Here is a 57,671-nt window from a genome sequence, read left to right on the forward strand (position 1 = left end):
CAATCCACTCGACGAAATCCTTGGCATTGCTTGGTGGCTGACCATTGTAGGATGCGCTCACAATGATGACGACGCCTTCCTTCGGAAGTTTGCCTACACGATCATCCAGGGTAGCCACCTCGCTGCGGAAGCCCTGATATCTTGCGGTATCTGCGATTTCACGCGCAATGCCTTCCGCAGTCCCAAGATTAGATCCATATAGGACAAGCATCGGGGTGTGATGGGCATTTGCTGTATCCGGCTCTTGTCTTTTGGCAACCGGAGTCGGTTCCTCCACGGCAACACCCGGAACAGCCATGACCGGTTGCCCCCCGCGTGCACGAACACGAATCGTGAAGTTATCGGGTTTGAGCGTCAACGTTTCTTTCACTTTCAACTGATAGTCCGCATGATCGATGAATTCAAAATGCTTCAGGACCATTCCTAGCACAAGTGTTGCTTCCTGAAGGGCGAATTGCTGACCAATGCAGGCCCGCTGACCATTACCAAATGGTTTATAGGCGTCATGTGGCACCTTGCTCGGATCTTCGAACCGTTCCGGACGGAATTCCTCCACATCGTCTCCCCAAGCGTCGCGGTCCCGGTGCAGCTTGGGAATGAGTACACTGACACTATCCCCTTTTTGCAAAGGATATTTCCCGTCCAGAACAAGATCTTTCTTCGCGTATAAGGAGAATGCCGGAGCCGTAGGCCACAACCGCAATGCTTCGTTCAAAACCATACGAACATATTTCAGATTGCGGACCTGATTGTATGTCGGAACCGGATCTTTCAGAATCTGATCTGCTTCAGCTTGAGCCTTGGCAAGGGTATCCGGGTTTTTCATTAAATAATAGATGGCAAAGGACAACAGGCCACTCGTCGTCTCATGTCCAGCAATCAGGAAGGTGATGATCTGGTAACGGATATTTTCATCGTCCAGCGTTTCCCCGGTTTCCGGGTCCTTGCCACTAAGCATATGGGACAACAGATCGTCCGCCCCTTCCTGGGGCTGCTCCTTGCGCTCCGCAATAATATGATCCACCAGAGAGTACATCGAACGGATATCCTGCTCAAACTGTTTCTTTTTGGTGATCATCAGCTTGTCTTGCAGACGCAAACGCTGCAACGAACTCATCGATTCGTCTAGTGCTCGAACCATACTGGTAATGAAGGGATGCGGTTCTTCCCGGTAAAAGCTGTTAAATCGGTAGTTGAATCCACACAATCCAATCGTATCCAGGGTGAGACGAGTCATATCATCAGGTACGTTAACCGTCTCATCCGGATTCAATCTGGACCACTTCTGCACGAGTTGTACAGCGAGATCAATCATTTTGTTGTGATATCCCTGCATTGCACGCTGGCTGAAGCTGGGCAGCAACACATTGTGAGCTTTTTTCCAATTCGGTTCTTGAGTCCAACTCGTAAACAGGCCATCTCCGGCAAATGCACGTACCTTCTCCAGCGGTGCCCATACCCGTTTATCGAATTTGGATTCGTCGGTTACCTCGGCTACCAGTTCGTGACCTGAAATATACAATTCACTTCGGCCAGGATAATCCATTCGAAAAATGGGGCCATACTCTTCAGCGAGTTTCACCAGGGATTGTACAGGCTCATCGGTATTTAACTGTGGTAAGTTTCCTAAAGGCCCAAAAGTTTTGGGTTGGGGAACTGAAATTTGCGCCATAATACTCACTCCTCTTCCAAGTGTTACGTTCGACTAAAAAATAATACCTTCGTTCAACTACGACTTCAGATCAACAGACATGACTACATTTTCTGCAAATTTTCATATTTCATCCAGATAACCTGAAATTCATACCGGAACCAACTGACCAAAATGGTATATTGGTCAGTTTAGATTAAAAAAAATGGGTTCCTTCGTTATCTTTCTTTTACCCTAACATTTCCAGTCCTAATCTTCAACAGTCTCAAAGTCGTAGGACCAATGGGTATCCATCCGAATTGGCATGAGTAAATTTCCCCTTTGGTCCCTCCATATAGAGATTATTTTGCTCTGAACGAAAACTAGAATTTCGAAGATACACAGTTCATTAAACTCAAACTAGGCCTGTCTCAGCAGGTTCCGAATCGCTGACTCCATCTCTATCGGTGCAACCGTAGTCTCATAGCGACCACTCACTTCCCCGGTTCGATTAATCAAAAATTTGGTGAAATTCCATTTGATTCCGTCTCCCCGGTATAATTCGGGATGTTTCTCCTCTAGGAATTGATCCATCCACCGACCTTCTTCCGATTCCACGTCATAACCCTCAAATGGGGCTGTATCGACCAGATAGCGAAACAAAGGATGTATGGACTGTCCGGTAACCTCGATCTTCTCAAAAATCGGAAAGGATATATGAAAATGATTCCTACAATACTGAGCTATCTCATCATTGTTGCCCGGCTCCTTCTGATTAAACTGATCACAGGGAAACGCCAGGATCTCCAGCCCTTGATCACGATACTGCTCATACAGGTGTTGAAGCTCCGTAAATTGTCGAGAGTAACTGCACTTGCTGGCTGTATTCACGATAAGTAGCACTTTCCCCTCAAAAACAGATAAATCGCCCACGTGTCCATCCATGAATGGAACCTGATAAGAAAATATACTCATTCATAACGCCTCCTTGGTCGGTTCTCACATGAACCTATCTTGGAATGGATTATACGCCGCTTCTCTTGATAGGTTAAATATATAATAATTATAATATTAATAGTTTTTATCTATAGAATATTTTTATCTACTGCCATATGATTGAATGGCTCATGATCCCTTTCATAATGGACATACTAGACATAGAAAAAACTGCCCTTCGCAGATAAAAAGCTGCTTTTGGACAGTCATTCGTGAGGTTATGCATTTAGAAATGGTGTTATCCCATAATAAGACCATATACAATCCCCGGTCCATGTACCCCAATGGTCAAATCATTTTCAATATCGGAAGAACGACTGGGACCGGAAATAAAATGAATGCCTGCTGGAAGATTCTCTCTTCCCGCTTCATCGAAGCGATCAAGCGTTTCACCAAGTCTAGTGTAGAGCCGTTCGATCGGAATAATAATGATGAGTACGGTGGGCAATAGACTAACTGAGCGTCCCTTTTCTGGCGAAGAAAGCACCGTGACGGAACCCGTATATGCTGTAGCATAATCCGCCATCACTACACCGATATCTGCCTCGGCTGCCCGTGCCTTCCAGTTCTCCTCTGCTTGGCTGTTCCATACAGCAATCTGCACATCGGGAAGTTGCTCTTCCAATCCAAGATCGGTCAGCGCCTGTTCATTCTGACGTATGATATATTTCGCACTCAATTCATGAGATTTATTAGCGATAAAGTCCGAAGCTTCGCCAATGTCTCTTACCCGTGCAATATGAGCACCTACACTCACAAAATTATCGGTAAATGCCTGTATGCGTTTATCTATGTCCCAGTCCAGATCCGTCCAGAATGCGGGTGCACCTCGAAAAGGTTGGGTCGGAGCATGTGTCTGCCGTGGTCTCCTCAATTTGGACGCAATGTCATTCATAAAGTGCTCCTGCTTCGCACGAGATTTTTTCTCCAATTGCTCCAGCCATTCCTGATGTTCAGTGTTCATTTTGACCACCGCCCCCCTCGCGCTCACGCAGAATCTGTTCCATTCGATCCCGAACGGAAGAATCCATTTCTTTTTTGTCTTGATTCAGCTCCTGATCCAGCTTGTTCCATTGCTGCCGGAAGGAACGCTTCGCGAGGCTTGGCGCAACCCGATAGCTGTTCCAGCCTTTGAGGGGCCCAAGTTTAAGTGAAATTCCGTTATTCCGTACAACGGCTTTCTGACCAATCTGTCCGAGACGTATAGCCGCTCCGAAGCGTTTAGAATTGGATACAACCGCTGCAAAACCTTTCATACCAGCGCTCTCAAGCTTATTGCCATGGCCCTTTTCCACCTTGCGTCTGCGTAAATATACGAGCATATCATGCAGCGGAATTTTGACAGGACAGGCTTCATAACAGGCTCCGCATAGACTGGAAGCACCCGCGATGTCGTTCCATTCATCGATGTTGCCATTCAGTGCAGGTGTAAGTACCGCTCCAATCGGTCCACTGTAGGTTCCACCATAGGCATGCCCGCCGATATGACGATATACCGGACAAGTGTTCAAACATGCACCACAGCGAATACAGTTCAACAGCTCCTGAAACTCGGGATCACCCAACTGAAGTGAACGTCCATTATCCACGATAATAATGTGCATTTCATCTGGCCCGTCCCCGTCTTCTGTTCGGCGAGGGCCGGTTATACCTGACATATACATCGTCAATTTTTGACCTGTCGCGGAGCGTGGCAGTAAGGTTGCCATCACCTCGAGATCCGTCCAGGATGGAATGATACGCTCCATGCCCATTAAGGTAATCTGTGTTTTTGGCACGGTGGATACCATACGGGCATTGCCTTCATTTTCGAATAGGACCATGGAACCCGTTTCCGCAATCGCAAAATTGCAGCCGGTCATGCCTATATCTGCTTCAAGAAACTTCTCACGCAGCTTTTTGCGTACAAATCCGGCAAGTACGGTGGTGTCCGGTTCCAGAGTTTCTCCCGCTTCCTTGGACAACAGGTCCGCAATCTGGTATCGATTTTTGTGAATAGCCGGAATGACGATATGGGATGGGGCTTCACCCGCCAATTGAATGATATATTCGCCCAGATCGGTCTCTATTGCTTCAATACCTGCGGATTCCAATACATGGTTGAGATGCACTTCCTCGGACACCATGGACTTGGATTTTACCACGGTAGAAGCCTGCTTGTGAGCCGCAATATCAAGTGCAATCGCTGCTGCCTCTACCGAAGTATCGGCAAAATGAATATGAACTCCATTGGCACGTGCATTATTGACGAATTCATTCAGGTAATAATCCAGATGTGCGATCGTATGCAGACGAATCTGACGTCCACGTTCGCGCCATTCTTCCCAGTTGCCATGTTCTTCGGATGCGGACTTCTTGCCATTACGCAATCGCTCTGTCGTATACTTGACGGCTTTCCGCAGGAAGTCATCATTCAAAGCCAGTTCTGCACGTTCTTTGACGGTAACATCCATTACACCGGGTTGACTCATCCTGTTTGCACCCCCTCATAGAGCAGTTCGGCCAAATGCATCACACGCACTGGTTCATTCCGATACCGCAGATTACCTGCGATATTCATTAGACAGGCCATATCCAGTCCTACCAATACTTCAGCTTCCGTTTCTTTGATGTGATCTACCTTCTCTGTGACCATGGCACCAGATATATCCGGCATTTTGATGGCAAAGGTACCACCAAAGCCGCAGCAATCCTCTCCGTAAGGAAGGGGAACAAATTCCAAACCTTTTACTGCCGAAAGTAATGCCATAGGCTCATCCTTTACGCCTAACAAACGGCTGCCATGACAGGAGGGATGGTATGTAACCTTATGCGGAAAATGTGCACCCAAATCCGTGATGCCAAGCACCTGAACGAGGAACTGCGTGAATTCGTAGGCTTTGGCTTCCAAACGTTTAGCCTTCTCCAGCCACACAGGTTCATCGACAAACAGCTCGGGATAATGATGAATCATGTACGTACAGGAGCCCGAGGGACAGACGACAAAATCACTATCATCAAAGGCTTCCAGAATCGTTTTGGCGGCTATCCGTGTCTCATCCCAATACCCGCTGTTGTAGGAAGGCTGACCGCAGCAGGTCTGCACGGGCGGGAAATCCAATCGAACGCCATGAGCGGCGAGCAATCTCACCATCGCCTCCCCCACGCGGGGATATATGGCATCGCTGAGGCAGGTAATGAATAAGGAGACCTTCATGATTACACGCTCCTATAACTGATGAATTGTTGTTATAACGCATATAAGTATCAAATACCGTATTGTTTTATACCCTTGTGATTGAGATATCATAGCTGTTCAGTCGTTCTATCAAATCATCATCAAGCGACTGATCTGTGATCACCGCATGAACCGCATTTAACCCGGTTACCCGGGCAAATGCACGAACTCCAAACTTGCTCGTATCTGCAAGCAAAATGACCTGGTCGGATATGCCGACCATCTTCTGCTTCAACCGTGCCTGAAGCTCATTGGATTCACTGATTCCTCCGCCTTCCAGATGCACACCTTTACAAGACAGAAACAATTTATCGACATGATATGTCTCCAGAGAACGTTCCGCGAGCGGTCCAACAAAAGACAGAGATCGTTGGGCCAGCTGGCCTCCAGTCGAGATGACTTCAATCTTTTCCCTGCTGCTCAATTCAGTGGCTACCTGTATGGAATTGGTTAATACAGTCAATGGCATATCCGGCATATTGGCCGCCATATACCCTGCTGTCGTGCTGGCATCCAGTAGAATTCGATCACCCGGACGAATCATGGATAGAGCCGACTGGGCAATTCTTTTCTTTTCCTCTGCATGTGTTGTTTCCCTTACCCGGTAAGGAATCTCCGGCTGCTCTTCCTTCACGCTGACAGCGCCGCCATGGGAACGGCGCAGCCGCCCTGCTTGCTCCAGCCGATCCAGATCACGCCGAATGGTCTCTTCTGTTACCCGGCAGTGCTCACTAAGCTCGGATACACGCATGCTGCCCTTAACATTAACCATCTCCACAATCCGGTCATAGCGCTCTGCTGCCAGCATGTTACACCTCGCTCCCGGCTTGTGATTTGGGCGAAGCCGTCAACCTTATGAATCTGCCGTAGGCCTCTTCCCAGATTGGTCTGTCCTTTGGTTCATAATCAGTAACTGGGAATGAATCGCGAATGACCTTGCGGGCTTCCCATATATCCTTAAAGGCTCCGCTTGCCATCCACTGTACAGCCATGTTCCCGATCGCACTACCTTCTGCTGGCCCCGCCCATACCGGTTTGCCAATGGAATTGGCTGTCCACTGACATAACAGGCGATTCTGAATGCCCCCACCGACCATATGCAATCCATTAAAAGACTGTCTGGATAGTTGTTCTGTCCATTCCAGCACCCTCCGATACTTCAGTGCGAGACTCTCCAGAATAGTACGGGCAATGGCCCCCTGGTCTTGCGGCTCAGCCTGCCCTGTATCACGGCAATATTGTTGTATGCGAGAGGTCATATCCCCTGCTGGCATAAACCGCTCATCATCGGGATCAAACAGACTCGCAAATGGAGGAGCAAGTTCCGCCCTGCTCAGTAACTCCGCATAGCTGATTCCCTGTCCCTTCCGTTCCCATTCACGCATGCATTCTTGCAAAATCCACAGACCCATGATGTTCTTAAGCAAACGGAACGTACCGCCTGCTCCGCCCTCATTCGTAAAGTTGAGCGCCAAACTCTCGGAACTGATGGCGGGGTGATCAATCTCCGTGCCCATAAGTGACCAGGTTCCGCAGCTTAGGTAAGCAAATGAACGCTCTGTTGCCGGAACAGCCACAACCGCCGAACCTGTGTCATGCTCTGCAACCGCAATAACCGGAATGGCAGATAATCCAAGATCACTGCAAATGCTGCTGCGCAGCTGCCCCACTCGAGTACCTGGCATGACTGCTTCTCCAAACAGCGTCTCCGAAATACCAATATGTGCAAGCAATTCACCATCCCAATGTCCTGTGGTCGGATTGTATAACTGTGTTGTGGTGGCGTTGGTAAACTCATTCACCGCTTCACCGGTTAGAAAGTAACGAAGCAGATCAGGGATCATGAGGAAACGCTCCGCTTCGTTAAGCAGTGGGGAGCCACTTCGCTTAAGCGTAGCCAACTGGTACAGTGTGTTAAAGCTAAGAAACTGGATGCCTGTGCGTTCGAAAATTCGCTGAGAGGTCAATTCCTTACGCACCTGATCCATCATGCCGTTAAATTGTGCATCACGGTAATGATATGGATTGCCCAACAATTCACCATGACTCCCAAGTAGTCCAAAATCAACCGCCCAGGAATCAATCCCCAGACTTTCAGGCTGCTCTCCCTTTTGTTTAACAAGGTTCAGCCCTTCCAGCAATTCATGGTGCAGCCTCAATATATCCCAGTGCAGCCGCTCCCCCGCTTTTACCGGTTCATTCTTGAACCGATGGATCTCCATCGTTTCCATTCCCCGATCATTCAGATGACCCAGCAGTGCTCTCCCGCTTCCAGCACCCAAATCATACGCCAGCACACTCACCGCTCTTCACCAGCCCTTCATCCCATACTATATTTTCGCTCTTGAATATTTCTTGATTTCAATCATAGCTGCTCTGCACTTTATTCTTTATTTTGTTGTTTGTTTATTTTTGTTTTATACTGTTTTGCTTTATTTTACGAGTATATCATCATTGTAAGCGTTTGAATACCCTGTGATTGGTTTCTTTTACCCATACCAAAAACGACTCTCTCCACTCGGGAGGAGCCGCTTCACTATTTTTTCACGTATAAAAGCTGTTTTTGCTAACACCGGACTGAGGCTGCACATCTCTTTCAAAATGCTTAAACCTTGTCCCCTGATATGTCAGCATGCCTCGGTCATGTTCCACAAGCATACCGTAGTCACTCCCACCTACGTTCAGTTCTACCCGTTCACCGTTGTCCAGCTCAAATGTAATGTAATAGTAAGTTGAAGCACTGCTGTCCCCTGATCCTCCACTAACTCTCGTTCGCTTTGCCACAATCGTTGAATGCAAGGTTAACAGCGCTGATGCATTATTCGATGACCATGTGCGTACCCCTGAAATAATGGCATAAACAATGACACCAGCAATGATGAGAAAAACGCCACCGATAAAAATGGATCCAAACGCACTCATTGCACCAAACTCATTGAATCCAGCAAAAAAACCACCCTGATTGCCCTCAAATCCCGGAACATCATTCATGTCATCAAAAATACCGAAGCCATCCATGCTTAACCAGCCCAGTGATGAAGATATGCTCAATGACGTCATTCATCATCGTTCCCTTCTCCCTGCAAATTAAGATGCACCGCCCCCTGCCAAGGAGACGGTGCACGCAAACAACCCTACAAGCCTTGTCCGTATACTATATGAACCTGATTACGAATACAGACGTTCAAGTTCATCGACCAGACTGCCAACATAGGCAACAGCAGCACGAATCGGCTCAGGTCCAGACATGTCCACACCCGCAAGCTTCATCAGCTCTTGCGGATCAAGGCTTCCTCCCGCTTTCAATGCGTCAAGCCAGCGGTCTACGGCAGGCTGCCCCTCTTCCCGAATCAGCTGTGCAGCAGCGGTAGATGCCGTCAGACCTGCTGCATAGGTATATGGATACAATCCCATATAATAATGAGGCTGTCTCATCCAGGTCAGTTTGGCCCCTTCGTCAATCACCAAATCAGGCCCCCAGAACTCGGAGAGGATGTTGCCTTTCAGCTGACTTAATGTCTTCGCTGTGATAGGTTCATCCTTGGTTGCGAGTGCGTACACCTGACGCTGCAACTCACCTTCAAGCAGATGCGTAACAAAGTTATGGTAATACGTATTGAGCAATTGCAAAATGACCCAACGACGCATTCTCGGATTATCAGAACGTTTCAACAAATGATCTGCCAGCAGCATTTCATTCATTGTCGAAGGCGCCTCTATGAAATAGAGGGACGGTCGTGTATTCGTAAGACGTTGGTAATGCCCGGCAAGCATGAAATGTCCAGCATGTCCCACTTCATGGGCAAGTGTAAATGCTCCGCGCATATTGTTTGCCCATGAGATCAGGATATAGGAATGAGAACCATATATGGACGAACAAAAAGCTCCTGTCGATTTGCCCGCATTATCTGCGTAATCTACCCAGCGCTCACTAAATGCACGCTCCACAATGTCGCCATATTCCGGTCCCATCACGGCAAGAGCTTCACGAATGAGCGTGCAGGCTTCCTCATATGTAATGGCAGGGCTGAATTCAGGGTCCAGTGGTGCTTTCAGATCACAGAACATCAGCTTGTCCAGACCTAACTCACGTTTCTTGAGAGCTGCCAGTCTGCGCATGTGAGGTGCGAGTTCCTGCTGGATGATGTCCAGTACATTGTTATACATCTCTTTGCTTACCTGCTGCGGGCTGAGCAGCATATCCGTAACATCATCATATCCACGCAGCCTGGACATGACGACCTGTTTCTTCACTTCGGTTGCGTAACCTTCAGCAAACGTATTTTTGTAATCATTCAGCTTGGAGCTGAATGCAGCATACGCAGAGCGGCGCAGCTTTGTATCCGATGACATTTCATAATTATTCTCATAGAATGACCAGGACAGCGGGCGGTTATTGTCATCGCCATCAAGTGCATCGTCAAACGTCATGTCTGCTAATTTACCACGCAGATAGATCCGGTATGGCGAGTCCAGCACTTCCCCGAGGGAAGCGAGTACCTTCTCCGTTTCGGGCGAAAGACGATGTGCCTTTTCCTGAATTAGACGATCCAAACTGCGGGCATACGGCTGCAAACCCGGAAGTTCTTCAATATAACGTTTAACCGTTCCATCCGGAAGATCCACGATCTCGGAATTCACAAAAGACAAGGACGACGACAAATTCGATAAGATGTCTCCCGCCTTGGCTGAATTCTCAATATTCACGGGATTGGTACTGTCCTCCGACTGTTTCAGCCGGGCATATGAAGCTGTTTTGCTAATGCGTTCCTGCAAAGCTTCGCGGGCATCCAGACAGGCCAGCAGCTGCTCAGCGCCTTCGCCCAGATGTCCTTTGAATGTTTCGATATGGGCAGCAGCTTCAGGCAGTGATCTAAGCTCCTGCTCCCACTCTGCGTCTGTCCCAAACAAGTCTCGCAAGTCCCAGGTAGTCTCTTGGTTTACTTCATCGCGTGTACGTATTTTTTCCATCGTTAAATGTCCTCCTCCTTGCATTTCCAATATCTCTCATCGTATCATATTCGGAGCATTTATGCCTTACATATCCTAAAATGAGCCTTTTGGTTCAAGGGATTATAGATTGGACTAAAAAATATTCACACTTACCACTCCGACGGAAGAATAACCTTCCGATCGCTGTTATCCCCAGATTTTTTGATCCCTTTTCTAAAGGGGAAATCCGGGGATAAGCATATGCTTCCGATGCAGCTTTCTTTCAGAAGCTTTTAGGCTAACGCTTCGCTTCTTCAGGCTATTTCTGCCTTCTACGTTTCAAGAAAACTTTTTTAAAACTGTCAGTGAATTAGAGGGAAAGAAAAACCGCCAGGTAATGGAAGTGTCCATTTACCCGGCGGTTCGTCTGACTATAACTTATTCTGATTTCCAAATTACATTTTCACCATAGTTTTTACCCCAGTTATACATCGCATGCAGCACGGGCATCAGGCTCTGTCCGTGATCCGTCATCGTATATTCCACACGAGGAGGTACTTCTGCATACACCTTGCGCTCAATTAGCTTGTCTTCCTCCAGCTCACGCAACTGGTTGGTCAGCATCTTTTGGGTAATATGAGGAATCAATCGCTTCAATTCACTGAAACGTTTGGTGCCTTCAAGACCCAGATGCCATAAAATAATCAGTTTCCATTTGCCGCCAATAACAGCAAGGGTCAATTCTTTCTCACAGTTGATCTCTTTCAAGTTGATGCGTTCCTTGACTTCGGTTGCCATGGCTCCGAGCCCCCTTTTCTTGCACTCAATATTATATCGCTAAAATGCATTTCGCATATCACAAGAACACTCCGCAACAGGAGAACTTGCCGCTCCCTTGTATCATATAACGGGTTCATTGGTTCGATACAGCTTGTATACATTCTACTACAGCAAGACTCTGATGTTAAGCAAACCCCGAATCAGACCACAAACAACGATAGCAGAAAAGACCGGAACTCCCTCTTGTTTAAGGGTATTCCGGTCTTTCATCTATAAGTTGAACTAATGAATATTTACACTAGCCACTCCGATGACAGAACAATCTTCCGATCACTGTTATGCCCAGATTTTTTCATCCTCTTTATCAAAAGTGAAAATCTGGTCATAAACGCGAACGCTCCGCTTCTCCAGCTTATTTCTGTCCTCTACGTTGTTGTGTAAATGTTTAGTTCAACTTATATATTCTACTTCATCAAGTTTATGACATATGGTCTATTCCAGGTTGGCATGACGCCCAAACATGTCTGCTCCAGTCATACTCTTCATTTCCATCATGGTGAGCACCAGTGCATCCATGCTCAGCAGCAGCCCCTGTTCAAACAGAGAGCCCATCGGCTGTATGGTCACTGTCGCTCCGGCGTTTGCTGTATCTTCTTTGGCGGATGCATGAAGACGAACCACGGTATCGGACAGCTGTCCAATGGTGGACTCTGGTTTAATTGTGATCAGACCCACAGGAGCACCTGCTTTACTGGCCTTCTGAGCCATCGCTGCCAGACTGCCTGTCTCCCCTGAGCCTGAGCATAACAAGAGGAAGTCTTTCGGAGAGATCCCTGGCGTAACGGTCTCCCCAACTACATATACCCGCAGACCCATCTGCATCAATCTCATCGCAAAAGCCTTTCCCATCAGACCGGATCGGCCTGCGCCTGCCACAAAAACCTGTTCGGCAGCCAGAATATGTTCCGCCATGGCCTGCATCTCCGAGTCGTCGATCTGGCTTAGCGTACGTTCCAGCTCCTTCAAGATGTCCACTGCGTATTGTCGGCTGCTCATCTGTCTTACCCTTGTTGAACCAAACGTTGCATCTCAGCTGCAACTTTAGCTTTGTCTGCTTGTCCAGTGATACCGCCACCCACAATCACCAGATCCGGTTGTGCTTTGATCACTTCAGGCAATGTTTCCAGCTTGATGCCACCAGCTACAGCTGTTTTTGCATTTTTCACGGCTTGTTTGATCGTTTGCAGATCTTCGAACGGGCTTTGTCCTTCAGCTTGCAGGTCATAACCTGTGTGTACACAGATGTAATCTACGCCAAGCGAATCAACTTCTCGAGCACGCTGTTCAAGATTAGGCACGTTGATCATGTCCACAAGAACTTGTTTGTTTTGTTTCTTCGCTTCTGCTACTGCACCTTTGATCGTACTATCATTGGTTGCCCCAAGCACAGTGATCAGATCCGCACCAGCTTCAGCTGCTTTCATGATTTCATAACCACCAGCGTCCATAATTTTAAGGTCTGCAAGAACTTGCAGATTAGGGAATGCTTCTTTCATCGCTTTTACCGCGTGCAAACCTTCATTAATAACGATTGGCGTACCAATCTCAACGATATCGATATATTGTTCAACTTCTTTAACAAGTGCAATACCTTCAGGGATGTTTACCAAGTCCAATGCCAATTGCAATTTCACGATTCATTTCTCCTTTTGTTGTTCGAGTATGAGTATATCCTGTAAAGGATGTTAAAATATTTAGCCTGCACCGTTCAGCCAGTTCAGATGCATGCAATGTTTGTCATGGCTACTCATTCATTGTAGAACCTGACTATCCGTTAAGGAAGTACGCACTTTGAAGTCAGGTAGTTACTTGCACGATACTATTGATTGAATTACATTGTTATATGAACTTAAATTTGAAAATAAGTTATCGTTCACAATCCACATATGTGGTTATCTGCGAATTCATGTGCTCCTCTTCTCATCAAAAAAGACCCCGCCACAAGGACAGGGTCTTTCCAAAGTATCAAGTCAACAAGATTATACAAATTGATCCTGAAAACGTATTTAAACCTCTCGGTTAATCATTCAAATCTTGGATTTACAGATAAACAGGTTTCACGCATACCGGCTTGGATACACCTGTGCTGTGGCCTGTGTATTTCAGACGCCCGCTCTCCTGATCCACTGTAAAGGAAACGATATTGTTGGTATCGCGGTTAGCTGCGATCAGCAGTTTGCCATTCGGAGTCAAAGCAAAGTGACGTGGGTGTTCACCCTCAGCAGATACATGCTCAACCAGTTTCAAATGTCCTGTTTCAGCGTCTACTGCAAATACCACGATGCTGTCATGCCCGCGGTTCGAACCGTATACGAAACGACCATCGTTTGATACGGCGATTTCAGCTGTTGTGTTTTCACTGCCATCATAGCCGTCAGGCAATGTGGAAACGGTGGAAACCTCTGTCAATGTGCCTGCTGCTGCATCATAACGGAAAGTCGTAATGGAAGAATCCACTTCGTTAATAACATAGGCGAATTGACCATTCGGATGGAATGCCAAGTGACGAGGTCCTGCACCCGGATGTGTTTTGGTTTCACTGTGCAGTACGAGTTCGTTCTTCTCTGCATCAATGGAGTAGATTGCGATTTTGTCCGCACCCAGATCCTGTACCATCATGTATTTGCCATCCGGGCTGAAGAATGCAGAATGCACATGCGGCTTGTCCTGACGTTCAGGATGCGCACCTTTGCCTTCATGTTTCTTCTCATCCAGAAGCACGCCAACTTCACCGTTATCCGCCAGGGCTTGCAGACCCACCAGACCACCGTGGTAGCTGGAAAGGATCAAGTAACGTCCGGAAGGATCACGTTGGATATGACATGGTGGAGCCGAAATGGAGTCATGACGATTCAGCAATGACAATTTTCCTGTTGAAGGATCAATGCTCAGAGCTACAGCTTCAGACATTTTATTGCCTTCGGCAGACGCCGTCTCACCGATCGCATACAGTTTATTACCTTCAGCATCCACGTTTACAAACGTTGGATTTTTCACGCCCGCGATGCCGTCAAGCTTGGAGAGGTTACCTGTATCCTCATTCAATTCATATGCGTAAATGCCCTCATTTTCCGCTTCGGCATAAGAGCCGACCAATACGAGCAAGCGTTTTGATTCACTCATTACAGTTTCCTCCTCTATGTGTATGTAATCTGGTTGCACCTCTTCTATAATAAATCTGCCATATCAAAATAGCAATCCACCGCCCCTGCGCATCCATCAAAGAAGTGGCCTCAAACATATGCTCATTACGCAAGTCAATACCAAAATCCATTCCCGACAAAGGTCAACTTCTGCTATGATAAAATAGGTTTTTCATCCAGAAAGGACTGAATTTCGATTGTTTAATTCATTTCTACTCACGTTATATCATGTATTTCTGCCCATATCGCTTCCTGTGATCGGAGGCATATTGTTAAAACGGTTCAAACATTGGGATACTCGGCCGCTGTCGACCTTTTCTCTCTATATTTTGAGCCCTGCGCTTATCTTTGATACACTGCTACATGCTGATATTACATGGACAGACGTAACCGGCACATTCTGGTTCTCCATGATTAATCTGATCGCCTTGTGGGCACTGGCTGAACTGCTGAGCCGAGTATTCCATCTTGGGGCAAGCGAAAAAGCGGGACTTACCCTTGTCTCCACGTTTACGAACTGCGTGAATTATGGGCTCCCGCTTGTGTTGCTTGCCTTTGGACAGCTTGGATTGGATAAGGCTTCGGTATATGTCATCGGACAGATGATCATTGTAAACACAGTAGGTATCTTTTTTGCCGCCAGATCTGAATTCACGGTCAAAAATGCGATTCTGTCCGTCTTCCGTATGCCTTCCATCTATGCTGCTTCGATAGCCATCATCCTGCGTGCATCCAATCTGAGCTTGCCAGTGGCACTGGATGGAGGCATCTCCATGCTCGCAGCCGGTTACTCTCCTGTCGTACTGGCCATTCTCGGTGCACAGATGCTCAGACCACGTGGTTCCGTCGAACCTTGGAAACCTAACGTGCGCAAAGCGTTCTGGACTGGACTTATAGTACGGCTTGCTGCAGCACCAGTACTCTCATATCTAATCCTGACTGCACTTCAGATTGAAGGAACGTTATTCAGTGTGCTGCTGATCCTAGCGTCCATGCCGACCGCAGTGAACGCCGTAATTTTGGCCGAGCAATTCAATGCGTCTCCGCAGTTTGTGTCCCGCTGTATTCTGTGGACAACTGCTGCGTCCATGGTCATTCTGCCGATCATGATTGTGATGTCTTCCTGATCAGCACGGAAGCTGAAGTTGGAGACATCGCTGCTTGCTTGCGTTTCTCCAACCGACGTTCAAAGCGACGTTTCAGTGCTCTGACATAGAAGAACTTGACGACAAAGTAAGAAATCACACCCAGGATGACCCCAAAGACGGACATGCCTGCCAGAATATCCAGACCACCCCGCAATAGTTCACTTAGCGCGGACCAGTTGCCGCGAAACAGCTCCATAAAGGCACTCTCATGAACAAGTCCCTGCCCCATGCTGTGCGCCGGCAATATCCAGGAACCAATTTGCTTGGCAAGTGGCATCAATATGATGGGCAGGAAAGTTAGCTTGCCGACCACGTTGCCCACAATAGCCGCTGGCAGTGAACCACCGGACAAACGTACAATCGGATAGAACACGAGATATACCAGTGATGCTGTGGAAATGACGATCAATTCCAAACCAAAACCCAAAGCAAATCCGGTAGATACTTTATGTGCCCCGCCGGGAGCACGTAACAATTTGAGAAAATTAAGCTTCAAAGCACGTGTTAAACGCGCAAAACGTGAGTTTTTGCTTTTCTGTAGGTTCATACCGAACTTCCCCTTATCTTACACAAATGACGGCTGAAGCCGCCTACTCTTCAGTATATCACACCGCGTTAACGCCTGCTGTTATAATCACTGGCTGTGTCTCAATGGCGACGTTACCTGCTACCGCTCTGGAGATCATGCAGGACTCTTCTGCTTTATGTGCCAAGCGCTCCGCCTTCGTTACATCAGCATCAGATGCATCCGCTTTGAGCACAATGCGAGGTCTGTGTGTGATCCGTTCGTACGTAAATACGTTATTGGTAACATCCACTGTCGCTTCGGACTCCAGTGTCAGCTCATCCGGTGTAATCTCCGATCGCTCCAGCATTGCTGCCAGCGTAATCAAATAACAGGTGGACGCTGCACCCAGCAGCATTTCATCCGGATTGGTACCGGTACCCGGACCACCCATCTCCTGTGGAATCGAAATGACTGTTTTTAACCCGCCTGCATCAATATGCCCTTCACTGTTACGTCCACCATTCCAAGTAGCTTTCAGGTGAAAAGGATGTTTCATTATATTCATTCCTTTCTAATTAGACACGGACACATGCTATGGATTGTTCATTCAGTGCGCTAACCTGCTCTTCCTCTAAGCCCAGATCCGTTATTACTTTTGCCACACTACTGAGTTCAGCCACTCTTGTAAAAGCCTGCACGCCAAACTTGCTCGAATCCGCCAGCAATATAACTTCATCAGCTATGCTGATCATCTTCTGCTTCACCAGCGCCTGCAATTCATTCGACTCACTGATGCCCTTGGTCAAATGTACACCTTTGCAGGATAAGAAAACTTTATCCACATGATACGCATCAAGCGACCGTTCAGCTAGCGGCCCTACAAACGATAGGGACTTCGAAGCAAGCTGCCCGCCTGTCGCGATTACACGGATCTGTTCCTTGTTACTCAGCTCCGCTGCGACCTTAATGGAGTTGGTCAACACGGTGAGTGGTATGTTCGGCAGTCCAGCCGCCATATACCACGCAGTTGTACTGGCATCCAGCGCTATCCGGTCACCGTGCTCTACCATTTTCAACGCTTCGTCCGCAATTCTGCGTTTCTCTTCTGCATGAGTTACAGCCCGCTCCGGATAAGGGATCTCCGACTGCCCCTCTTCTTTATATTTTACGCTGACAGCCCCGCCATGGGAACGTCTGAGCCTTCCCGCCTGCTCCAGCTTGTCCAGATCACGACGGATCGTCTCTTCCGTCACACCGCAGCGCTCACTAAGCTCGGTTACGCGCATACTTCCCTGCGCATCTACCCATTCCACAATTTTCTCATAACGTTCAGCCACGAGCATCTTCATTCACTCCAAACCGTTGATTATCCAAGATGAATCCTGTTCATCCCATCATACCACAGTGCCCCCGGAAGGAGAATTTCATCGAGCGCGCAGAGGGTGCAAAAAAGAGGGAGCGTAAGCTAGCTTATGCTCCCTCCATTTCCAATGAAATTGTGTCTTATTTATCGTCAGCCATAGGGAACCAGCCCGGTGTGTGAATAATTGCATTCCACAGACCGTCAGGGATAACCAGACGTTCCTGATCTGATTTGGTGAGAATCGTCTCGATATCTTCCTCACGTCCGCTTTCGATTTTCTCAACCCAGTCAGGCTCGATAATCAGCTCACGACCAATCGCAAGCAGTGGCACACCACTCTGGAGAGCTTCGGCTGCCTCGTCTGCGGTATGGATGGAACCTACGCCAATGACAGGCAGTTTACCGCCCACACGTTCAAGGATAAATTCAATTCTGGAGCGAGTATCTGCTTCACCTCGTCTTGGCTTGGACCAGAACTCGTTGACGGATACATGCAGGTAATCCAGATTTTTATCTTTCAGCGCATCAACCAATGCATACGTCTCTTCCATGGTCAGCCCCGGTGTTTCCGGCTCTTCTGGTGAGAAACGGTATCCAACGATAAACGGCAGTTTCGTATGTGTAGCTACAGCCTTCTGGATCTCATCTACCACAGCCAATGGGAATGTGAGACGTTTCTCGATGCTTCCACCCCAACGATCTTCACGTCGGTTGGAATGTGGAGAGAAAAACTGCTGAATCAGATAACCGTTTGCACCATGAATCTCAACACCGTCGAAGCCAGCTTCAATGGCGCGACGGGTTGCTTCCCCAAAGTCCTTGATAATGGACGTAATTTCGTCATCAGACAGCTCTCTTGGTACAGGAGATCCCGGACGCTCACTGGCAACAGCACTTGGAGCAGCGACTTGACCCGCTGGTACCGCTTGTTCTGGCGTGAGACGACCTGCATGGAAGATTTGCAGTACGGCTTTGGAGCCTTGCTGCTTAATCGTATCGGCCAGACGTTTCAGACCGGGAATAAAGCTATCGTCATAACTGCCAAATTGAGCCGGAAAACCAATTCCATTCGCAGTTACATGAGTTACCGCTGTAACAGACATACCAGCACCGCCAGTACGACGCGCATAATAAGCAAGTTCAGCGTCTGATACAGTACCATCGGGATTCGAGGACATATGAGTCATTGGAGCGAGCACGATCCGGTTTTTCAGCGTAATGCCGCTTGGCAGTGAAACTTGTTCAAACATTGGGCTATACTTTGGATTCATTCGTGGTTCCCTCCTGATTAAATATCTCTTTTAATAGATATATGAATATATGCGTTCGCTTACTGTAATTATTATAGTTACGTTTCACTCACATTGCAACTTTTCATTTTTCACCCCTTATCCATTCGATGCTTAAATCTCACTGCTCCATTCACTATCCGCCTTTTGTCCATTACACTTTTTTCTTCTTTCTCAACCCAAAAAGACGGAGTGTCTTACAACTCTCCGCCTCATAAAACTGCTTGCTCAGCTTAGAAACTGCGAACGTATGCCAGCTTCTGGTCCATCTCTTCCACACATTCATAGCAGTCATGCTCATCATTGGCTACCATAGGAGTTACCGGATACAGATTCATCTCTGTACTGTTGTAGGATTTCAACAACGGTAGCAGCTGTGTCACGCGTGTATTCGCCGGATCCAGCCAGGTATTGATCTCTTCTTCAGACAGAATCGCCGGCATTTTGCTGCCAAACTCCCGTGTAACCATGTTCGCCCCCGCCATCAGCATCGTGCAGGTACGCAGTGGCTGTTTGCGCGTATCTTTCCATACCTCGTATAATCCCGCTATGCCAAACAATCCGCGATCCGGCATAACCACTCGCACTGCATAGCTTTTCTTGCCTTCTTGACGCCAGTAATACAAACCATTGCATGGGATAACACAACGCTTCGTCTCTACCAGCTTGTAGTAGGCTGGATTCTCATGGACCGTCATGAGATTGGCATTGACTGCATCGCGTCCCCAGAACGGAATGAATCCCCATCGGAACTCGTCCAATACCCGCTCACCATCCTGATGCAAAATAATCGGTGTATGCTGGGTTGGGCTGATATTGTAACGGTTTTTGTAATAATACATCACCCGTTGAATCTTAAAATGATCCCTGACCTCATCCAAATCGGCTGCCAACGAAAAACGGTTACACATGCTCAGGCACTTCCTTTCCCTGCTTGAATTGAATTTGATTGTATTGTTTGTTATTGCAGGGAAATTATGCATGCTTGTATAGAAAGCATTAGTAATCGTGTGAAATCTTCCTATTTCCCACTGCCTGAGCTATAGAGAAGCCTGAACTGCTGCGGGGTCATCCCGATATCCGTCCGAAACATACGAATAAAATAACTGCTGTGTGTAAATCCACACTGAGAAGCAATTTGTTTTACGGATAGTTCCGAGTCTACGAGCATTTTCTTCGCGGCCAGAATGCGGCAGTCCAGCAGATACCTGCCGGGCGGAACACCCATGATACTCTTGAACATGCGATTAAAATAATACACGCTGTATCCCGCTATATCCGCCATTTCAGCAAGACTTAGCGGTTGTGTGCAGTGACGACGAATATAATCGGCTGTTGAGCGGATTGTATCCTGATGGTTCAGTAATGACGTCCCTTCGATTGACTCCGAATTTCGTGCCAATTCAACTAGCAACTCATACAGTACCGCCGACAACTTCGGTTCATGCACACTCTCATAACCTTCACCGAGCTGGCATAATTGTTCATGCAACTCCTCGAAACGTTCCTCGCCAGAGAATGAAAAGAGCCACACTTTATCCGGATTCCGCAAGCCTAGCAGCCGCTCCAGATCGTGGGCTTGCAGATGAATCCATCTGATATCCCAGGGATCAGATGGATCGGCATAATACTGTTGCGCCTGTCCCGGCGCATATAGAAAACCTTGTCCAGCCGTTAATCGAACGCTACCCTGCTCGGTTCTCACTTCACCCTGTCCGTTGAAAACCAGATGCAAATTATACTCTCGTATTCCGTGCGGACGATGTTCCTTGTGCTCTGGATCGAGATATCTTCCGTAGGCTACTGGATAACATGCATACCCTGCATGCCCGGGCTCCGGCATAAACCAATGGTTTCGCATATGTTCTTCCCCCAAAAATAGCAAGATCATGATACCCTATCGCAACATGTTATTATATTCCCCTCTCATTATACATTATAAAATGAAATAGACTCGACACTCTTCCACAAGATGATGATAGTGGAGTCATTAAGCACTGGCTTGAGCGTGCATGAAAATCATTATGTTCCAGACCAAAGGAGATTAGCATACATGAACCAAAACCGACCTATTCAAATGGGTGTTGATTATTATCCTGAACATTGGGACCCTAATCTGTGGGAGCAGGATGCCCGATTAATGGCCGATAGTGGTGTACGTATTGTACGTGTGGGTGAATTTGCCTGGAGTCGAATGGAGCCTGCCGATGGACAATTCGATTGGACATGGCTTGATCAGGCGCTCGATACCCTTCATCGCAATGGGCTCCAGGTGGTGATCGGTACACCAACGATGACACCACCACGGTGGCTCACCAAAAAATGTCCTGATATTCTGCCGGTGCTGCCAAGTGGACAGTTGTACCATGAAGGAGTCCGCGGCCACCGCTGTTATAACAGTTCGAGCATGCGGACGTACAGTGCACGAATTGTTCAGAAGCTGAGCGAGCGATATGCAGGACATCCGGCTGTGATTGGCTGGCAGACTGATAATGAATTCAGTTTCACGGATTGTCAGTGTACTGCTTGTTCAGAGGCTTTTCGCGAGTGGGTTCGAGCCCGTTACATTTCACTAGGGCAGCTCAACCAGGCTTGGGGTACTGTTGTCTGGAGTGGAGAATACAGCGATTGGGAACAGGTGACGCCACCATATGGCGGCTCTCCGTTTCAGAATCCTTCGTTCCTGCTGGACTACTCCCGTTTTCAGTCGGATTCCATTGTTGCTTTTCAAAGCATCCAAATCGAGATCATTCGGCATAACTGTCCCGATCATTTTGTCACTCATAATTTTCATAGCTATCCGCAAAAGGCAGATCAATATAAAATCGGTCAGGATCTGGATTTCGCTTCTTTTGATTACTATCCCAACCCTTCACCTAACAAAACGGACACCGCACCTTACAGTGGCGCTTTGTCGCTAGATCTAACACGTGGCATCAAACGCCGCAATTTCTGGATTATGGAGCAGCTTAGCGGACCTCCAGGATGCTGGTTTCCGATGTGGCGTTCACCCCAGCCCGGCTTCTTGCGTGCTTACTCATGGCAGACTATTGCCCGTGGAGCGGATGCGGTCGTGCATTTCCGCTGGCGCAGTGCCACTATAGGAGCAGAACAGTTCTGGCACGGACTGATTGATCACAGCAATGTTCCAGGGCGACGGTTCAAGGAGTTTCAGCAACTGTGTACCGAAGTGAACAGTCTGGGTGAACGCCTGCAAGGCTCAACATTGCAGAACGAAGTCGCCATCCTGCATTCGCATGATCAGTTAAACGCTTTACGAATTCAGCCACAGGCGGAAGTACTGGAGTACTACGAAAATATAAAAGTATGGCATCGTGCCCTAACCAAATGGGGAATTAGTACAGATGTTATCCATTCCTCGGAAGCGCTCGATGGCTACAAAATCATCATCGCACCGCACTTGTATCTGCTGGACGAGAGCACCGCGGAACGTCTGCAAGCTTTTGCAGCGGATGGTGGCATATTGGTCTTAACGCATCGCACCGGTGTCAAAAACGATAACAACGTCTGTGTCATGGAGCCACTTCCAGGTATGTTATCTGCTTGCTCGGGCGTGCGTGTTACCGAATATGACCCCATTGGTGGTGACCAAATTCAGATTCGGGATGAGAAGGGCAATACATATGCTGCCTCACAATGGGCTGATGTGTTGGAACTGGACACGGCACAGGCGATTGCGGTTTATGCGGATCAATTTTATGCCGAAAGTGCGGCTGTCACCCAAAACAACTGGGGTAAAGGCGCTGTCTATTATGTAGCGACCCAGCCGGATGAAGCTTATCTGAGCCAGTTACTGCAAAACATCGCTGAACAATGTGGCCTGTCCGGGATTCAAACTCTGCCAGACGGTGTCCAGGTGACAACCCGCTCAGGACCGAATGGAACGTTTCGTTTCATCCTGAATTTAAGTCCTGAATCTGGCTCCATTCCGTTGCAAGCATCATACAAAAGTGCATTGGATGGAACTATGAAAGGACCTCGATTGGAACTGGAGCCGTATGATATCGAAATCTTGGAGATTCAATAATATGTAACATCTCTGCGCTTAAAACAAAATGAACCATGAAAAGGCCCGGGTATGCACATCAAGTGCATCCGGGCCTTAAAGAATTGGGCGTTAACAACATAAACCAATCTTACTTGATTACAATTTGATAAAGTCAGCCATGGAACGAACCTGGATGGCCCCCGCCTTGGAGACAGCACCATCAGATCCTTGCAATTCCCCTCTGGCGGTGAACTTAACCTTCACAGGAATACCCGGAATGAGGTCGAAGAAATTGTCCGAGAACACCCCTTCTGCCTCAGTAGAAATCCATACTTGTTTTGCAAGTACATCACTTTCCAGGACCAGATGCACGCCATCATTCTCGGTAACTTCGGTTACCTTAATTTGCGCTGGTTGCAATGCAATATCCTTTGAAGGTGCAAAATAATGTTCCTGTGTGATGTCGGATGCCCCATCCTGCTTCAGATCAATACGCAGCAATGTTGTTGCAGCATCGCGACCTTCCAGCCATTCCGCCTGGCTCAATGACAGCACCTGTTGACCAGAGTTGGATGCCAGAGCGACTTCATGCTCTTCCTCACGATATACCGTGCCATCAAAGCCAATCAGGCGTATCTGGAGTTTGCCTTTCACAGGTTCAAGCTGATCCGAGATGAGGTAAATATCTGTCACATCTTCCTTCGTACCATCTACCGATACCAAGATATCGCTGAAGCTGCGTTTCGCGTAATATTGCAATGCTTTCCAACGTCCGAAGTAATCCATACCCGCCCAGGAAGCCACCGGCCAGCAATCATTCATCTGCCAGTAGAGCGTTCCCATACAGAACGGTTTGCGACGACGGTGAGCCTCAATGGCTGTTTTCATCGCCTCAGCCTGAAGCACTTGGCTCATATAGAGAAAGGATGGGAAATCCTTCGGCTCATGCATGTACATATCCATGTATTGTTTAATCAGACGATTACCTGCCCCGTTCTTCTGATGCGCCAGCATGACTTCAGACTCCAATGCCAAATCCTCTTCCTCCGCATACTTGCGAACCGAATCATACTCAGGGAAGGACTGGAAGCCATACTCACTCATGAAGCGTCCAACATGAACGTTGTAGTTCTCAAAGGGCTCCACATTATGCCACACACCCCAATAGTGGATATCCCCTTCAGATGTGGATGGGTGAGCATGCTGTTTCTCGTCTCCCGACAGTGATACCAGTGGTGAAGAAGGCCAATAATCCACACCAGGAGCATAGGCTTCAACCACTTCAGGCAAAAGATCATGGAAAATAGCTTCGTAATCCGCCCAAATGCGTTCTCTTTGCTCCGCGTTGTAATCTTTTTTCCAACCCCAGCCGCCATCCTCAATGTAATGTGCCCACGCTGAATCAATCTCGTTATTACCACACCACAGCACGATGCTTGGATGATTACGCAGACGTTTCACATTATCAATCGCCTCATGCTTCACACTGTTCAGGAAAGCCTCGTCTCCAGGATACATGCTGCAAGCAAACATAAAGTCCTGCCATACGAGCAAACCATATTCGTCACACAACTCGTAGAATACGTCTTCTTCATAGAAACCACCACCCCATACACGGAGCATATTCATGTTCGACTCGGCAGCAGATACAATCTCATGCAGATAGCGCTCACGTGTCACTTCTGTTATGAAGCTGTCGTTGGGAATGTGGTTCGCACCTTTGGCAAACACAGCAACTCCGTTTAACTCAAAATAAAAGGATGCTCCCGCTTTATCTTTGTCACGAACCAGACGAATGGACCGAATACCCGTTTTGACTGTAGACTCAGCCACAGCCTGTTCGCCCTGAATCACTTTCGTATGGAAAGAATACATATGCGCGTCACCCAATCCGCGGCTCCACCACAACTTCGGCTCAACAATAGAGATTGGAACCTCCACAGTTTGGACGCCCGGTTTCAGGGTTACAGCCTGCTCCCAACTCTGTTCATCCGTTCCTACTCGAATGATCGCTTCTATGGATTGCTCAGACTCCACTTCCACGACGGCAGTGAGCGAAGCGGAAGCAGCAGTTACTTCATTTTGCTGAATGAATACATCATTAATTCGTATGTCTGTCCAGCCTTCAAGGCGTACTTCACGCCAGATTCCGCTGGTTACAAAACGTGGACCCCAGTCCCAACCATAGTGGTACGGGGCTTTCCGTGCAAAAATACTCACTCTTTTATCGCCTAATCCCCCCACGTCAGATTGATCATTCGATGCAGGCAGGGCATATCCTAGTTTCTCCAGCTTCGGCAGATCTTCATTGATCGGAGAACGAAAACGTATTCGGAGTACGTTGCCACTTGCCTTTACAACAGATTTCACGTCGACTGTCCACACCCGGAACATATTGTCTGCCGACAACAGATGTTGTTCATTCACATACACATCTGCATATGTATCCAGACCATCAAAGACCAGCTCCAGATGCTGCGACGACAATAGTGCCTCATTCACATCAAATTCCGTGCGATATTCCCAGTCTTTCTTATCGACCCATTGAATTTCTTTTTCGTTAGTTCCATAGAAAGGGTCCGGTATTTTACCCAGTTTCAGCAAATCCGTATGCACACAGCCGGGTACGTGAGCCGGCATCCATTCCTGATCCTCACAAGCCTTGAACGTCCAATTCTGAAAAGTTTGCGATTGTATTTTGCTCATGACAGCCTCCGTTATCATTGAAGTATTTTTTTAAAAAAACATTTTGTTAGGTTTTGTTATTATAAAAACAAATAACTTACAAAACAAAATTAACATGATATGCTCAATTCAGTCAATCTGTTTTGTGGATTATTTCAAAAAAACATATCCGATAACAAAAAAAGACATGAAGCCCAATCTCTCCATGTCTTTTCACCCCAAGTTTATAGCGTCCTGGCGTGTGTTATTATTAACATTTCTAAATTCACGTTCGTTAGCTTCACGGCAAAATAGCATTGTACTCATCACGAATGATTAATTCCGAATAGATCAGTTTTCTTTCAAAAGGCCCGTCCGGATGCTCCAACCGCCATAATAACTGGTCCACCGCACGTCTGCCCAGATTCTCCTTATCGATATGCACCGTAGCAAGAATAGGCTCTTCTGCACGGGTATTATCAAACCCGGTTACTGCACAGCGCTCCGGCACCTCGATGTCCCTGCTTTGGAGTGCACCAATCACAACAGCGGCCATGTGGTCGTTGGCACATACCATCACTTCGGGGATATCCTCCATCTTCATGGCGATAATCGATTCCCGAATGTGATCCAGATCAGGTCCCAGCAAATCTGCTTGCTGCGAGACCTGCAGCTGCATCTCTTCCAGTACTGAACGATAGCCGAGCCATCGTTCTCTGAAACTGGCTGCATCAGGCAATTCGCCAGCAAACTGTAGCCGTCTGTAGCCCTTTCCAACGAGCATCAACACCAGTTCCTGCATACATTTCATGTTATCTGTAAACACCGTATCTCCATGAATTGCCGGGTCTTCATGATCAACCATCACAAGTGGAATATGCAGTCGATAAATCTCGAGCAATACGGATGTGGAAATGGAACCGACAGTTATAATACCGCTGATGGCTTCAGGATTCAGCACCGAAAACATGCGATCTGAGGAAGGTTCCGTCAAGGTCAGGATATCCATGCCCTTCTCATTCAGGCGTGCAGATATTCCCTCAAAGATGGGACCCCAGTACAGGGAGGATCGATTCTGCGAACGAATGTTAGGAAACAAGATCAGAATAGTCCCCTGTCTGTCTATCTTCATCTCCTGTTCAGCAGGGGTTTCCACTAGGAAACGTTTCGGTTCAGCTTTGAAATATCCGAGCTGTCCTGCCGTTCTGACAATCATCTCCCGGGTATGTTCACTGACACCAGGTTTACCGGTTAACGCACGAGAGACTGCGAATTTGGACACCCCCGCAGCATCGGCAATTTGCTGCATGGTTACTCTTTTGGCCATCCTTCTCACCCGTTTTTCCTTTATTTTTCATTTAGTGTAGCATAAAAAAAGGGATTCAACAAAACAAGTTATGAAAAAATTCATTTTGTTAGGTTGATAATTTGCTAGGGATTCTGAATCTCTGCTGGATAAATAACAAAAAAGTTCCTCCAACACCTTCACAATGAAGATGATGGAAGAACTCTTGCTTTATTTCAAAATTATACACCCGGCGCTCCCTGATCTCCCAGTTCGGTCTGTAATGCCGTCCGCTTTCTGCGCCAGAATAACGGATAAGGGACTCTGATCTCCGTAATCAGAACACTAATGAGCATAAGTGCTGCACCCGCATACCCTTGCAGAGTAAGGGACTCCCCTTGAAAGGTAAACGCAAATGCTGCTGCAAACAGTGGTTCAAGCGAAAAGATCAGACTCGTTCTCGTTGGTGAAGCATGCCGCTGGGCAAGAGTCTGTAAAATGTAGCCAATGCCGCTGCACAGTACTCCCAGACCCAGAATGGCCGCCCAAGATTGAGGTGTGTCAGGTAAACGTGGTGTCTCCAGCACAAATGTAGCAGCCAGCCCCCACAGGGCTGCAACGCCCAGTTGCACCGTTCCCAGCGTTAGTGGATCATGCTTCGGCGTATACTTGCCAGCAATCATAATGTAGATCGCGTACATTAATGCTGCGAGAATGCATAGGATATCCCCCATGTGCAGGCTAAGCTCATGTTGAAGTGTCAACAATGCGAGCCCAATTACCGCCACGAGAATACTTATCGTTAACCGCAAGTCTGGCATTCTGCGATGCAGAATTGTCGTCAGGATGGGCACAAAGATCACTGCCAAACTGATCAAAAATCCTGCCTGGGAAGCCGTTGTGCGCTGTACTCCATAAGTGATAAATACAAAGGCCGCGAATAACGCTGTTCCCATAATAGCCCCTGCTACAAGCGTTCCCCGATCCATTCTGAACAGTCGCCGATGGAAAAGGACAGCTGCCGCGATAAAGGCAATTCCAAACCGAAAAGCGACCAGATTCAATTCCTGCATGGACTCCAGTCCTGATTTCATAAACAGATAGGATGATCCCCATATTACCGTTGCGAGCAGCATCTGCAAATCTGCTCTTCTTGATGCCTGACCTTGTGGTGCACGTACTCCGTTCATCTTGCTTCTACCTTCATTCTATGTATTGTAATCTAACCGAGGCTCTATCGAACTAACTCGCCTTGGCAAGTATAAACGATCTCTTTGCATTATTAAAATGAATATTTATAATATTTAATATGAAATAAACTCATGTATTATATGAAGAGAGGAACGGAATCTTTCATGTCATTGGTCAAATACGAAATTTTGAATGCCGTAGTGGAATACGGCAGCCTCACCAAAGCAGCAGAAGCATTGAATATTACCCAATCAGCGGTCAGTCATGCGATCGCCAGTCTGGAGACCGAGTGTGGTTTTTCGCTGCTGAATCGAGGCCGCTCTGGTGTACGACTAACTGCCGAAGGGGAACGGATTCTGGGCTATACTCGTGAAATTCTGCGTTGGACGGAACTGATGAACCAGGAAATTTCGTTGATTCGCGGCGCCGAGATTGGAACCGTTCGTATTGGCACATTCGCCAGTGTATCCACGCAGTGGCTGCCTGGCATCCTGAAGCAATTTCGCCTCGGTCATCCCGGAATCGAGATTAAGCTGTGGGAGGGCGACTACGCAGAAATTGAAGGCTGGCTGGCTGGAGGTGCAATCGATCTCGGTTTTCTGTCCCTTGGCGATTCTTCGCCTTTTGAGACAATTCCATTACAAAAAGACAGGATGATGTGCATCCTGCCTCTGGAACATCCACTCGCTACGGAGAAGTCTGTCTCATTTGATGTATTGCTGGAACAGCCCTTTATTTTGCCTAAATGGGGTGGTGATAACGAGATCGAACGGTTGATCCGACAGCATGCGGCCAAGCTGAATGTGGTCTATGAGGTCGCCGAAGATCAGGCCATCATGGCGATGGTTCGAAACGGTCTTGGCATCAGTCTTTTGCCTGAAATGGTTCTTCAACACCATACGAACGAGCTCGCTCTTGTTCCACTCACTGGAGATCCTTATCGTACAATTGGCATCGCTTGCCCGTCTCTCACCAATCTGTCCCCCGCTTCGCGTCGTTTTATTGAAGCGGTACAGGAATGGCTAACTCCATCGTTATAATCGGTCCTCCGTTGACTCAACCTAATCCCATACCCGATCCAGCTGGTCTGCATAGAAACGGATGGCTCTGCTGTAGTCGGTTATTCCCTTATCCTTTGATGTATCAGCCAGTTGTACCAGCAACCGCTTCATTGCCTCCGCATGCTCGCCCAGATTGTAGAGCACCATGGCAAGAAAAACTTCAAATTCCCGGTTCTCCGGGAATTCACTTAATCCCTTTTCAAACCAGGCCTTCGCCTGCTCATACTGCCCCAGAGTCCGATATGTGCTGCCAAGTCCGAGTATGGCACCTGTCCTGTCCTCAACCGGAAGCCGAAGACTTAGAGCCTTCTCATAATGCGGTACCGCTGCCCGCTCCAGTCCAAGTGAATCATGAGCCCAAGCCAGCTGGTACCAAACCTGTGCATTGTCTGGTTCCTGTAACGCCAGTTCCTGCAGCAGCTCTATCGCCTCCTGCATTTCCCCCTCCGTTCTCAAGAGGATAGCCTGCTGTAAATCCTTCATCTACTCCACTTCCCATTCTTCCAAAATCATTTTCCAAAGTATAATTATAGCAAAAAAACACCCCGAGAAGTATGCCGGAACAACCACAGGTTGTCCAAGTCTATTCTACAGCGTGCTTTTTCGTAAGGTGCCACAGCTAACTCTGCATCTTCATATTCGAATTTTTCACAAAAATACAAAACTGATGAATTGCTCAGGACCAGGTTGTGTTTGCCACCATGACAATGAATACAACCATGAGATAATTGACGGAGATCAGAAAGTTAACTTTGGCCCATTTCTCATCATCCTGAGTTTTCAATCCGCTTAGTGTATGGACAAACCAGATCAGACCACCAATGACGGATACAAGCAGAAACACAAGCCCAACGTAGTTGTAGTAATACAACAGAAATACAGCAGGAAGCAACAGAAATACATAAGGAATCATCTGCACCTTTGTGCGCTTCACACCTTTGACTACCGGCAACAGTGGGAAACCGGCTGCACGATATTCTTCCACTCTGCGAATCCCGAGTGACCAGAAGTGAGGTGGCTGCCACAGAAATAACAGCGCAAACAGCAACCAGGCACCTGCGTCAATCTGATTGGTTACCGCACAATAACCGATTACAGGCGGCATCGCCCCCGCAATTCCACCCAATGATGTACTCCAGGTCGAGCTGCGTTTGAGCCACATCGTGTAGATCACGATATAAGCAAACCATCCGAGCAGTGCCATCCAACCGGATAACGGATTGACCAGGAAGTACAGCAGCACAAAACCAACTACACCAAGTACAATTCCATACCCCAATACAAACTTGGGTTTAAGATGATTGATGTAATCAATCCGTTTTTTGGTGCGCTCCATCTTCTGATCCAACTCACGATCCCAGTAGTTGTTAATAACACATGCCGAAGCGATGACCAAGGTTGATCCAATCAACACCATGAGTAGAGATATCCACGAGATATCCCATTTTGAAGCGACCCAGAACCCTACCGCTACCGCAAACACATTCAGCCGCAAAAGTCCGGGTTTCGTTAATGCAATCATGTCTTTAAGCATGAGAAGCCTCCTGAACTATGTAAAAACACCATTCCTATAATGATACATGTACATACCATGAATTACAATCTCCTTCATGAATTTGTCATAACCAAAAAGCATCCCTGCCGGTTCAATGGAACCGGAGGAATGCTTAACCGTTGCATTTTGATCTAATTTTATGGAATGTATTGCTGTACAATTTTGATCACTTTTCCATCCTGTACAGTGAGGTGATACGGGAATACGGACAGATCAAGAATATTGGTATTGTCATACAAAGATTCGAATTTGCTGAGCGCCACTGACTCATTCCATTGAATAGTGGTGCCCGACACTGTACCATCACGATCATATAACTGCATCAACACTTCAGCATTAGCACTTACTTCTACCTTTTCCTGCTCTTTGCTGTCATTGACAATATAATAACCATCAGGAGCACCATCTATACCAGAGCCCGGATTGCGTTGTTCAAAAACTTTATCAGCCTCTGCACCTTGGTACCAGCCAATCTTGTCTACAATCAAGTACAATTTACCATTCTCATGCTGTATGTCTTCCACATACGCTGTAAACATCTCGGAGTTTGCAGCCTGCGCTTTGGCAGAAGCCTGTACAGAGTCCGTGCTCTCCTCAGCGTTCGCTGGTGTAAGTAAATATGTAGCAAGCACAATCATGCCAAGCAAGGCAACAGCCGCACCCAGCATTCGTAATTTCCATTGTTTCGCCGCGTTCTTCATAGGCAGCATCTCTCCTTATTATGAACGTTACTATTCCTTAACCGGAAGGCTTTCTCTTCAAACGCTCATATGAATATTTAATCTTTCTTTTACTCTCCCTATCATACTGGGTGTACACACTGCAAAAGTATCAGCCAGATGAAAAATAGTTACAATAGGTGTCATCAAAAAGAAACCCTGAATGCCATGGCATCCAGAGTCTCTATTGGCTTAGCTTTTAATTTCAGCTCAATCTTAATGATTCGGGGTTGAACCTTGTGCCAGACGCACTAGCATATGAGCCAGCATATGGCGCTCTTCCTCTTTCCCGACATTCCACAGTTCTTGCAGCAACTTCTCTTCACGGTTACGCGGCTCTTCCCGGGCTGCCAAATAGTCGGCTACTTTCTCAGCGATTTTGGCCATCTGCTCCTCACCCAGTCCAATCGATTCTCCCATTGCAATTCGTTTGCCCAGATATCCTTTAAAGGCATCAAAGTTCTGTAAAATCTGTTCCCGTTCCTCCGGCGCAATCTTATCAATCGCATTGTCTACCTTGTCGGTTGAAACTTGTCCATCTTTATGGATAACATGATTTTGTTCATTCATCTGAAAAACCTCCTTGAGAATACTCGCTTTGTGGAATGTAAGCAAAATGCTTAATCATACCAGGTTATCTATAATATAAACTTCTCGCTGGAGATTAATCAGACCATTTCTATCCTTTAGCCATCAGCTGCTTCCTCAGAAATGCTTCGTAATCGCCATACTGCCAGAGCTCCCCACATATACAGCATGGCACTCAGATAAAATAATACATCGATCGTCAGCCAATCAATCAGCACACCGCCAACAATAACCGCAAATCCTGAAGCAGCAGATGTCCAGAAATGATAGTTACCTACAGCTGGGCCCCGTTGCCCAGCCACCGTATAATCGGCGAGCAGCACCCGTTCACTCATTCGCTGCATCGCATTGCATGTCCCCATCATCATTTGCAGCAGCAGCACCCAGATGTAGGAAATGACCCACGGAAATGCAATCATGGCTGCGGCCATCCCCACCGAACTTACAATGAGCCACTGCTTGGCGTGTCGATCCATCCGGGGAGCGAGCCATTGCGAAGCAGTAGCCGAACTGATTGTAAATACGGCAAAGGCAAGCCCATATTTGGAGAAGCTGTTACCTAGATTTTTGAGAAACAAAAGATAATACGGATAAATCATGCCCGAAGCGAGCGTAACGATACTTTGAGATCGAACAAGCCACTTGATATTCATGGATGATTTCCTCCATACTGCTCCATAAAATAGTTCATAAATAAATGATTCGGATCCACCTTTTCTTTGGCTGCAAAAAACTCATTCTTCCGCGGATAAGCCTGTTCGAATTGCTCTGAAGTCGCATAACCTGAATAGGGCAGATAATATGTTCCGTTATATCGAAGGACTGCATCTATCAGCTGCTGCATACTGCCCTTGAACTTCTCTTGTTCAGCCTCAGACAATGAAGCGTGAAATAAACAGACAAGACCGAACATATCCTGCGTCGCATAGGAAAGCACAGTTTCTTCATCATGTTTCACAAACCTGACTGTAATGTTGAGCAAATCCAATTGCTCCTGGGATACAATCTCTCCCATCTCCTGAAGAAATGCGGGGAAGACATCCACCGGAATAAAATATTCCTGCAGCAGATCATTTTCACCCGGCTGATGATACTCCATGAAGGCAGACGCAGAAGCCATCGCATTGTTGCGGCTGAGCCTCTTGCCATCCTGTGACTCGAAATACCGCTGTTGCAGCGGCCAAAACCAGGCCCGCCCCCATTGGAATTCACGGTTCAGGTTGAACAGAAGTTTGCTGGTAAGCACGCCTCTTTCACGTTCATCCAGACGATCATAATCATCCAGTGAAGCCATTGGATCAGAGGCATAATTCAATGCGTACATCTCGCGAAAATAGCCTTCACCGGGCTGAACTGAAATTCGGGCCAGATGCATACGCATCATCGCGCCTCCCAGGACATTCTTTTGAAAATAAGTCGGGTAGTCCTCAACCTGCACCTGCTCAGTTGTGAGACGATAGACTTCGTCATCCGTTAACGTCAACGTAACGTCCAAAATCACGCCAAACAGTCCGTAACCCCCAAGTACAAGCGGGAAAAGCTCTGCATTCTCCGTGCGACTCACTTGCCGAATCTGACCATCTGCCGTCAAGAGATGAAAGGAATCGACACTTTCAATCAAGGAACCCTGATGAAGCTCCCGACCATGTGCATTTACACTGATAGATCCGCCTACGGTGAAAATATTCTGGGACTGCATATTTTTGATCGCCAGTCCATATGGGTTAATGGCTCGCTGTACGTCAGCCCAGGTCGCCCCAGCCTGCACACGCACCTTTTTGGCATCGGTATTGACTTCCAGCACTTTGTTATACGAGGTCATGTCTATGACAATGCCGTCTTTATAATAGGTGTGTCCTCCCTGACTATGGCGCTGCCCGGCAATCGATATCGTTAGGTTCCGCTCTCGGGCATCTTGAAGCAGTTCAACGAGCTGCTGCTCTTCATGACCTTCGACCACACGTTCAACCTTAACCGGATGAAGGCGGCTGTAGTCGGTAATCAAATACGGATTCTGATCATCGCTATCCGTTCTCCAATATGTCCACACACATAAAATCAGAAGTAACAGGAGCATGCTCGTTTTTTTGAACAGATGAACTCCTCCTCCCCCAACACCTAGCGTTTCAATTTGATTTGATTGGTTAATCGTTTACATATACATTACAAGGATTGGATATGTTAAGGTACACCTTAAACATACCTGAATAAGGAGGAATTTTCCATGAATGAACATAAAAAAGAACGAAAAAACAAAGATCTACAGCCTGGTGTGAATACAATTATTCAACCCGACCCGAACAATCCTGGCCCAACGGACATGATTGAAGAAGCCGTAGGAGAAATCGTAGACAATATCACCCATCCTCACAAAGCCAAAACAATAGAGACCCGCAATACAAACAGCAAATAATTTCAGACCATACTTTTGTAAACAGCTTGCGTACAACGCAAAAAGTCCTCCAACCTTTGTCTTAACGGTCGGGGGACTTTAAAATTGTTTTTTCTATGAATGGGGCTGTTCACCATCTGCATTTTAATTTGCGTTTAGATCTGCTTCACCTTATTTTCCTTTTTCATCTGTTGCAATGCCTTGTGAATCCAGATCGCGGCAATCGAACCTTCGCCCATGGCAACCGTAGCTTGTTCGGCGTGCAAGCCCAGATCTCCGGCAATCCATACATTAGGCGCGGCCTGCATGCTTCGCGCGTTGGCTTCGACGTGTTTATTATCTGCGATGACGGCTCCAAGCTGCTCTGCCAGTTCATAATGTACACGATTGCCTCCAAACGCAACAAATCCACGCTCTGACTCAAAAATCTGTCCATCTTCCGTCAGCACACCCGTAATATGGCCATCTTCCATCTGTTGCACTTCTTGGACGGCGGCCTCAAGGTAACGAACTCCTGCCTCTTTCATGCTTCGATGAAGCTCAGCGGAGATTGGCGACTGCTCATGGTTGATATACAACAACTCATTGGTACGTTGAATCAAAACCATAGCCATATTTGCACCGGCTTCGCCTGCACCCAGCAATATCGTGCGCTGATCCTGAATCTCATATCCATCGCAGTCCGGGCACACATATACTGTTCGTCCCAACGTAGGCCTCAATCCCGGAATAGCTGGTATCCTGTCCGTTAGTCCGGTTGCCAGTAAAACTGTTTTCGCCATATATTCAGAGCCGGAAGAACCGAACAATTGAATCTGTTCTCCCCGGCGTCCTGCCTTGATGATACGGTCTTTCTCAAAATTTACTCCAGTCTGCTCAGCCTGCATTCTGCCTTTGGAGCGCAGCTCTTCACCGGATACTCCATCGGGGAAACCAAGAATATTATGATAGGTTCGGCATAACGTTGATCTGCCTTCTCCTGCGTCCACTACCAACACCCGATGAGAAGAGTAACGCCCCATCTGAATAGCCGCCTGAAGTCCTGCGAGTCCTCCACCTACTATAATACAATCATACTCTCGCATGCTCCATCTCCCTCCTATGCTTCTATCTCTTATATGTTATTGGACAGTTCACTATCCTTCTATCCATTTACACCGTTCAACCAAAATCAAACGTAATCCGTTACAACTTAGCTTTTACCAAAATAAAATAACCCAAACCATCCGTCTGAATAACGGTGTGTTTGGGTCGGTTTAAGAAAGAATTATAATTTCGGAATTTAGAAAATGTATGATTCAAATCGTGAAGCGTTCGAAATGGCATTCCATACATCTGCCGTCTCTCCGCCCATATACCAGTAGGCCAATCCGGCAATATTACGCTCTCCGCTCATCATTACTTTCGCGGATAATGAACGACTGTCCTCTGCCCATATATATCTCGGCGAACCGTTACTGTTATAGCCGATGACATATTGGACCAGATCTGCATCCCATCGTCTCACGGAACCTGAAGCTCGTGCACGAGTTCCCTGTTCTGCCAGGGTGATATCCCATGAACTGGCTGCCGGATTAACGGAAGACCAATCCCGTGTATATAAGGGTAGAGCCAGAATTGTTTTGGCGCGAACTACCTCAGCGAGCATCGTATCCAAAGCCCTTTCAACCCAAGGAAGAGATGCCACAGACCCTGCTTGCGGATCGCCGTTCCAATGTTCCTCATATCCCATCAGTACCATGTAATCCGATACGGCGCCCAATTGCGCATAATCAAATGCATCGGTCCAGTCTGTACCCAGATCGGGTGATACATCCACGGATACAACTGCGCCCAGTGTGTGCAAAGCCGTTGTCAGGGAAGTAATAAATGCAGTCATTCCTTCACGATCAGCTGGCAGTACGTTCTCGAAATCCACGTTAATGCCATCCAATTTATATGTTTTCACCAAAGAGGTGACCTGTGAGATCACGGCCGCCCGGTTGGCTGAGCTGGATAACATTTGGTGGGTAAGGTCCGGGTTCGAACGATTGCCAAGCAACGGCCATACCTGTCTGTCTGTTGCAGATGCCCATGATAATAACGATGTGTCCGTGAGATCCGTGACTTTCATGCTGCTATTCAGGAAGAACCAACGGGGAACCAGTGTGTTTGCTTCCGATTGTTCGATCTGTTTCTTGAACTCAGCTGTAGAGGCGTTATATTGCCATCCCAGCTGAATACCGAGCTGATCCTCGCTTTTCAGCTGATCTGACCAGGTTTTCTTTTGCAAAATGGCATCCAGCATCACTGCTGCCTCTTCTCTGGTCACTTGGTCATGTGGGCGAAATCTGCCATCACTTCCGCGCATCAATCCAAGCTGATATACGGTCTGCACATAAGGACGTGCCCATTCAGATATCTCAGCTGCATCGTCATATGTGGATGAAAGAAGGTTCGTTGATTTGGAAGATTGTTTCAGCATCCTCACCAGCAGTGCAGCCGCTTCTTCCCGAGTAATGGAGGCGTTTGGCTGGAACACGCCCTGACTCTTGCCCTCAAGAATGGAAAGATTGGTCATGGCTGCAACGTTGCCGTAATACCAAGCGTTCATGCTGACATCGTTATAGGGATTAATATTGTTTTTAACGGGCTTCAAACCTAGCAGTCTCACGGCAAATGTTGCAAATTCAGCACGAGTGACTGCCTTTTTGGGTTCAAACGTATTCTCGGAGGTTCCGGCAGCAATTCCCGCCTTTACCAGATGTGCAATGGCATCCTTGGCATAACTGGAGGTTGTATCCTTGAACACCTGCTGAGCCGCTGCTGCCTGAGCTGTGGATTCACCGATGGTGATTGATCCTATCGCCAGTACGCCGCACAAAATAGCATTCCATAGCTTTCGGCGGGTACGTTTGTATATTCTATTATTCACATCAAAAAGCCTCGCTTCATTGGAGTACGATCTACATCATCGTATCAAATTGAAGCGAGGCCGTATGTGGTTAAATAATGGGAAATTCGCTGAAACGAGGCACCTCAATCTTTTCAATTAAGGTCGACGTTCGATCCAGGTAAAAGTCTTACTTGTGTACTTTTACACGTTGTTCAATCGGTTGGAATTCTTTCTCGCCTGGTGTTGCTGTTGGTTTGCCGAATGGCATTTGAGCGATCAGTCTCCAGTTCTCCGGAATGTTCCATTCCTGTTTGACTTTCTCATCAATCAGCGGGTTATAGTGCTGCAGGGAAGCGCCCAGACCTTCTTGTTCCAAAGCAGTCCAGATCACCAGTTGCAACATACCGTTAGATTGGTTCGCCCAGATCGGGAAGTTATCCGCATAAGCTGCAAAATTTTGTTGTAGCTGCGCAATCACATTGTTGTCTTCGAAAAAGAGTACTGTACCATATCCGCTGCGGAATCCAGCCATTTTTTCAGCTGTAGATTGGAAAGCTTCTGCATTGCCAACCACTTCACGCAAAATTTCTTCCGTGTGATTCCACAGTTTATCGTGTTGTTCACCGAGCAATACTACGGCACGAGATGTTTGTGAGTTGAATGAAGTCGGAGTGTATTTTACCGCTTCTTCCACGATTTCCTGGATTTTAGCATCCGAGATTGTGGATTCCTTGCTGATTCCATAATAAGATCTTCTGTTTTTCAACGCTTCAAAGAAAGATTTAGACATAAATATTCGCCTCCCAAAATGGTATTTCCTAAATTGCCAACATAGTAACTATAATATAGTAACATACATTAGTCAACAAACTATTTTATTTTCACTAAAGGTACATCTAGTCATTTCCTTTTGAATAGGGGGATTTAAGTATCATTTTTAACAGCAATTGAATTGATTCTGATCACTGCGACTCACGATAATCTGCTCGATATTTCTCTTCCGTTGACGAATTGCTTTTGGTCTGATCCTTATTCTTCTCTTCCTGCTTCTCCATATTCAGATCTTCCATCGGAATGGGGTCCACCGTCTGCTCTTCTTCATGCTGGTCAAGCAAACTTTCCTGCTCTGTCGGATACTGCTCCGGATTATCATGGGAACGATCCTTATGTGCATCCTTGTTATTTTGATCCGGTGTGCGCTCTTTCATTCGTGATTCCTCCTCAGTTTTCATTTACCCTTCTTTTACCTTTTCTGTCTGGCTTCTAAACACGGCGCGAAATATGCGATGAACGTAACAGGTGCATCTATATCTGCATCAGGAGATAAAAATAGAAAAAGCCAACCAGAACGGACTGGTTGACTTCATCTACTTGTATTCAGTTCCATTTCATTGATCAATGGGCGAGTCAGTTGAGTCTCCAAGACTTAATTTGGCTTCAAAAATAATGCTCTCATTCTCTTCAGCCAATCTTCCTCGAACCCACACAGCTCCCTCTGTAACCTCTGAACGCTCAACAATCATTAACTCCTGCATACGAATCTCACGATGATATGAAATTTGCAGGCGGATCATACCTTCAGCCAGTTCATCCAGTGTTAATGCATCACAACAGACGTCTGCATACCGGGCGTTGTTCATATGCCCATTACTGTCTGTGCTGCTGTATTGTACAGTTAAACGATATTGTTCCTGCAAGCTGAGTTCAGAAGGGACCGTCACTTTAGCAGGGGCTTCACCTAAGGATAAATCAGGATGCGATTTCACTTCAAAAGGTAAAGCTGATGGTCTGACGACTCTGCGTCTCTTCAGATCGACCAACGCCCAAGCTGTACGAGCCTCAGCCAGATGTGTTCCCTCTCGATCTGTAAGGATATAATCCCTTAACCATGTCACACCTTTATTTTCTTTATGCCACGTCTGCAAGGATACTTCTTCTTCCAATCGGGCTGGGCGCATGATTGTGACATCTGTCGTTAATAGCATCCAGCCCAATCCCTGATTCAGTATCTGCGATACGGTAACTCCCATACCTGCTAAATCACGGTCTGCTGCCAACTGCATATGCTCCAGTAAAGCAGATGCACGACATTGTGATTTGTAATCGGCATCGGCTGATCCAATTCGGTAATCAAGCTTGAATGGTTGTTCTGATTGCATTCAGTAACCTCCTCAGGCTGTGCAGCATGTAAAATTTTTGATCCGTAACGCTACATTAATCAAACGAACGATGTAATCGACTACGGTACAGATCTGGTGCACACCCTACACTTTGTTTGAACATTCGACTGAAATGGGATAAACGTTTGAACCCGGCTAACCTGCTGGCCTCTGTCACACTAATATCCGGCTGGAATTGGAATAACAGCTTGGCCTGATTAATGCGGCGGTCATACACATATTTAAATATGGTACTACCCGTCATTTCTTTAAACAATCCGGCCAGATAAGGCTTGGACAGATGAAGCTCACTTGCCAGATCATCCAGACCAATGTCCTCCATATAATGGGTTTCGACATAACCAATGATATGCTGTACATGCCGCTCCTTCTCGGAAGAGGGAAGGTGGTCCTCGACCCTGCCTCGGCAGATTCCAGCTATAACATACAGCAGGTCACATAAACGAACGTTCATGCGTTCCTCTTTGAAATCCCCCGGATTCACGGTAAGCTGATGCAGACTCAACAGCAAGGCTTCGAATTCGGAGCGGATATTGCCTGTCAGATTGATCCGGCAGTTTCTCAGTTCTTCGAACGGCTTTAACACCTCGCTCACTCGGTCCGGATGCAGACTGCTGCGGATGGCCGAGGGATCAAAGTGCAGCGTCGTTCGCACATAAGGTCTGCCAGGCATGGGATGTGGCCGATGAAGGGTCATGCCATGCATCAGGACCAGGTCACCCGGTTCAAGGTTGTAGACTCGATCTCCAATCAGATAGGTACATTCGCCATCATGAAAATAGTACACCTCATATTGTGGATGCGAATGAAATCCGTCCGATGCTCCAGGGTCGTACGTGCTGGTGGAGCGATAGCTATATTCCAATGGACCACTAAATTGCATTACACTTGGCACGTTCAAGTACCTCCTGTTCTGGAGAGGTTTCTTACCATTTTACCCGTTTCACATCATGTCGGATAGTACTGGACAGACTTTGAAATATAGAAGACCATGCACATATCCGCTTGTTTGCACGGTACGTGTCATGGCCCTTTGGGAGATTGGGAAAAATAACTTACAGAAGCTGTTCTATACTCGCCTGAATCTCGTCAATCGAATCAACAGGTTCAAAACGTTTAGCCACATGCCCTTCGGCATCAATTAGAAACTTCGTAAAGTTCCACTTGATCGCATCACCATGCAACCATTCCGGTGCTTTGTCCGCCACCATCAGCTTTAGCAGTTTCGCTTGCACATCTGACTCATCAAAACCTGCAAAAGGTCCCGACTTTTTCAAAAAGTCATACAGCGGATGCGCCGCTTCTCCATTGACATCCATCTTGGAGAACATGGGGAATTTCACACCATAGTTAATCTGACAAAAGGTCTCCGCCTCTTCGCTGCTTCCCGGTTCTTGCTCCGCAAACTGATTACACGGGAAACCAATGATCTGAAGCCCTTGCTCTTTATATCGGTCATAAAGCTTCTGCATGTCGTCGAACTGATGTGTGTACTTGCACTTGCTCGCTGTATTTACGATCAGTACAGGTTTTCCTTCGTATTGATAGAGTGGGAAACGTTCTCCACTCGTTTTGGTTACGCTAAAGTCATAGATGGTTGGCATAAGATTGGTGCACCTCGCGATGTTATGTAGTTATACAGACTCATATGAATTTCTATTATATACGAAATAGAAGATTCTGTATCGTAAAAAAGCCTATAACTACTGCAACGCTGCGAACAAATCAATCTCATTATCGGGATGATCAGGTTGATATCGTTCATCCCAAATTTCAAAATCATAGTCCTTCAGTTCATATCCCGTTTCACCAATCCATTGAGCGTATAAATAATCATATGTAGCATCAAGCTCCGATTCAAGCCCTTTGTGTGTGCAAGTCACATACTGGCTTTCCTTGAATGCGTGAAGAATCATGTCAGGTGGGGCAGCGCTGTCTGCGAGCACCTCATGACCAATCAGATGTGTAAACACATCCTCCTTGGGATTAAAATTTGCGTCCATAGGATAAATCTGCATCAACATGACATTATCATTTTTCCGATGCTGAATCTCATCTTTTCTATTGACCAGTTGTTCATGATGGATCTTTCCAAGACCCGACTCAAACACGGCAACCGTGGCTTCAATTTTGTACCCTACCACCTGAAAGCGGGCAAATTTACAACTTTAGCTTCCATATATGATCCCCATCCTTTTACAACATGTCGTAAGCGCCTTATGATTTCGTACCTTCACATCATAGCGAAAAGTAATCGCTCTATACTTTCGTTGCGTTATTGAATCTATGTATTCCAAATTCTTTAAAATCCGATGTCAGTATCGCCTCTCTCAGTGGATACAGATTTGGAGTAAATCTGAGTTCGATTCCTTTTTCAAATAATCTCTCTATTAAACCCTCCATGCGGTCTATATGTAGAGGCTTTGTAACCTGATAAGAAATATAGTAGCCCGCCGTTGGATCAAAGAGTTCAAAATTGGTGTCATCGAAATGGTACCTGTACATGATCTGATTCATAATCCTCGGATACCATGAACTTTCAACCGTAATGATGATATCCGCATTAGAATGTTTGAAAAACTTCTCAATATTCTCATCACTTATCGTGTCAGTCTTTTTACAAATGATTTTTGGACAATCTCTTGGAAAGTAATATGAATATTCATGCTCTTCATCAATGGCCCACACCACTGCTGGAAATTCAGCTCTGTTTTGTTTCTCTCTTGGAATAAAAACTTGGATATCTGAAACCTCGCTAAAATGATAAAGCATTCAGGCGCCCCACTTCCCGTCACATAAAACGACAGAGGTTTCGATTTGTCTTTCGGGGACGTTCCAGTATCTAGTTAATAACTGCTTCTTCTCATCCGATGAAACTAGGGTAAAACCATTTTTCAAATAGAATTTTATAGCCCATTCTGCGGAATCCCAGGTTCCTATTAATATCGGTTTATCGGTTGATGCCACCAGATGAGCCAACAGCTTTGTGCCTATTCCGCTCCCCCGTTGGTGAGTTCTTACATATGCGTGCCTGATTAAAGCAACATCACCTTTATCCTGAATTCCCATAACGCCCCATAATCTATTATTTTCTTCAAAGCCCCAGAATACGACGCCATCACGGATTTCCTGATTCAATTCTTGCAATGGCATATAGGGTTCATGATAACGATCCTCAGAAATTACACCCTGGTATGCCTTTGCTGCATCATTAATGATCTCAACCATTGCATCTGCGTCCATACTGTTGCACAATCTGATCATGGAATAAGCCTCCTGAAAGTTATAGTCTATTAATTGAACTATCGTAATGGATATACCAATTCAATTGGTTCATTGATCAATTCCTCTTTGAAAATATAATTATGATCTGCTCCCACAACACATAAAATTTTCTTACCCGGATTCGAATGATACGTGTTCTTCACACGTTGAATCATGATCTGATTTCGTACGATCCATCTAAAGTTATTTGCTTTTGGATTAATCTGATCCAACCATTCATATTTTTGTTTGGTCATAGTATCAAACGCAACCGAATTAAAGGGAATCGCTCCAACGTCATGTGTATTCATTTGTTTAGCAAACCATTCATCATCGATCTTCTCCAACGCTTTACGCTGCTCTTCTAAGAAGCCGTTAAATGGATCAAAATCATTCCAGACATCTAACTCAAACCAGTCAATAGGCACAAACTCTATATTCCGTTCTTCGCATAATGGAAAGATAAGCTCCCAATACTCACTGGCTGGCTCCCCCCAATATCCCTTATCCTGTTTATCCTTGATATACTTCATCCAACTCTGGGGATGCACTTCACCGCAGATAATATCCGGGTTGAATTCTGTAATCAGATCCTCATACAAGGTAAGTGAACTATTATATTTCTCTCTTAATTCTTGATTATGAATTGTCCCCAATATTCCAACGACCGTCATATCATTTCTCCTTTATGAGTTTCATAGCTCTGTTTCACTTCTTGAGTCAGAGCCTAATTCCAACGTTATTTGAGTTTAAATGATCTGTATATAAAGAAACCTATGGAACTAAATAAAACGATAATGAATATGACAACGGGCAACCAATTATGATGAGTGACTTTATCCGCACTTGAAAACTCAATAATCATCCAACTGATATAAATAAAAAATATAGATATCTCCGTCTTCATCAGATTAATCATGAGCCGTGCATTTTTATATTGTCTCTCCGCATTCTCCATATTCAAATTGAGGTAATTATACGTATGAGGATACTTCTCCAGTTGCGAAAGTCCAATCCATAAAATAAGCCCAATGACTAAGGGCAGCCATACTCCCCACTTTCCTCCCCAGCCATCAGGCTCCCCCTTCATATTAAAATGAATCGGTATCTGATCCGGTAAGGTCATCCATTGTTGCAAGCAGTATATAATGCCAATAATAAATAAAATGATGGTTGTGATATCTAAAGTTTTTTCCAGTAACGTTTTTGGGATTGTTATCTTCGGACGATCTTTGATTTCCAATTTCCTACCTCTTCTCCATTTACACACCGTATGATTACATGTTAACAATTATCAACCTCTTTTTCCAATGATTTCTGAGTATCCTTGAGGAATGAAAGCATAAGCAAAAAAGGCCGCCTTTGCAGGCAGCCTTTACTTAATATAACCTTATTTACGAACGGAGAGAATGAACTTCTCCAGCGATTCTGTATTGGTAATGCTGTGATTACATCCTTGGTTCTCCATGCATACGTATTGACCAATCGCAGAATAATTATCCGGTAAAGCGTTCTTGGTCTTGACCGTGAAGAATGCAAGCTCTTGATGCCGATTACAGAATAGGCAGTACCCCTTCTTGTGTGTCGGCGTTATTCTTCCCTCAATACCGATAAACTGTCCTTCGAACGGATATACAACGAATAATTTGTTCGTCGCAATATCTACCCAGCTCAGGTACGTTACATATTGAAAATCAATGGATGGTAGATCAGGCATTTTCATCTTTTTGTTCTTCGGAAATAACTTCTGAATTTGTTTCAACGTAATCGATGGATACAACTCCAGATATGGTTCCAATGCTTTCATATACCGTTGAAAATCGTCTGTTGTCTCCAGCGACGAGATTTGCTCCAACATTTGCTGCTGGTTCTCTGTCAGATCCGTAAATGCTTCAACGATGTTTGTTGCAGCACTGTATCTAACAGTCTCCACGACCCTGCGATCCGCGGCGGATTGCACGGTTTTGCGAACAAATTCCGCTTGTTTTTTAATCAAATTATATTGGTGGTTTCTAATAAATGGTGTACTCATAGCTTTCAGCTCCTTATTTTTCATAAAAAAAATCAATAAGGGCAAAGCCTGTTATTAGAAACGATAAAATTAAGTATGGGCGAAAGAATCTAAGCTATCGCGCCCCACGCAAAGTATCGCCCCCGATCAGGCTTTGCATGAGTTATTTCTAGCTAACGAGCAATTCAGCATTGCCATCTGAGTAACCCCCAATCAAATATCATGCGAAAAGTATATCAGAGTATTTCACATGGATCAATTGAAATGGGTTTTCATGGATGTTCTTTTATTCCGTTGCTTTTAATTGTAATATCTGATCATTCACGAATCCTTGTAAGAAGAAAAGCTCATTGTCATTTGCTGTTCGATTATTGGCTGCTTCAAAACGCTCGATAGCTGCTTCTAATGACGTGGATTTCACAGCATCATTGGCTGAGATGAGCTCTCTCCAAAACGTATCCATCTCCTCCACGTCACAGATCGACTCATGACCAAGCAAGAAATGAACGGCATCATATTGCTGAATGTCCTCAATCATAGGCAATAACTTGTCTTGCTTAATATGATATAGCGAATTGGTAGTTGTATTGTAAGCACTATCGCCCAGAAAAATGACCTTTTCATCCGGAATATACACGACTGTTGAATCATCCGTATGGGTGCTGCGAATGGTTTCAAGCACACAAACTTTATTGCCCAAGTCCAGATGGAGTGACTTTTCAAAAATAATATCCGGAGGACATAACTGAAATTTGTCTCTCTCCGGTATTTCATTTTGTATCGTCTCCATACAATGTGAAGTCATCTTCTTGGAATCCACATACTCCTGTAGAGAGCGATCATCATAAGAATAGTTCCACCAATCATTCATCTTTTGGCTAGTTAGACTATTCATAATAATCGTAGCTCCGTATTCATTCATTCCTAAAAAATGATCCCAATGGGCATGAGTGATGACCACATATTTAACGGGCTGAACGTTTAACTTCTCTATTTCATGTAAGAAATCCTTTGCATGTTGAACCGAATTTCCAGCGTCAACGACGAGGCTGTATTTATCACCGCAAACTAACCCCAATGTTGGTCTTTCTTTATCATTTTGGTTAGATAGATAATAGATGGATTCACTTATTTGTTTTAGCATGTTCATTCTCCTCTATAATAAATTCTTGATCCATAAGAGAGAAAATCTGCATGCTTTTTTTAAATCAACATTTAGATTTTCTCATTTTATTTGTTTACCAATGGAATCACCTCCTTTGTTTTTTCACATGAACTGAATGTTCCTCATCTCACCGGGTGCTCATTCTTCTTTTGTATTAAAAAATGTATCATTGTTGATCTGAATTATTCTGTCTGTTGCCTCATGGTTTATCGGATCCCTGACCAACATACTAAATATTTCTCTAAGTTCTTCTATTCGTGATAAGACTTTGTCTTTGGATCTTTCCTCTCTAAGTGAGATATATAATTGGTACAAACTAATATCTAAATCATCATTCAGTTTCCCGAAAGAAGTTAGTTCCGATATCGCAGCTGCATTAGACACACTTGATATCATTGATCTATACGTGTAATCATTAACAACCATACTAAAGCTGTGCAGGACATTACTTATTTCATATCTGAATGAATTATCAATAGAATTCTGAAGCTCTTTTCTTTGATTTTGAGATTCAACAAATTTAGAACCAAGAATGATTAAACTCAATGTTAATAAAACTATAATATAAGTACTTATTTTCTTCATTATTGAATAGCTCCTAATAACCGAAATTTTAACGATGCTATATATTAGACGCTCTTCCAATGTTATAAGTTCGGCTTTTTCTATGAGCTGTTAGCTGTTCAAAGGCAAATGCAATACGAATACCGCTTTCTCATCATTCTTTAGTAAGCTTCTTGATACCATCTTCGAAGTTGATTAATGTGAGCTTGATGATAACGACTGTGGTCAGCGATATGCCACATACCCCAGCGTACGGTTGCTTGCTTCTCATTTTCATGCCCAAAAGTGACAATCCTCGCTAGATCATCATCCGTTAATTGTGTACACGCGTCCTTCAACATGGTTATCACACCTTCATATGTCGACATAAGTGTACTCAAAGATATTCCTTGAACCATCGGAAGACTGCCATTTTCATCAATCATAGGGCCATGTTGCTCTTTTAAGTTTTGAGGAAGTGGTCATCCCTTTATTCGATAAGCCCAATTCAGATCGACGTAGGTGATATGTTTTATTAATTGAGCGGTACTATTGAAGTTGTTATTAGGTCCTTTATAATCTATTTCTTCTTGCGACATACCTTCCGTGATTCGTTGGAGTCGTTGGCTGTTTTCTATAACCGCAGCAAATAACAACCCAACAACAGGTGACATATTGGCTTCGCCTTTTAAATCATAAAGCACCCTAACGCCTCCTTGAGGTTGTCTTCATCGTTCTTCCCTTAGAATCTCCTTGATTTCTCTTAATTCTTGCAATATTTCTTTGGTGTACTGATTACTCTTGGAATTATCCATTCCGATTTTCACAACAAAAATACCAAAAAACAAAGACACTACCAACATTAATATAGTCCCAATAATAACCATCCTTTCCTCAAGCAACAGAAACCCGAGAGATTAGAAACAGCGATGCTGCCCCATTCCAAAAGATCCACTCGGGTTAATAGTTGATTAATTTAACTGTGACTACTCATGTACTGGAACATACATCGTTTGTATCTCTTGAACGCCAGGAACAAATCCAAGATTAAAATAAACTGATTCGGCATCATTGCCTTCCATGACATATAACCTTAGAACTGGATACTTGTCTTTAAGTTCAGTCAAGGCTCTTTGCAGCATGCGTGTAGCAAGTCCTTTTCCTCTGTAAGCGGGGTTGACTCCGATGCTATATACTGCTGCTTGATTATCCTGCAAACATAGGCGACAGTTGGCTATGAGCTGTCCAGTAACCTTATCATATACAAGTGTAGAAGCTTGAGTTAGGATCTTATTGGTATAATAAATTTCTTCGTTCGGGATAAAGTCTTCCAAGGATGTCTTCTTTCTGCGTAAGGCTTCAAAACCGCCTACAAAGCTGTCGAGATCACACTGAGCAATTTCATCTTCATTAATGTATTGCTTAGCACCTGTTTCATTCTCGATAATTTCGGGGCTCTTAACGATAAGATCATGATCCCAATGCACATTGAAATGATCTGTCGGGCGCTGCATCCAGCGACATCTGAACTCATCAGGCCAGAATCCAGCCCTCGTAAATAAATGTACTTGATCGGGGAGAATTTCATATATCTTGATACGTTGAGATGGATCAGACCATTTTATGAGTATTGTTTTAAGAAGTTTCAGTACCTCAAATGAATCATTGAATGGGGGCATAAAGAATAGATGATATAACGTATTGGGTGCCATCCTTACCCCACCGATTTTTGACTCTCCTTTATAAATCCAAAAAGAGTTATTCCGCGAAACATTGAAGTAGCCTTCCTCTCTAAAAAATCCAGTATAGGCCATATTATAATAGACTGAACAATACAGTCCCCATTCTTCGGGCTCAGCCTTTTGAATGGAATATTCATTTGATAAATCATAAGAATTAAGTTCCTCAGACCAATTATTTAATTCCATGCGTCATTCCTCCTCATCAATGCTAACTACCTATAAAATATTTAAGGCGTGTGTTATCTAAACATTTCTAGTCCCCCTCATTAAATAACATGTCCTTTACTATTTACTTGATCGATTCCATCATTAATCTTATTTTTCAGCAGCTCATGAAATTTACTTTCTTCCTTCTTTAAATGTTTCTCAAGGAAAGCAGAGATATACTTATTAATAGTGGAATGCTTGTGTTCTATCCCATCTTCGTTGTAATGTATCGGGATATCGCTAAAAGTCATATGATGAGCACCGTTTAATTTAATAAATGAACTATTCAGATCACTCGAGTTAAACAAAGACTCATACCCACTCAGTAACAAAGGTAATAGGTCTGGAGAGATTTCATTTTCCAGTTCTTCAAACGAGCATTTCTCTTGCCGAGCTACCAATAACGGAACAGATACTCCCTCTTCCTTTTTCGTCGTCATTAAATGGAAACTAGGATCTAATAGAATGCTAGCCTTAATTCTCTTTTCTCTTTTAAGCAATTCATAAGCAGCAGCCCCACCTAATGAATGACCAATGATCCCCATTTCATTCACATCGACCATGGCCCTAAGATCCTTATCTGAATCCAAGACCTTATCTACGTTTTTCATAACCAAACTCATATCTTCTACTCTAAGCTTCAATAATTGTTTCCAAGAATGAATATCTAAGCTGTCTATTTCAGATATCACATTGGATTGCTGGACAGAACGTCTGTCAGGAAAAATGGAAAATATAGATTCATGAGTGGCTCCTATAGTAATGACAACAAATCCGCACCCCACTAAATGTTCTACACAAAAGGAATACATATCTCTAACTACACCAAAAGCCGGGGCTACAAAAATAACGGGACAGTTTTTAGCCGTAATATCAACACTCTCATCATTATGTATTTTTGTATCCAGATTACAAATATAATTCCTATCCACTCCCATACTTGAGAGCATATCAACAGCGGAAGAGATATTAGGTTCAAATAACGAAATATACTTCGACTCATGCTCCACTGGATTGGAAGGATAGTATATACTAATGAGCACTTCTCTGGTTTCATTACTTATCGGATCAATACGTGATTCATCCTTTAAAACAAAAACCTTTCTTCCAACAGTCATCGCTTTCACCCTTATACTATTTTTTCGTCACTACAACGCATGTAGATTGAATTGAATATACGCTGCCATAACTTCATTGATTAGCCTTCCGTTCACTGTATAACCAGCTCTTTAGGCATTATCCAAAATTGATTTGTTTCTTTATTAAGTTTTAAGTGAATTGTTTTTTGTTCACCTTTCTTCAATCGTTTGTAGCTTGTGCCCATACTGAAGATACTTCTTCCTGGGGTCCATTGCAGTCCACTCACTTGTATATTATGATGCACTACTAAATACTCATTAGCTTCAATTTCACTTCCCTCAACAAGATTACTGGAGGTATTGTTAAATAAGATGTTTACAATTTTTATCTTGGTAGAGACTCTGTCTCCTAGTATATTTTGTTTACCTGTTCCTTCAACTAAAACCTCCACATCAGCTTGGGATGAAACGAAATCATAATTGCCTAATTCTTGACTCGTTCGATCAAGCACTATATATTGATTCAATATTAAATATACACCAATGATTCCAGATACAATGAGTGATAAAGCAACTACTATTTTCCGCTTTTTCGTCACCGAACCTACCTCCAAGACTTATCGATTTACTAGAAGCCCTACCATAATAGATTTAAGCGATTTCAAGATAATACCCAGTGGTTCTTTCTTATTGGATCTTCTTTCTCATATACAAAGCTATTTCTTCGTTTTGGCTATGATTATTTGAATATAGTGATACATCAATTCCTTCAATTTGATAACCACATTGCATGTAAAAATGAATGGCTGGAACGTTCGTATTCTGGGTTTCTAACGTGATCGCTCTGAAGCCTTGTTCCTGGGCAATCTCATTCACTTTATTGATCAACAGTCTTCCATATCCTTTTCTTATGTATTTTTCATTCACCTGAAGATGCCATATCATCAGCGTATTATTCCAAGTTTGTGGTTCACAAATTGCGAGCGCTATGATTTTCCCATCTATATATATTCCATAAGAAAATCCCAGTTGTATGATTTCTTCATATCGTTCCAAATCATCTGTACTGTTCAATTCTTCTTTTTCGTAGATGTCATCTAGATTTATTAACGTTAAAAGCATACTAAAGGAACCTTGTGTCTCCTGTTTGGTAAGCTCATATTTTTGAGTTGATTTATATCCAAAGCTTCCAAGTTGAAGCCAATCATCATTGGATAGATTCTGTATTTTTTTGATCTCCATTACTTCACCCCAGAAATAATATACTTTGCGACTTGTTTATAAGGTTATTGAATTCTTGCTTATATCTCTTCTTTCGACCTTAATTTCCATATTCCTGCATCCTTACTTATTGTTTCCTATCCACAAAATTATGGACTGTCAAAGAAAATAATAATAATCCCGACAGGACAAACCTGGCGGGATTTCGTTTGAATAGATATCGAAAGACGTTTAAAGTTAATACGTAGCAACCACATGCTTCATCTCTTCACTTGCCATAAAGTCAGAACGATTCACGCAATACAAATCATAAATTTGTTCCGTATTGTTTATCAACTTATACACTTCGTGGTATATATCAGTGGCTAATTTGACATAAGGCAATTTCCCAACCGCTTTCTTGGATCGAATGTTTTGTTTTCGAATTTTAAGAAATACTGTTTCAATTTCACGTTGAAGAAACAACTCAGCGAAAAAGGCTTCCTTTGCTCGTTGATTGTAACCTTTTCCGAAATAAGGGGCTCCAATCCATGTCGCAAGAAAACCTGTCATATGTTCCATGTGATATAAATCAATGGTTCCGATGGGATGTCCCAGCTCATTAAGGATCGTTCTGGAAATACATGTGTTTTGCTCTTCTTCATCAATCACCTGTTTGGTTGCAAATAAATATTCCTCATAAGATCGGCACTTATGACGAACGTATGGAAAAACAGCGGTGTCCACCATCAAATCATACAGTGAGTGGCATTCGTGCAAGTCTCGTTTTTTTAACATTTAAACGACCACCTAGTCCTTTTAGTTCGCTGAGTCAAACAAACTAAGTATATAAAAGGACGTGTGGAATTTAATGAATTCTATATTGCTTTTATGTAAAATTCATCATAGAAATGTTTTCCAGATTACTTGACTGAACGTAACGAATATCGCCTGTTTACTGTGTGATTTTTGGAATCATTGACCCATCGAAACAACCTCACTATCATCGGTTTAGCTGGTCCACTCATCTTCGCTAACATCATTTCATGCCCATGGATAAAATTTTTGGTTCGAGGAAACATTAATCATACTACTTATCCTTGGGAGTGATGTTATGCTGTACCTTATCAGCTTTGTGCTCATGTTTGCTGGCTTAGCCTGTATCAACATTATTTTTTCATATCAAAGCAAGCATATTGACACTCAGTTCTGGTCCACATTTAAATTCCATCTTTGGATGCTGCCTTTATTTCTAGCCGCTAATCTGAGCGTAGGATACGGCGTCAAGTTTGGAATGAAAGCTGTCAGTCAACTGGGCTATGTCCTGGTCATTGCCAAATGCATAGAAGTGCTCATCTCCATATGGATGGGATACTGGTTCATGAAGGAAGTTCCTTCTTGGAAAACGTGGATTGGGCTTGTGGTCATCATCATCGGTGTTGTACTGGTTAAGCAGAAGTAGGAGTAAGTTAAAATGCTTTTTAAAAAACGAATCGATATACAATTTCATTATCATATACGTCTCCGGTCTCTGAAAAACCCATTTTATCATAAAGCTTTCTGGCAACTTCATTCTCTGCACATACCGTTAAATTCAAACACTTGCTATGGACATAGTTCTCTTTTATATAGCTAATTACTGCATCTATCGTTGCTCTTCCATATCCTTTAGCTTGATAGCTTACATCGATCATAAAACCATTCAACCAATAGGACCAAGCTGTTGTTTCATCGACTGTGATCATGACAAAACCAACTAAGCTATCCTCCGTGTTATATATGCAAAATGGCAGATACTTGTACTCATCCCCATCTGGACGAATGTGCACCTTCGCTAGGGACACGGCTACTGATGGAACATAATGATTTTGATTGGCTTGAACTTGTAAGTTTAATGCATCTTTCCAGTTCTCTCTTGTAGTAGGTATTAATCTGATCACAATAATATCACTCGTTCCGTTTCGTTTTTTTTAGATCCGATGGAAGTTCATTTTCAGTTACATTTTGAACAGGATACTCAAGGCCGGCCCATAGCCTGTTAATGATGTTGTCACTGGTTATTCTACCTTTAAATCCGGTCGAAGTTGTAAGAGTCCCGCTCTCATACATATATACAAGTCTGGAGCCATCATTCTTATTGAATACAATAGAATAATCTCCATCCAAAGATAATCCTTTGCCCTTCGACTTTATTTCACTTAAGTTGGTTAATACGTAGGCGATATCTTTTGTCTCAGTTACATTAATCATTTGGAGATCACCTTCGTTAGAAGGTAAAACAAAATTATATATTTCAGCATTAACAACTTCGTCAGGCTTTATTGAAATAGTGTTCTCCTCTCTTAATACAGTTAAAGAAACAATGAAAACAACAATAGCAATACTTAAACCAAGTATTAAATAACGCTTTTTCATACTACTTCACCTCTAACGACCACAGCTTGATACAAGCTGAATCATCTTCCCCATAATTACTTCTTAACATAAAACGTTGAATTAACTCCAATCACCGAAATGCTTCTCAAGGAACCTTACTTCCTTCTCATAATGAGCCAAATGACCCTCTTCAATCATTTTGATAAAAGCTGTTTCTCCAGACGCCGCCCGATCAGAAGTGTGGTACACATGAAATGAATTCGAAAAATCACCCATTCCTTCAGATCTGTCGGCACATCCATACCATAAGCGTTAAAAAATAACGCTATACGTCTTTTCCGCTCAGATGCATGATCCTGTTTATTGTATGGAACGACTTCTCTTTCATCTTTACCCGGTGAAAAACCTGCTAATGGGACAGAGGTATACAAGCTGTAAACGATATCCCATAGACGCGGACCAGGCCCTGCCATGTCAAAATCAATGATTCCTACAGGCAGCCGATCTTTAAATACAACGTTATACAATGCAAAATCGTTATGGCAAACTACTTCTTCCTTTGAAGAAATCAATGGGCAATTATTTAAAGAAACCGTAATTGTAACAAAATCCACTGTAGCATCATGATAGCTTTTTAAAAGTTTCGCTACTTTGTCTAAGGTCTCATCAGACCACATATAACTTTCAATCTCAGGATAGTCATTTCCCGAAACCACACCATCCAGGTAAGAAAGGATTTCTCTGTCCTGCTCATCTACTCCCAAATATCTAGGGGAATGCGCATAGCCCACCTTTTCAAGGTGCTTAAGCAATTCATATACATACGGATTCGGTATAGCGTCACGCCGAACTGTGCTACCTACTTTTACAACCTTATTCACATTGCCTCCGTTTAGGGCTTCTTCGTACTCAGGCAAAATGAACCCCTCCTAAGATCTGTTTTGTGTGTACCTATTTGTTTTATCCTTTCTGGGATTCCCAGGGAATCCAGCAATCAATAACACAAATCCGACGAAAAATAAGAAATATACGAGGAAACCCGTGAAACCATTATCACTTGCTGGGATTATCTCGCGTGTTTTCCCACCTGAGGCGTATCCCGCTTCCACTATGGCTGTAGATATTCTCACGGAAATTCTATCTAAGGTTGAAATAAAAATACTGCTAATCATGAGAAGCGCACCCAGGATTTTATTTGTATTGTTCATGAGCTGCCTCCTAATTCAAATTGATTCTTATCTTTCAGTCCATGCTGTTCGGATATATCCCAATTTCATGCCAACATGCTCCATATTTCGATGGCTTTGAGATAAAAATGAACATTGCCCTACCACCAGATTACATTCCTTATTCAAGGCTTCCGTTATTCTTCTATTCAAAAGCTGCTGATGTACACCCTGATTTCTAAACTCAGGTAATGTTGCTGCAAAGGTTAAGGATGCCTTTTGATTTTTAATAAACAGAACACTTACCGCTGCAGGGATGTCATTGACATATGCGATGTAAAATTTCCAACCTGGACGGTGATAAAGAACCTTATTATTCTGGGCGACGTAAGGGATACCGTCATCCGACAAACCGGTCCCCCTGCAATGAATGGTCGCGTATAGCTCGAATTGATCCTCTTCAAGTTCTTGAATTTGGATATGATCTGAGTGATTCTTTTTTTCTTCTGGTTTGATGATCAGAGATGAATGAAATCCCGATGTATACATGCCTAAGTCGGTTAAACGTTTCAAGAAGTTCTGATCCACCACAGATGGAATAACTTCGAACTGAACCTTCCGATCTCGCTGTCTATAAAAATCAATGATAGCATCCAGGTGTTCCAGATCATTACTCGTTAAGCCCTTCACTGTATTGAACGTGGGCCATGGCATGGTTTTACTATAGAAACAGATGGCATTTCCAAATTGCTGAATCTCAATTCCTTCTGGATTAGAGTCCCTACCTTGTATAGCAAGCATCCGATCTGTCATATAATCGATTTCCGAAATTTCAATTTCTTCAATTAAATCTATGGATGGAATCAGTGTATTCATATTCTTACCTCCAAATAAATGTACGGGAACTCCGTTTTTAATTTCCATTAAAATACTTTATTACATTGCCTGAACTTTACAATGGTTAGATGCTCCCACTCCCTATACAGCTGCTCTTTAGAGAGTATCTTCCATGGGTTGAATATCGTTTGCCCATCTTTATTAAAATATAGTTCTTCTCCCAGATGATATGCTGCATGTTGAATGACCCCATTCTCATCTGTCCATAGGACAACGTCCCCATGATGTAGTTCGTCAGTTAATAACTCCTCGTAATCATACTGTTTTAATTTCTCAAGAAACGTTTTTTGATGTACCCATTCATAGATAAACCAATCCTGTTTCCCTTTGGAGATTGCAAACAAAACTGCTGCGAGGCAATTTGCACCTTGGAAACTAGCAAACGAATTGGCATATGGTTTTAGAAAATCAGGTAGCGACTCAGGTGGCTTCTCACATTCCCCTTTATCCCACCATTCGTAAACCAATGTCGTAAGTATCTGTTCTTTATATGATTTGTTCAGCTTCTCCCACATGAAGCGCTGAAGGATAACATGTCCATCCATCAAATAGCTTGCAGGTATTTCCGTCAAATCATGTACAAATGTAACAGGGAAAACAAGCCCTCTTCCACTTTGCACTTGTGCATTTAATAAAAATCGTTTCTGTTCTTCAGGAATGGTTTCTATCCATTCTTTATCCGCAATGATTACATAATCAACGTTCTTTATATTCCAATACTCGTAACCATTCACATAATTCACTTGCCTATAAGTGCTGTGGTTATAGAACTCCTCTTTTGGCATTAATAGCACATCGGTAAAGTCAAATTCATAATCAAGATGTTCTTTTGATAGGAAAAACAAATCTTTTTCCGGCACATAACAATCCATCCATGAAAGTAAAACTTTTTTACCCGGTTTAATTATCATTATGTATTCCTCCGCGTTGGGTTTAAAATTTATTCTTTCACTTTATTTCTCACTATTCCGTAGTAAATCAGATCCTCATACCGGTCTTCTTTCTTGACATGATCCACCAGTACTCCTTCTTTTATCATGCCAATCTTCTATATAACTTGTCCGGATGCCGGGTTAGAAGCAAAGTGCCGCGCATATACCTTATGATATTTTTTCACATCAAAAGCGAAGTCTAACATGGCTTTAGCTGCTTCCGTTGCATAACCTTTTCCCCAAAACGGTTGACCCACCCAATAAGATAACTCCCCGTTATCGTAACGTTGTTGATTAGATAATGCTATTGCCCCGTACAAATCACCTGTTTCCCTATCACAAATAGCAAATTCATATAATTTATCCGCATTAAAATTTTCGTTATGTTGCTCTATCCAAGACAATGCACTATCTAATGTATATGGGTAGGGTAATGTGAGTGTGCTCTTATAAATGTTGTAGTCATTACATAGTCTGGTAACGGTTTCAGCATCTGATTTCGTAAATAATCTTAACAGCAACCTTTCTGTGGTCATCGTTTTAGTGAGATCGTCGTACACCATACTATCCCACCTTTTTTATTAAAATGGATCATTGCACCTTCAAAATGACTGATTTCTGCTTATTTCAATTTTATTTTATATACCACTTCACCATCCTGATTTTCCAATTCCTGATCAATAAATCCTATCTTCTCATATAATACTCTTGCATGAGCATTATTTTTTTCTACGGTTAGTGAAATGATTTGGCATTGTGGGTGCTTGTTCTTGATGCATTCAAGTATCGTATAAAGTGATTTACTTCCTAATCCTTTTCCTTGATAGTTCTTATCTATTTGAAACCCTCCAATCCAATAAGCATCCCAAGGTTTCACGTAGGCATATGCTAAAGATTCGATGACCGTCGGTACAAGATCTACTTGCGTCTCAAGTAATGATATCGCGATCGCTTCTTCCCAATTTTTTTTATCGATTGGAGCTATAGTAATTGGGTTCATTCAAATATCCCTTTCGTTTGCCGAATTATATTTCGTTGAAGTAGATTATTGACTTACTTGAATCCATATTGTTTAGCTATGATTTCAACTGTATCGATTACGTTATATTTTTTAAAATCATTTAAAATAGTTTGTGGTAAATAGTCATATAAATCTGATCGGGTTGCCCACATATACTCGCTATGTTCTTCTGAAAGTATCACTCGGTCATCTATTGCTCTGCACAAATATGTCAGTAATACGATCTGTCTATGCGGATCCGTAAAAAAAGTAGTAGCAAATAGTACCTTCTCAACACTCACTTTAAGCCCAGCTTCTTCTTTCACTTCACGAGCCAAAGCTTCTTCTAGTTCTTCTCCAAAATCGATCTTTCCACCAACGGTTTCCCAGCTTGCCGCGGCAACTTCATCTGCACCTGAACGTTTTAATATCAGTACCCTGCCTTTATTTTCAATAACTCCCTTAACCACAACAACGATGTTTTTTTTCAAGATATCTACATGT

The 57,671-nt window shown here is 44.4% G+C and carries 62 protein-coding genes and 2 pseudogenes (1 of these 64 running past the window's edge); 5 read left to right on the forward strand and 59 right to left on the reverse strand.

Translation table 11 applies throughout. The features are described from left to right. The 13 genes from CRO25_RS07725 to CRO25_RS07785 all read right to left on the reverse strand — a co-directional run. On the reverse strand, window positions 1-1,672 hold the 5' portion of the coding sequence (locus tag CRO25_RS07725; RefSeq protein WP_079694546.1) for a bifunctional cytochrome P450/NADPH--P450 reductase. The gene continues 1,502 nt to the left of window position 1, outside the view; only the first 1,672 of its 3,174 coding nucleotides appear in the window; it begins with the start codon at window positions 1,670-1,672; its stop codon lies beyond the left edge, outside the window. A 378-nt stretch (window positions 1,673-2,050) separates the two neighbouring features. After that, on the reverse strand, window positions 2,051-2,605 hold the full coding sequence (locus CRO25_RS07730) for a glutathione peroxidase (protein WP_072732510.1): 555 nt from the start codon (window positions 2,603-2,605) through the stop codon (window positions 2,051-2,053). Between the two features lie 259 nt (window positions 2,606-2,864). Continuing rightward, on the reverse strand, window positions 2,865-3,590 hold the full coding sequence (locus CRO25_RS07735) for an LUD domain-containing protein (RefSeq protein WP_079694547.1): 726 nt from the start codon (window positions 3,588-3,590) through the stop codon (window positions 2,865-2,867). After that, window positions 3,580-5,097: a LutB/LldF family L-lactate oxidation iron-sulfur protein gene (locus CRO25_RS07740; protein WP_079694548.1), complete on the reverse strand. Its 1,518-nt coding sequence runs from the start codon at window positions 5,095-5,097 to the stop codon at window positions 3,580-3,582. The genes CRO25_RS07735 and CRO25_RS07740 overlap by 11 nt, the downstream gene beginning before the upstream one ends. Further along, on the reverse strand, window positions 5,094-5,822 hold the full coding sequence (locus CRO25_RS07745; RefSeq protein ID WP_079694550.1) for a (Fe-S)-binding protein: 729 nt from the start codon (window positions 5,820-5,822) through the stop codon (window positions 5,094-5,096). The genes CRO25_RS07740 and CRO25_RS07745 overlap by 4 nt, the downstream gene beginning before the upstream one ends. 67 nt (window positions 5,823-5,889) lie before the next feature. Continuing rightward, window positions 5,890-6,651, reverse strand: a complete 762-nt coding sequence (locus tag CRO25_RS07750) for a DeoR/GlpR family DNA-binding transcription regulator (RefSeq protein ID WP_079694552.1) — start codon at window positions 6,649-6,651, stop codon at window positions 5,890-5,892. A 1-nt stretch (window position 6,652) separates the two neighbouring features. Then, a complete protein-coding gene (locus CRO25_RS07755; RefSeq protein WP_079694554.1) occupies window positions 6,653-8,146 on the reverse strand; it encodes a rhamnulokinase family protein in 1,494 nt (497 codons plus the stop codon). A 241-nt stretch (window positions 8,147-8,387) separates the two neighbouring features. After that, on the reverse strand, window positions 8,388-8,894 hold the full coding sequence (locus CRO25_RS07760) for a DUF2500 domain-containing protein (RefSeq protein WP_256863603.1): 507 nt from the start codon (window positions 8,892-8,894) through the stop codon (window positions 8,388-8,390). A 117-nt stretch (window positions 8,895-9,011) separates the two neighbouring features. Beyond that, window positions 9,012-10,814 (reverse strand): oligoendopeptidase F, encoded by a 1,803-nt coding sequence (gene pepF / locus CRO25_RS07765; protein WP_079694556.1) that lies wholly within the window; start codon window positions 10,812-10,814, stop codon window positions 9,012-9,014. Window positions 10,815-11,213: 399 nt separating this feature from the next. Next, a complete protein-coding gene (locus tag CRO25_RS07770) occupies window positions 11,214-11,573 on the reverse strand; it encodes a helix-turn-helix domain-containing protein (protein ID WP_063563329.1) in 360 nt (119 codons plus the stop codon). 474 nt (window positions 11,574-12,047) lie between these two features. After that, window positions 12,048-12,611: a 6-phospho-3-hexuloisomerase gene (gene hxlB, locus CRO25_RS07775; protein WP_079694558.1), complete on the reverse strand. Its 564-nt coding sequence runs from the start codon at window positions 12,609-12,611 to the stop codon at window positions 12,048-12,050. A gap of 5 nt (window positions 12,612-12,616) precedes the next feature. Beyond that, window positions 12,617-13,249 (reverse strand): 3-hexulose-6-phosphate synthase, encoded by a 633-nt coding sequence (gene hxlA, locus CRO25_RS07780; RefSeq protein WP_063563327.1) that lies wholly within the window; start codon window positions 13,247-13,249, stop codon window positions 12,617-12,619. A 406-nt stretch (window positions 13,250-13,655) separates the two neighbouring features. After that, complete coding sequence (locus CRO25_RS07785) at window positions 13,656-14,738, reverse strand: lactonase family protein (RefSeq protein WP_079694560.1); 1,083 nt, start codon at window positions 14,736-14,738, stop codon at window positions 13,656-13,658. A 217-nt stretch (window positions 14,739-14,955) separates the two neighbouring features. Between CRO25_RS07785 and CRO25_RS07790 the strand changes: the two genes are divergently transcribed. Further along, window positions 14,956-15,885, forward strand: a complete 930-nt coding sequence (locus tag CRO25_RS07790; protein ID WP_079694562.1) for an AEC family transporter — start codon at window positions 14,956-14,958, stop codon at window positions 15,883-15,885. Here CRO25_RS07790 and CRO25_RS07795 read toward each other — a convergent pair. The 6 genes from CRO25_RS07795 to CRO25_RS07820 all read right to left on the reverse strand — a co-directional run bounded on the left by CRO25_RS07795 (window position 15,863) and on the right by CRO25_RS07820 (window position 20,927). Continuing rightward, window positions 15,863-16,453, reverse strand: coding sequence for a DUF2062 domain-containing protein (locus tag CRO25_RS07795; RefSeq protein ID WP_063563324.1), 591 nt, complete (start codon window positions 16,451-16,453; stop codon window positions 15,863-15,865). The two genes, CRO25_RS07790 and CRO25_RS07795, sit on opposite strands and share 23 nt — an antisense overlap. 58 nt (window positions 16,454-16,511) lie before the next feature. After that, a complete protein-coding gene (locus CRO25_RS07800) occupies window positions 16,512-16,970 on the reverse strand; it encodes an OsmC family protein (RefSeq protein WP_079694564.1) in 459 nt (152 codons plus the stop codon). Window positions 16,971-16,989: 19 nt separating this feature from the next. Beyond that, complete coding sequence (locus CRO25_RS07805; RefSeq protein WP_079694566.1) at window positions 16,990-17,757, reverse strand: DeoR/GlpR family DNA-binding transcription regulator; 768 nt, start codon at window positions 17,755-17,757, stop codon at window positions 16,990-16,992. A gap of 160 nt (window positions 17,758-17,917) precedes the next feature. Then, window positions 17,918-19,048 carry an NADH-dependent flavin oxidoreductase gene (locus CRO25_RS07810; protein ID WP_079694568.1) on the reverse strand — a complete coding sequence of 377 codons (1,131 nt, stop codon included), beginning with the start codon at window positions 19,046-19,048 and terminating at the stop codon, window positions 17,918-17,920. A 251-nt stretch (window positions 19,049-19,299) separates the two neighbouring features. Then, a complete protein-coding gene (locus CRO25_RS07815; protein ID WP_063563320.1) occupies window positions 19,300-19,977 on the reverse strand; it encodes an SOS response-associated peptidase in 678 nt (225 codons plus the stop codon). A gap of 110 nt (window positions 19,978-20,087) precedes the next feature. Then, on the reverse strand, window positions 20,088-20,927 hold the full coding sequence (locus tag CRO25_RS07820; protein ID WP_179132111.1) for an AraC family transcriptional regulator: 840 nt from the start codon (window positions 20,925-20,927) through the stop codon (window positions 20,088-20,090). Window positions 20,928-21,119: 192 nt separating this feature from the next. Here CRO25_RS07820 and CRO25_RS07825 point away from each other — a divergent pair, with 192 nt between their 5' ends. Further along, window positions 21,120-23,114, forward strand: a complete 1,995-nt coding sequence (locus CRO25_RS07825; protein ID WP_097115750.1) for a beta-galactosidase — start codon at window positions 21,120-21,122, stop codon at window positions 23,112-23,114. A 117-nt stretch (window positions 23,115-23,231) separates the two neighbouring features. Here CRO25_RS07825 and CRO25_RS07830 read toward each other — a convergent pair whose 3' ends face one another. From CRO25_RS07830 to CRO25_RS07840, 3 genes are all read right to left on the reverse strand, one after another. Beyond that, a complete protein-coding gene (locus CRO25_RS07830; RefSeq protein ID WP_079694571.1) occupies window positions 23,232-25,781 on the reverse strand; it encodes a glycoside hydrolase family 2 protein in 2,550 nt (849 codons plus the stop codon). A 259-nt stretch (window positions 25,782-26,040) separates the two neighbouring features. Then, complete coding sequence (locus CRO25_RS07835) at window positions 26,041-27,066, reverse strand: LacI family DNA-binding transcriptional regulator (RefSeq protein ID WP_079694574.1); 1,026 nt, start codon at window positions 27,064-27,066, stop codon at window positions 26,041-26,043. 200 nt (window positions 27,067-27,266) lie between these two features. After that, entirely contained in the window at window positions 27,267-28,214 is a 948-nt protein-coding gene (locus CRO25_RS07840) for a DMT family transporter (RefSeq protein WP_079694578.1), read from the reverse strand. Between the two features lie 165 nt (window positions 28,215-28,379). On the opposite strand from CRO25_RS07840, the gene CRO25_RS07845 reads away from it, so the two are divergent. Further along, entirely contained in the window at window positions 28,380-29,255 is an 876-nt protein-coding gene (locus CRO25_RS07845; RefSeq protein ID WP_079694924.1) for a LysR family transcriptional regulator, read from the forward strand. A gap of 21 nt (window positions 29,256-29,276) precedes the next feature. On the opposite strand, the gene CRO25_RS07850 is transcribed toward CRO25_RS07845, so the two are convergent. From CRO25_RS07850 to CRO25_RS07875, 6 genes are all read right to left on the reverse strand, one after another. Then, window positions 29,277-29,759, reverse strand: a complete 483-nt coding sequence (locus CRO25_RS07850; protein ID WP_079694579.1) for a tetratricopeptide repeat protein — start codon at window positions 29,757-29,759, stop codon at window positions 29,277-29,279. A 193-nt stretch (window positions 29,760-29,952) separates the two neighbouring features. Continuing rightward, window positions 29,953-30,810: a heme o synthase gene (gene cyoE, locus CRO25_RS07855; protein ID WP_063563312.1), complete on the reverse strand. Its 858-nt coding sequence runs from the start codon at window positions 30,808-30,810 to the stop codon at window positions 29,953-29,955. A gap of 158 nt (window positions 30,811-30,968) precedes the next feature. After that, the gene (locus CRO25_RS07860; RefSeq protein WP_063563311.1) at window positions 30,969-31,532 is read right to left on the reverse strand and encodes a hypothetical protein; all 564 of its coding nucleotides are present in this window, start codon (window positions 31,530-31,532) and stop codon (window positions 30,969-30,971) included. 234 nt (window positions 31,533-31,766) lie between these two features. After that, window positions 31,767-32,120 carry a DUF3243 domain-containing protein gene (locus tag CRO25_RS07865; protein WP_072732493.1) on the reverse strand — a complete coding sequence of 118 codons (354 nt, stop codon included), beginning with the start codon at window positions 32,118-32,120 and terminating at the stop codon, window positions 31,767-31,769. A 116-nt stretch (window positions 32,121-32,236) separates the two neighbouring features. Next, entirely contained in the window at window positions 32,237-32,791 is a 555-nt protein-coding gene (locus CRO25_RS07870) for an MFS transporter (RefSeq protein ID WP_079694580.1), read from the reverse strand. After that, window positions 32,788-34,188 carry an FAD-binding oxidoreductase gene (locus tag CRO25_RS07875; RefSeq protein WP_257018537.1) on the reverse strand — a complete coding sequence of 467 codons (1,401 nt, stop codon included), beginning with the start codon at window positions 34,186-34,188 and terminating at the stop codon, window positions 32,788-32,790. The genes CRO25_RS07870 and CRO25_RS07875 overlap by 4 nt, the downstream gene beginning before the upstream one ends. A 174-nt stretch (window positions 34,189-34,362) precedes the next feature. Between CRO25_RS07875 and CRO25_RS07880 the strand changes: the two genes are divergently transcribed. Next, window positions 34,363-34,551 (forward strand): hypothetical protein, encoded by a 189-nt coding sequence (locus CRO25_RS07880; protein WP_079694582.1) that lies wholly within the window; start codon window positions 34,363-34,365, stop codon window positions 34,549-34,551. Between the two features lie 134 nt (window positions 34,552-34,685). Here CRO25_RS07880 and CRO25_RS07885 read toward each other — a convergent pair whose 3' ends face one another. The 22 genes and pseudogenes from CRO25_RS07885 to CRO25_RS07985 all read right to left on the reverse strand — a co-directional run bounded on the left by CRO25_RS07885 (window position 34,686) and on the right by CRO25_RS07985 (window position 51,594). Next, on the reverse strand, window positions 34,686-35,615 hold the full coding sequence (locus CRO25_RS07885) for an NAD(P)/FAD-dependent oxidoreductase (protein WP_063563306.1): 930 nt from the start codon (window positions 35,613-35,615) through the stop codon (window positions 34,686-34,688). A 197-nt stretch (window positions 35,616-35,812) separates the two neighbouring features. Next, window positions 35,813-37,444, reverse strand: a complete 1,632-nt coding sequence (locus CRO25_RS07890) for an S-layer homology domain-containing protein (protein ID WP_256863605.1) — start codon at window positions 37,442-37,444, stop codon at window positions 35,813-35,815. Window positions 37,445-37,592: 148 nt separating this feature from the next. Next, the gene (locus CRO25_RS07895) at window positions 37,593-38,195 is read right to left on the reverse strand and encodes a nitroreductase family protein (protein ID WP_063563305.1); all 603 of its coding nucleotides are present in this window, start codon (window positions 38,193-38,195) and stop codon (window positions 37,593-37,595) included. Window positions 38,196-38,367: 172 nt separating this feature from the next. Continuing rightward, on the reverse strand, window positions 38,368-38,613 hold the full coding sequence (locus tag CRO25_RS07900) for a hypothetical protein (RefSeq protein WP_072732490.1): 246 nt from the start codon (window positions 38,611-38,613) through the stop codon (window positions 38,368-38,370). 180 nt (window positions 38,614-38,793) lie between these two features. After that, a complete protein-coding gene (locus CRO25_RS07905) occupies window positions 38,794-39,564 on the reverse strand; it encodes an acyl-[acyl-carrier-protein] thioesterase (RefSeq protein ID WP_079694583.1) in 771 nt (256 codons plus the stop codon). Window positions 39,565-39,619: 55 nt separating this feature from the next. After that, on the reverse strand, window positions 39,620-40,480 hold the full coding sequence (locus CRO25_RS07910; RefSeq protein WP_079694585.1) for an AraC family transcriptional regulator: 861 nt from the start codon (window positions 40,478-40,480) through the stop codon (window positions 39,620-39,622). A gap of 160 nt (window positions 40,481-40,640) precedes the next feature. Continuing rightward, complete coding sequence (locus tag CRO25_RS07915) at window positions 40,641-41,189, reverse strand: glutathione peroxidase (RefSeq protein ID WP_079694587.1); 549 nt, start codon at window positions 41,187-41,189, stop codon at window positions 40,641-40,643. A gap of 99 nt (window positions 41,190-41,288) precedes the next feature. Then, window positions 41,289-41,729 (reverse strand): GyrI-like domain-containing protein, encoded by a 441-nt coding sequence (locus CRO25_RS07920; protein ID WP_256336125.1) that lies wholly within the window; start codon window positions 41,727-41,729, stop codon window positions 41,289-41,291. Between the two features lie 115 nt (window positions 41,730-41,844). Further along, the gene (locus tag CRO25_RS07925) at window positions 41,845-42,357 is read right to left on the reverse strand and encodes a DUF6886 family protein (protein ID WP_079694588.1); all 513 of its coding nucleotides are present in this window, start codon (window positions 42,355-42,357) and stop codon (window positions 41,845-41,847) included. Beyond that, entirely contained in the window at window positions 42,358-42,849 is a 492-nt protein-coding gene (locus CRO25_RS07930; protein WP_079694589.1) for a GNAT family N-acetyltransferase, read from the reverse strand. A 38-nt stretch (window positions 42,850-42,887) separates the two neighbouring features. Beyond that, complete coding sequence (locus CRO25_RS07935) at window positions 42,888-43,523, reverse strand: hypothetical protein (protein ID WP_079694591.1); 636 nt, start codon at window positions 43,521-43,523, stop codon at window positions 42,888-42,890. A 65-nt stretch (window positions 43,524-43,588) separates the two neighbouring features. Continuing rightward, entirely contained in the window at window positions 43,589-44,092 is a 504-nt protein-coding gene (locus CRO25_RS07940) for a DUF1648 domain-containing protein (protein WP_063563296.1), read from the reverse strand. A 147-nt stretch (window positions 44,093-44,239) separates the two neighbouring features. Further along, window positions 44,240-44,881, reverse strand: coding sequence for a FusB/FusC family EF-G-binding protein (locus tag CRO25_RS07945; protein WP_079694592.1), 642 nt, complete (start codon window positions 44,879-44,881; stop codon window positions 44,240-44,242). Window positions 44,882-45,146: 265 nt separating this feature from the next. Next, window positions 45,147-46,004 (reverse strand): MBL fold metallo-hydrolase, encoded by an 858-nt coding sequence (locus tag CRO25_RS07950; RefSeq protein WP_079694593.1) that lies wholly within the window; start codon window positions 46,002-46,004, stop codon window positions 45,147-45,149. Between the two features lie 159 nt (window positions 46,005-46,163). After that, entirely contained in the window at window positions 46,164-46,610 is a 447-nt protein-coding gene (locus CRO25_RS07955; RefSeq protein ID WP_079694594.1) for a hypothetical protein, read from the reverse strand. Between the two features lie 140 nt (window positions 46,611-46,750). Further along, window positions 46,751-47,272: pseudogene (locus tag CRO25_RS07960) on the reverse strand (DinB family protein). Window positions 47,273-47,296: 24 nt separating this feature from the next. Then, a complete protein-coding gene (locus tag CRO25_RS33815; RefSeq protein WP_256337832.1) occupies window positions 47,297-47,422 on the reverse strand; it encodes a hypothetical protein in 126 nt (41 codons plus the stop codon). Between the two features lie 132 nt (window positions 47,423-47,554). Next, complete coding sequence (locus CRO25_RS07965; protein WP_079694595.1) at window positions 47,555-48,496, reverse strand: N-acetyltransferase; 942 nt, start codon at window positions 48,494-48,496, stop codon at window positions 47,555-47,557. 80 nt (window positions 48,497-48,576) lie between these two features. Further along, a complete protein-coding gene (locus tag CRO25_RS07970) occupies window positions 48,577-49,635 on the reverse strand; it encodes a hypothetical protein (protein WP_079694596.1) in 1,059 nt (352 codons plus the stop codon). Between the two features lie 92 nt (window positions 49,636-49,727). Further along, the gene (locus tag CRO25_RS07975; protein WP_079694597.1) at window positions 49,728-50,195 is read right to left on the reverse strand and encodes a hypothetical protein; all 468 of its coding nucleotides are present in this window, start codon (window positions 50,193-50,195) and stop codon (window positions 49,728-49,730) included. An 88-nt stretch (window positions 50,196-50,283) separates the two neighbouring features. Then, window positions 50,284-50,838, reverse strand: coding sequence for a GNAT family N-acetyltransferase (locus CRO25_RS07980; RefSeq protein WP_079694598.1), 555 nt, complete (start codon window positions 50,836-50,838; stop codon window positions 50,284-50,286). Between the two features lie 216 nt (window positions 50,839-51,054). Beyond that, window positions 51,055-51,594, reverse strand: coding sequence for a GNAT family N-acetyltransferase (locus CRO25_RS07985; RefSeq protein ID WP_079694599.1), 540 nt, complete (start codon window positions 51,592-51,594; stop codon window positions 51,055-51,057). Window positions 51,595-51,937: 343 nt separating this feature from the next. Here CRO25_RS07985 and CRO25_RS07990 point away from each other — a divergent pair, with 343 nt between their 5' ends. Then, complete coding sequence (locus CRO25_RS07990; protein WP_306291800.1) at window positions 51,938-52,258, forward strand: hypothetical protein; 321 nt, start codon at window positions 51,938-51,940, stop codon at window positions 52,256-52,258. 19 nt (window positions 52,259-52,277) lie between these two features. Here the strand turns inward: CRO25_RS07990 and CRO25_RS07995 are convergent, their stop codons facing one another. The 9 genes and pseudogenes from CRO25_RS07995 to CRO25_RS08035 form a co-directional block, all read right to left on the reverse strand. After that, window positions 52,278-52,736 carry a GNAT family N-acetyltransferase gene (locus tag CRO25_RS07995; protein ID WP_306291801.1) on the reverse strand — a complete coding sequence of 153 codons (459 nt, stop codon included), beginning with the start codon at window positions 52,734-52,736 and terminating at the stop codon, window positions 52,278-52,280. Window positions 52,737-52,743: 7 nt separating this feature from the next. Beyond that, complete coding sequence (locus CRO25_RS08000; RefSeq protein WP_064638958.1) at window positions 52,744-53,211, reverse strand: hypothetical protein; 468 nt, start codon at window positions 53,209-53,211, stop codon at window positions 52,744-52,746. A 155-nt stretch (window positions 53,212-53,366) separates the two neighbouring features. After that, complete coding sequence (locus CRO25_RS08005; protein WP_256863606.1) at window positions 53,367-54,089, reverse strand: aminoglycoside phosphotransferase family protein; 723 nt, start codon at window positions 54,087-54,089, stop codon at window positions 53,367-53,369. 12 nt (window positions 54,090-54,101) lie between these two features. Beyond that, complete coding sequence (locus tag CRO25_RS08010; protein WP_079694601.1) at window positions 54,102-54,380, reverse strand: hypothetical protein; 279 nt, start codon at window positions 54,378-54,380, stop codon at window positions 54,102-54,104. Between the two features lie 27 nt (window positions 54,381-54,407). Then, window positions 54,408-55,214 (reverse strand): N-acetyltransferase, encoded by an 807-nt coding sequence (locus tag CRO25_RS08015; RefSeq protein WP_079694602.1) that lies wholly within the window; start codon window positions 55,212-55,214, stop codon window positions 54,408-54,410. A gap of 47 nt (window positions 55,215-55,261) precedes the next feature. Next, window positions 55,262-56,146, reverse strand: a complete 885-nt coding sequence (locus CRO25_RS08020) for a hypothetical protein (protein WP_079694603.1) — start codon at window positions 56,144-56,146, stop codon at window positions 55,262-55,264. A gap of 29 nt (window positions 56,147-56,175) precedes the next feature. Continuing rightward, window positions 56,176-56,730, reverse strand: a pseudogene (locus CRO25_RS08025) (GNAT family N-acetyltransferase). A gap of 59 nt (window positions 56,731-56,789) precedes the next feature. Continuing rightward, window positions 56,790-57,167 carry an N-acetyltransferase gene (locus CRO25_RS08030; RefSeq protein ID WP_079694604.1) on the reverse strand — a complete coding sequence of 126 codons (378 nt, stop codon included), beginning with the start codon at window positions 57,165-57,167 and terminating at the stop codon, window positions 56,790-56,792. A 53-nt stretch (window positions 57,168-57,220) separates the two neighbouring features. After that, the gene (locus CRO25_RS08035) at window positions 57,221-57,658 is read right to left on the reverse strand and encodes an NUDIX domain-containing protein (RefSeq protein ID WP_079694927.1); all 438 of its coding nucleotides are present in this window, start codon (window positions 57,656-57,658) and stop codon (window positions 57,221-57,223) included. Between the last annotated feature and the right edge of the window lie 13 nt (window positions 57,659-57,671).

The sequence above is a fragment of the Paenibacillus sp. RU5M genome (assembly GCF_900221055.1).
Classification (GTDB): domain Bacteria; phylum Bacillota; class Bacilli; order Paenibacillales; family Paenibacillaceae; genus Paenibacillus; species Paenibacillus marchantiae.

Excerpts from the sequence above, each read along its gene's own strand:
- CRO25_RS07730 (WP_072732510.1), bottom strand. The coding sequence starts at position 2,605 with ATGAGTATATTTTCTTATCAGGTTCCATTCATGGATGGACACGTGGGC.
- CRO25_RS07735 (WP_079694547.1), bottom strand. The coding sequence starts at position 3,590 with ATGAACACTGAACATCAGGAATGGCTGGAGCAATTGGAGAAAAAATCT.
- CRO25_RS07740 (WP_079694548.1), bottom strand. The coding sequence starts at position 5,097 with ATGAGTCAACCCGGTGTAATGGATGTTACCGTCAAAGAACGTGCAGAA.
- CRO25_RS07745 (WP_079694550.1), bottom strand. The coding sequence starts at position 5,822 with ATGAAGGTCTCCTTATTCATTACCTGCCTCAGCGATGCCATATATCCC.
- CRO25_RS07750 (WP_079694552.1), bottom strand. The coding sequence starts at position 6,651 with ATGCTGGCAGCAGAGCGCTATGACCGGATTGTGGAGATGGTTAATGTT.
- pepF (WP_079694556.1), bottom strand. The coding sequence starts at position 10,814 with ATGGAAAAAATACGTACACGCGATGAAGTAAACCAAGAGACTACCTGG.
- CRO25_RS07770 (WP_063563329.1), bottom strand. The coding sequence starts at position 11,573 with ATGGCAACCGAAGTCAAGGAACGCATCAACTTGAAAGAGATCAACTGT.
- hxlB (WP_079694558.1), bottom strand. The coding sequence starts at position 12,611 with ATGAGCAGCCGACAATACGCAGTGGACATCTTGAAGGAGCTGGAACGT.
- CRO25_RS07785 (WP_079694560.1), bottom strand. The coding sequence starts at position 14,738 with ATGAGTGAATCAAAACGCTTGCTCGTATTGGTCGGCTCTTATGCCGAA.
- CRO25_RS07795 (WP_063563324.1), bottom strand. The coding sequence starts at position 16,453 with ATGAACCTACAGAAAAGCAAAAACTCACGTTTTGCGCGTTTAACACGT.
- CRO25_RS07800 (WP_079694564.1), bottom strand. The coding sequence starts at position 16,970 with ATGAAACATCCTTTTCACCTGAAAGCTACTTGGAATGGTGGACGTAAC.
- CRO25_RS07805 (WP_079694566.1), bottom strand. The coding sequence starts at position 17,757 with ATGCTCGTGGCTGAACGTTATGAGAAAATTGTGGAATGGGTAGATGCG.
- CRO25_RS07810 (WP_079694568.1), bottom strand. The coding sequence starts at position 19,048 with ATGAATCCAAAGTATAGCCCAATGTTTGAACAAGTTTCACTGCCAAGC.
- CRO25_RS07815 (WP_063563320.1), bottom strand. The coding sequence starts at position 19,977 with ATGTGTAACCGTTTTTCGTTGGCAGCCGATTTGGATGAGGTCAGGGAT.
- CRO25_RS07820 (WP_179132111.1), bottom strand. The coding sequence starts at position 20,927 with ATGCGAAACCATTGGTTTATGCCGGAGCCCGGGCATGCAGGGTATGCA.
- CRO25_RS07825 (WP_097115750.1), top strand. The coding sequence starts at position 21,120 with ATGAACCAAAACCGACCTATTCAAATGGGTGTTGATTATTATCCTGAA.
- CRO25_RS07830 (WP_079694571.1), bottom strand. The coding sequence starts at position 25,781 with ATGAGCAAAATACAATCGCAAACTTTTCAGAATTGGACGTTCAAGGCT.
- CRO25_RS07835 (WP_079694574.1), bottom strand. The coding sequence starts at position 27,066 with ATGGCCAAAAGAGTAACCATGCAGCAAATTGCCGATGCTGCGGGGGTG.
- CRO25_RS07840 (WP_079694578.1), bottom strand. The coding sequence starts at position 28,214 with ATGAACGGAGTACGTGCACCACAAGGTCAGGCATCAAGAAGAGCAGAT.
- CRO25_RS07845 (WP_079694924.1), top strand. The coding sequence starts at position 28,380 with ATGTCATTGGTCAAATACGAAATTTTGAATGCCGTAGTGGAATACGGC.
- CRO25_RS07850 (WP_079694579.1), bottom strand. The coding sequence starts at position 29,759 with ATGAAGGATTTACAGCAGGCTATCCTCTTGAGAACGGAGGGGGAAATG.
- cyoE (WP_063563312.1), bottom strand. The coding sequence starts at position 30,810 with ATGCTTAAAGACATGATTGCATTAACGAAACCCGGACTTTTGCGGCTG.
- CRO25_RS07860 (WP_063563311.1), bottom strand. The coding sequence starts at position 31,532 with ATGAAGAACGCGGCGAAACAATGGAAATTACGAATGCTGGGTGCGGCT.
- CRO25_RS07865 (WP_072732493.1), bottom strand. The coding sequence starts at position 32,120 with ATGAATGAACAAAATCATGTTATCCATAAAGATGGACAAGTTTCAACC.
- CRO25_RS07870 (WP_079694580.1), bottom strand. The coding sequence starts at position 32,791 with ATGAATATCAAGTGGCTTGTTCGATCTCAAAGTATCGTTACGCTCGCT.
- CRO25_RS07880 (WP_079694582.1), top strand. The coding sequence starts at position 34,363 with ATGAATGAACATAAAAAAGAACGAAAAAACAAAGATCTACAGCCTGGT.
- CRO25_RS07885 (WP_063563306.1), bottom strand. The coding sequence starts at position 35,615 with ATGCGAGAGTATGATTGTATTATAGTAGGTGGAGGACTCGCAGGACTT.
- CRO25_RS07895 (WP_063563305.1), bottom strand. The coding sequence starts at position 38,195 with ATGTCTAAATCTTTCTTTGAAGCGTTGAAAAACAGAAGATCTTATTAT.
- CRO25_RS07900 (WP_072732490.1), bottom strand. The coding sequence starts at position 38,613 with ATGAAAGAGCGCACACCGGATCAAAATAACAAGGATGCACATAAGGAT.
- CRO25_RS07905 (WP_079694583.1), bottom strand. The coding sequence starts at position 39,564 with ATGCAATCAGAACAACCATTCAAGCTTGATTACCGAATTGGATCAGCC.
- CRO25_RS07915 (WP_079694587.1), bottom strand. The coding sequence starts at position 41,189 with ATGCCAACCATCTATGACTTTAGCGTAACCAAAACGAGTGGAGAACGT.
- CRO25_RS07925 (WP_079694588.1), bottom strand. The coding sequence starts at position 42,357 with ATGCTTTATCATTTTAGCGAGGTTTCAGATATCCAAGTTTTTATTCCA.
- CRO25_RS07930 (WP_079694589.1), bottom strand. The coding sequence starts at position 42,849 with ATGATCAGATTGTGCAACAGTATGGACGCAGATGCAATGGTTGAGATC.
- CRO25_RS07935 (WP_079694591.1), bottom strand. The coding sequence starts at position 43,523 with ATGACGGTCGTTGGAATATTGGGGACAATTCATAATCAAGAATTAAGA.
- CRO25_RS07945 (WP_079694592.1), bottom strand. The coding sequence starts at position 44,881 with ATGAGTACACCATTTATTAGAAACCACCAATATAATTTGATTAAAAAA.
- CRO25_RS07950 (WP_079694593.1), bottom strand. The coding sequence starts at position 46,004 with ATGCTAAAACAAATAAGTGAATCCATCTATTATCTATCTAACCAAAAT.
- CRO25_RS07955 (WP_079694594.1), bottom strand. The coding sequence starts at position 46,610 with ATGAAGAAAATAAGTACTTATATTATAGTTTTATTAACATTGAGTTTA.
- CRO25_RS07965 (WP_079694595.1), bottom strand. The coding sequence starts at position 48,496 with ATGGAATTAAATAATTGGTCTGAGGAACTTAATTCTTATGATTTATCA.
- CRO25_RS07970 (WP_079694596.1), bottom strand. The coding sequence starts at position 49,635 with ATGACTGTTGGAAGAAAGGTTTTTGTTTTAAAGGATGAATCACGTATT.
- CRO25_RS07980 (WP_079694598.1), bottom strand. The coding sequence starts at position 50,838 with ATGGAGATCAAAAAAATACAGAATCTATCCAATGATGATTGGCTTCAA.
- CRO25_RS07985 (WP_079694599.1), bottom strand. The coding sequence starts at position 51,594 with ATGTTAAAAAAACGAGACTTGCACGAATGCCACTCACTGTATGATTTG.
- CRO25_RS07990 (WP_306291800.1), top strand. The coding sequence starts at position 51,938 with ATGTTTGCTGGCTTAGCCTGTATCAACATTATTTTTTCATATCAAAGC.
- CRO25_RS08000 (WP_064638958.1), bottom strand. The coding sequence starts at position 53,211 with ATGAAAAAGCGTTATTTAATACTTGGTTTAAGTATTGCTATTGTTGTT.
- CRO25_RS08010 (WP_079694601.1), bottom strand. The coding sequence starts at position 54,380 with ATGAACAATACAAATAAAATCCTGGGTGCGCTTCTCATGATTAGCAGT.
- CRO25_RS08015 (WP_079694602.1), bottom strand. The coding sequence starts at position 55,214 with ATGAATACACTGATTCCATCCATAGATTTAATTGAAGAAATTGAAATT.
- CRO25_RS08020 (WP_079694603.1), bottom strand. The coding sequence starts at position 56,146 with ATGATAATTAAACCGGGTAAAAAAGTTTTACTTTCATGGATGGATTGT.
- CRO25_RS08030 (WP_079694604.1), bottom strand. The coding sequence starts at position 57,167 with ATGAACCCAATTACTATAGCTCCAATCGATAAAAAAAATTGGGAAGAA.